Source organism: Thauera sp. 2A1, from assembly GCF_009469595.2.
In the GTDB taxonomy this organism is placed as follows: domain Bacteria; phylum Pseudomonadota; class Gammaproteobacteria; order Burkholderiales; family Rhodocyclaceae; genus Thauera.
Map to the genome: position 1 here is coordinate 57432 of NZ_SSXV01000143.1, position 54926 is coordinate 112357.

At 64.7% G+C, this 54926-nt stretch carries 60 protein-coding genes and 4 pseudogenes (1 of these 64 only partly in view); 34 read left to right on the forward strand and 30 right to left on the reverse strand.

The genetic code is table 11. The annotated features are described in order from the left end of the window. Positions 1–12: 12 nt before the first annotated feature. A complete protein-coding gene (locus tag GH664_RS23215) occupies positions 13–483 on the forward strand; it encodes a polymorphic toxin type 4 domain-containing protein (protein ID WP_153167885.1) in 471 nt (156 codons plus the stop codon). Positions 484–518: 35 nt separating this feature from the next. Here the strand turns inward: GH664_RS23215 and GH664_RS23220 are convergent, their stop codons facing one another. From GH664_RS23220 to GH664_RS23230, 3 genes are all read right to left on the reverse strand, one after another. Further along, entirely contained in the window at positions 519–668 is a 150-nt protein-coding gene (locus GH664_RS23220) for a hypothetical protein (protein WP_157748705.1), read from the reverse strand. A 172-nt stretch (positions 669–840) separates the two neighbouring features. Then, complete coding sequence (locus GH664_RS23225) at positions 841–1020, reverse strand: hypothetical protein (RefSeq protein ID WP_194270373.1); 180 nt, start codon at positions 1018–1020, stop codon at positions 841–843. Next, a complete protein-coding gene (locus GH664_RS23230; RefSeq protein ID WP_096453126.1) occupies positions 1017–1280 on the reverse strand; it encodes a hypothetical protein in 264 nt (87 codons plus the stop codon). The genes GH664_RS23225 and GH664_RS23230 overlap by 4 nt, the downstream gene beginning before the upstream one ends. Positions 1281–1681: 401 nt before the next feature. Here GH664_RS23230 and GH664_RS23235 point away from each other — a divergent pair, with 401 nt between their 5' ends. Both GH664_RS23235 and GH664_RS23240 read left to right on the forward strand, forming a co-directional pair. After that, on the forward strand, positions 1682–2134 hold the full coding sequence (locus GH664_RS23235; protein ID WP_153167886.1) for a hypothetical protein: 453 nt from the start codon (positions 1682–1684) through the stop codon (positions 2132–2134). A 5-nt stretch (positions 2135–2139) separates the two neighbouring features. After that, positions 2140–3003, forward strand: coding sequence for a hypothetical protein (locus tag GH664_RS23240; protein WP_096453128.1), 864 nt, complete (start codon positions 2140–2142; stop codon positions 3001–3003). A gap of 260 nt (positions 3004–3263) precedes the next feature. Here GH664_RS23240 and GH664_RS23245 read toward each other — a convergent pair whose 3' ends face one another. The 4 genes from GH664_RS23245 to GH664_RS23260 all read right to left on the reverse strand — a co-directional run bounded on the left by GH664_RS23245 (position 3264) and on the right by GH664_RS23260 (position 4546). Next, positions 3264–3392: a hypothetical protein gene (locus tag GH664_RS23245; protein ID WP_255424921.1), complete on the reverse strand. Its 129-nt coding sequence runs from the start codon at positions 3390–3392 to the stop codon at positions 3264–3266. Between the two features lie 68 nt (positions 3393–3460). After that, positions 3461–3859: a type II toxin-antitoxin system VapC family toxin gene (locus tag GH664_RS23250; RefSeq protein ID WP_096453130.1), complete on the reverse strand. Its 399-nt coding sequence runs from the start codon at positions 3857–3859 to the stop codon at positions 3461–3463. After that, positions 3856–4092, reverse strand: coding sequence for a CopG family transcriptional regulator (locus tag GH664_RS23255; RefSeq protein ID WP_096453132.1), 237 nt, complete (start codon positions 4090–4092; stop codon positions 3856–3858). The genes GH664_RS23250 and GH664_RS23255 overlap by 4 nt, the downstream gene beginning before the upstream one ends. Before the next feature lie 187 nt (positions 4093–4279). Then, the gene (locus GH664_RS23260; RefSeq protein WP_096453134.1) at positions 4280–4546 is read right to left on the reverse strand and encodes an RHS repeat domain-containing protein; all 267 of its coding nucleotides are present in this window, start codon (positions 4544–4546) and stop codon (positions 4280–4282) included. 117 nt (positions 4547–4663) lie between these two features. Between GH664_RS23260 and GH664_RS23265 the strand changes: the two genes are divergently transcribed. The 8 genes from GH664_RS23265 to GH664_RS23295 all read left to right on the forward strand — a co-directional run bounded on the left by GH664_RS23265 (position 4664) and on the right by GH664_RS23295 (position 11850). After that, positions 4664–4945: a DUF1778 domain-containing protein gene (locus GH664_RS23265; protein WP_096453136.1), complete on the forward strand. Its 282-nt coding sequence runs from the start codon at positions 4664–4666 to the stop codon at positions 4943–4945. Beyond that, positions 4942–5463, forward strand: a complete 522-nt coding sequence (locus GH664_RS23270) for a GNAT family N-acetyltransferase (protein WP_153167887.1) — start codon at positions 4942–4944, stop codon at positions 5461–5463. The genes GH664_RS23265 and GH664_RS23270 overlap by 4 nt, the downstream gene beginning before the upstream one ends. 424 nt (positions 5464–5887) lie before the next feature. Further along, the gene (locus GH664_RS23275; RefSeq protein ID WP_096453140.1) at positions 5888–6127 is read left to right on the forward strand and encodes a helix-turn-helix domain-containing protein; all 240 of its coding nucleotides are present in this window, start codon (positions 5888–5890) and stop codon (positions 6125–6127) included. A gap of 2 nt (positions 6128–6129) precedes the next feature. Then, complete coding sequence (locus tag GH664_RS23280; RefSeq protein WP_096453142.1) at positions 6130–7458, forward strand: type II toxin-antitoxin system HipA family toxin; 1329 nt, start codon at positions 6130–6132, stop codon at positions 7456–7458. A 214-nt stretch (positions 7459–7672) separates the two neighbouring features. Beyond that, positions 7673–8743, forward strand: coding sequence for a tyrosine-type recombinase/integrase (locus GH664_RS23285; RefSeq protein ID WP_153167888.1), 1071 nt, complete (start codon positions 7673–7675; stop codon positions 8741–8743). A 650-nt stretch (positions 8744–9393) separates the two neighbouring features. Continuing rightward, positions 9394–10146, forward strand: a complete 753-nt coding sequence (locus GH664_RS24080) for a homing endonuclease associated repeat-containing protein (RefSeq protein WP_153167889.1) — start codon at positions 9394–9396, stop codon at positions 10144–10146. Next, complete coding sequence (locus GH664_RS23290) at positions 10136–10807, forward strand: hypothetical protein (RefSeq protein ID WP_153167890.1); 672 nt, start codon at positions 10136–10138, stop codon at positions 10805–10807. Before GH664_RS24080 ends, GH664_RS23290 begins: the two co-directional genes overlap by 11 nt. 806 nt (positions 10808–11613) lie before the next feature. After that, on the forward strand, positions 11614–11850 hold the full coding sequence (locus tag GH664_RS23295) for an HAD hydrolase-like protein (protein WP_255424927.1): 237 nt from the start codon (positions 11614–11616) through the stop codon (positions 11848–11850). Here GH664_RS23295 and GH664_RS23300 read toward each other — a convergent pair. The 7 genes and pseudogenes from GH664_RS23300 to traJ form a co-directional block, all read right to left on the reverse strand. Further along, positions 11847–15761, reverse strand: a complete 3915-nt coding sequence (locus GH664_RS23300; RefSeq protein WP_153167892.1) for a DUF4062 domain-containing protein — start codon at positions 15759–15761, stop codon at positions 11847–11849. The genes GH664_RS23295 and GH664_RS23300 overlap by 4 nt on opposite strands. Positions 15762–16737: 976 nt before the next feature. Continuing rightward, positions 16738–20544 carry a zincin-like metallopeptidase domain-containing protein gene (locus GH664_RS23305; protein ID WP_228111452.1) on the reverse strand — a complete coding sequence of 1269 codons (3807 nt, stop codon included), beginning with the start codon at positions 20542–20544 and terminating at the stop codon, positions 16738–16740. 64 nt (positions 20545–20608) lie between these two features. After that, positions 20609–20704: pseudogene (locus tag GH664_RS23310) on the reverse strand (conjugal transfer protein TraD); the annotation flags it as partial. 243 nt (positions 20705–20947) lie between these two features. Further along, positions 20948–21484, reverse strand: a complete 537-nt coding sequence (traF, locus tag GH664_RS23315) for a conjugative transfer signal peptidase TraF (protein WP_096452951.1) — start codon at positions 21482–21484, stop codon at positions 20948–20950. A gap of 47 nt (positions 21485–21531) precedes the next feature. Next, entirely contained in the window at positions 21532–23436 is a 1905-nt protein-coding gene (locus GH664_RS23320; RefSeq protein ID WP_153167893.1) for a type IV secretory system conjugative DNA transfer family protein, read from the reverse strand. Beyond that, positions 23433–25742 carry a TraI/MobA(P) family conjugative relaxase gene (gene traI / locus GH664_RS23325; RefSeq protein ID WP_153167894.1) on the reverse strand — a complete coding sequence of 770 codons (2310 nt, stop codon included), beginning with the start codon at positions 25740–25742 and terminating at the stop codon, positions 23433–23435. The genes GH664_RS23320 and traI overlap by 4 nt, the downstream gene beginning before the upstream one ends. 18 nt (positions 25743–25760) lie before the next feature. Next, positions 25761–26195 (reverse strand): conjugal transfer transcriptional regulator TraJ, encoded by a 435-nt coding sequence (traJ, locus tag GH664_RS23330; protein ID WP_228111454.1) that lies wholly within the window; start codon positions 26193–26195, stop codon positions 25761–25763. Positions 26196–26591: 396 nt separating this feature from the next. Between traJ and GH664_RS23335 the strand changes: the two genes are divergently transcribed. Genes GH664_RS23335 through GH664_RS23345 form a run of 3 tightly spaced genes read left to right on the forward strand, consistent with a single transcriptional unit; the run spans position 26592 to position 28173 of the window. Beyond that, complete coding sequence (locus GH664_RS23335) at positions 26592–27014, forward strand: TraK family protein (protein ID WP_153167896.1); 423 nt, start codon at positions 26592–26594, stop codon at positions 27012–27014. Beyond that, on the forward strand, positions 27014–27739 hold the full coding sequence (locus GH664_RS23340; protein WP_153167897.1) for a conjugal transfer protein TraL: 726 nt from the start codon (positions 27014–27016) through the stop codon (positions 27737–27739). Before GH664_RS23335 ends, GH664_RS23340 begins: the two co-directional genes overlap by 1 nt. After that, entirely contained in the window at positions 27739–28173 is a 435-nt protein-coding gene (locus tag GH664_RS23345) for a conjugal transfer protein TraM (RefSeq protein WP_153167898.1), read from the forward strand. Before GH664_RS23340 ends, GH664_RS23345 begins: the two co-directional genes overlap by 1 nt. A gap of 451 nt (positions 28174–28624) precedes the next feature. Here GH664_RS23345 and GH664_RS23350 read toward each other — a convergent pair whose 3' ends face one another. Further along, on the reverse strand, positions 28625–28978 hold the full coding sequence (locus GH664_RS23350; protein WP_096452965.1) for a KfrB domain-containing protein: 354 nt from the start codon (positions 28976–28978) through the stop codon (positions 28625–28627). Between the two features lie 393 nt (positions 28979–29371). Continuing rightward, positions 29372–29533: pseudogene (locus GH664_RS23355) on the reverse strand (JAB domain-containing protein); the annotation flags it as partial. Between the two features lie 49 nt (positions 29534–29582). On the opposite strand from GH664_RS23355, the gene GH664_RS24085 reads away from it, so the two are divergent. Further along, on the forward strand, positions 29583–29870 hold the full coding sequence (locus tag GH664_RS24085; RefSeq protein ID WP_153167900.1) for an SUMF1/EgtB/PvdO family nonheme iron enzyme: 288 nt from the start codon (positions 29583–29585) through the stop codon (positions 29868–29870). A gap of 37 nt (positions 29871–29907) precedes the next feature. On the opposite strand, the gene GH664_RS23360 is transcribed toward GH664_RS24085, so the two are convergent. Next, complete coding sequence (locus tag GH664_RS23360; RefSeq protein WP_013521179.1) at positions 29908–30144, reverse strand: type II toxin-antitoxin system YafQ family toxin; 237 nt, start codon at positions 30142–30144, stop codon at positions 29908–29910. A gap of 36 nt (positions 30145–30180) precedes the next feature. Further along, positions 30181–33147, reverse strand: a complete 2967-nt coding sequence (locus GH664_RS23365; protein WP_013521180.1) for a Tn3 family transposase — start codon at positions 33145–33147, stop codon at positions 30181–30183. Positions 33148–33350: 203 nt separating this feature from the next. Here GH664_RS23365 and GH664_RS23370 point away from each other — a divergent pair, with 203 nt between their 5' ends. From GH664_RS23370 to GH664_RS23385, 4 genes are read left to right on the forward strand one after another with little or no spacing between them, the layout of a single operon-like run. Further along, a complete protein-coding gene (locus tag GH664_RS23370) occupies positions 33351–35033 on the forward strand; it encodes a DDE-type integrase/transposase/recombinase (protein ID WP_011137965.1) in 1683 nt (560 codons plus the stop codon). A 2-nt stretch (positions 35034–35035) separates the two neighbouring features. Beyond that, a complete protein-coding gene (locus GH664_RS23375) occupies positions 35036–35944 on the forward strand; it encodes a TniB family NTP-binding protein (RefSeq protein WP_011137966.1) in 909 nt (302 codons plus the stop codon). Then, positions 35941–37158 carry a TniQ family protein gene (locus tag GH664_RS23380; RefSeq protein WP_011137967.1) on the forward strand — a complete coding sequence of 406 codons (1218 nt, stop codon included), beginning with the start codon at positions 35941–35943 and terminating at the stop codon, positions 37156–37158. The genes GH664_RS23375 and GH664_RS23380 overlap by 4 nt, the downstream gene beginning before the upstream one ends. Before the next feature lie 60 nt (positions 37159–37218). Next, positions 37219–37833: a recombinase family protein gene (locus tag GH664_RS23385; protein ID WP_000904941.1), complete on the forward strand. Its 615-nt coding sequence runs from the start codon at positions 37219–37221 to the stop codon at positions 37831–37833. A gap of 52 nt (positions 37834–37885) precedes the next feature. Here the strand turns inward: GH664_RS23385 and merE are convergent, their stop codons facing one another. The 5 genes and pseudogenes from merE to GH664_RS23410 all read right to left on the reverse strand — a co-directional run bounded on the left by merE (position 37886) and on the right by GH664_RS23410 (position 43380). Then, the gene (merE, locus tag GH664_RS23390) at positions 37886–38122 is read right to left on the reverse strand and encodes a broad-spectrum mercury transporter MerE (RefSeq protein WP_001087809.1); all 237 of its coding nucleotides are present in this window, start codon (positions 38120–38122) and stop codon (positions 37886–37888) included. Further along, a complete protein-coding gene (gene merD / locus GH664_RS23395) occupies positions 38119–38484 on the reverse strand; it encodes a mercury resistance co-regulator MerD (RefSeq protein ID WP_003465059.1) in 366 nt (121 codons plus the stop codon). Before merD ends, merE begins: the two co-directional genes overlap by 4 nt. A 16-nt stretch (positions 38485–38500) precedes the next feature. Continuing rightward, positions 38501–39733: pseudogene (gene merA, locus GH664_RS23400) on the reverse strand (mercury(II) reductase); the annotation flags it as partial. 31 nt (positions 39734–39764) lie between these two features. Further along, positions 39765–42794 (reverse strand): Tn3 family transposase, encoded by a 3030-nt coding sequence (locus tag GH664_RS23405; protein WP_153167901.1) that lies wholly within the window; start codon positions 42792–42794, stop codon positions 39765–39767. Then, entirely contained in the window at positions 42778–43380 is a 603-nt protein-coding gene (locus tag GH664_RS23410) for a recombinase family protein (RefSeq protein ID WP_153167902.1), read from the reverse strand. Before GH664_RS23410 ends, GH664_RS23405 begins: the two co-directional genes overlap by 17 nt. Positions 43381–43583: 203 nt before the next feature. On the opposite strand from GH664_RS23410, the gene GH664_RS23415 reads away from it, so the two are divergent. The 5 genes from GH664_RS23415 to GH664_RS23435 are packed head-to-tail and all read left to right on the forward strand — an operon-like array spanning position 43584 to position 45418. Continuing rightward, a complete protein-coding gene (locus tag GH664_RS23415; RefSeq protein WP_153167903.1) occupies positions 43584–43841 on the forward strand; it encodes an antitoxin in 258 nt (85 codons plus the stop codon). Next, positions 43838–44164, forward strand: coding sequence for a type II toxin-antitoxin system PemK/MazF family toxin (locus GH664_RS23420; protein WP_153167904.1), 327 nt, complete (start codon positions 43838–43840; stop codon positions 44162–44164). The genes GH664_RS23415 and GH664_RS23420 overlap by 4 nt, the downstream gene beginning before the upstream one ends. Before the next feature lie 15 nt (positions 44165–44179). Continuing rightward, on the forward strand, positions 44180–44479 hold the full coding sequence (locus tag GH664_RS23425; RefSeq protein WP_153167905.1) for a helix-hairpin-helix domain-containing protein: 300 nt from the start codon (positions 44180–44182) through the stop codon (positions 44477–44479). Next, positions 44476–44868: a VOC family protein gene (locus tag GH664_RS23430; protein WP_153167906.1), complete on the forward strand. Its 393-nt coding sequence runs from the start codon at positions 44476–44478 to the stop codon at positions 44866–44868. The genes GH664_RS23425 and GH664_RS23430 overlap by 4 nt, the downstream gene beginning before the upstream one ends. Positions 44869–44881: 13 nt before the next feature. Next, the gene (locus tag GH664_RS23435; RefSeq protein WP_153167907.1) at positions 44882–45418 is read left to right on the forward strand and encodes a transposase; all 537 of its coding nucleotides are present in this window, start codon (positions 44882–44884) and stop codon (positions 45416–45418) included. A 48-nt stretch (positions 45419–45466) separates the two neighbouring features. On the opposite strand, the pseudogene GH664_RS23440 reads toward GH664_RS23435, so the two are convergent. The 4 genes and pseudogenes from GH664_RS23440 to merT form a co-directional block, all read right to left on the reverse strand. Next, a pseudogene (locus GH664_RS23440) lies at positions 45467–45886 on the reverse strand (cation transporter); the annotation flags it as partial. Then, entirely contained in the window at positions 45883–46128 is a 246-nt protein-coding gene (gene merF / locus GH664_RS23445) for a mercury resistance system transport protein MerF (protein ID WP_000654684.1), read from the reverse strand. The gene merF and the pseudogene GH664_RS23440, both read right to left, overlap by 4 nt. 2 nt (positions 46129–46130) lie before the next feature. Beyond that, positions 46131–46406, reverse strand: coding sequence for a mercury resistance system periplasmic binding protein MerP (merP, locus tag GH664_RS23450; RefSeq protein ID WP_000735441.1), 276 nt, complete (start codon positions 46404–46406; stop codon positions 46131–46133). Between the two features lie 15 nt (positions 46407–46421). Then, positions 46422–46772 carry a mercuric ion transporter MerT gene (gene merT / locus GH664_RS23455; protein WP_001294667.1) on the reverse strand — a complete coding sequence of 117 codons (351 nt, stop codon included), beginning with the start codon at positions 46770–46772 and terminating at the stop codon, positions 46422–46424. A gap of 71 nt (positions 46773–46843) precedes the next feature. Here merT and merR point away from each other — a divergent pair, with 71 nt between their 5' ends. Beyond that, positions 46844–47278: an Hg(II)-responsive transcriptional regulator gene (gene merR / locus GH664_RS23460; RefSeq protein ID WP_000429838.1), complete on the forward strand. Its 435-nt coding sequence runs from the start codon at positions 46844–46846 to the stop codon at positions 47276–47278. Between the two features lie 124 nt (positions 47279–47402). On the opposite strand, the gene GH664_RS23465 is transcribed toward merR, so the two are convergent. Together GH664_RS23465 and GH664_RS23470 are read right to left on the reverse strand one after the other, a co-directional pair. Beyond that, positions 47403–47951: a cytochrome P460 family protein gene (locus GH664_RS23465; protein ID WP_043743735.1), complete on the reverse strand. Its 549-nt coding sequence runs from the start codon at positions 47949–47951 to the stop codon at positions 47403–47405. Between the two features lie 27 nt (positions 47952–47978). Further along, positions 47979–48512 carry a carboxymuconolactone decarboxylase family protein gene (locus tag GH664_RS23470; protein WP_013521184.1) on the reverse strand — a complete coding sequence of 178 codons (534 nt, stop codon included), beginning with the start codon at positions 48510–48512 and terminating at the stop codon, positions 47979–47981. Positions 48513–48629: 117 nt separating this feature from the next. On the opposite strand from GH664_RS23470, the gene GH664_RS23475 reads away from it, so the two are divergent. From GH664_RS23475 to GH664_RS23515, 9 genes are all read left to right on the forward strand, one after another. Further along, complete coding sequence (locus tag GH664_RS23475) at positions 48630–49472, forward strand: AraC family transcriptional regulator (protein WP_079436164.1); 843 nt, start codon at positions 48630–48632, stop codon at positions 49470–49472. Positions 49473–49649: 177 nt separating this feature from the next. Next, on the forward strand, positions 49650–49940 hold the full coding sequence (locus GH664_RS23480) for a nucleotidyltransferase family protein (protein ID WP_001247892.1): 291 nt from the start codon (positions 49650–49652) through the stop codon (positions 49938–49940). After that, a complete protein-coding gene (locus GH664_RS23485; RefSeq protein ID WP_003100872.1) occupies positions 49937–50323 on the forward strand; it encodes a DUF86 domain-containing protein in 387 nt (128 codons plus the stop codon). Before GH664_RS23480 ends, GH664_RS23485 begins: the two co-directional genes overlap by 4 nt. Positions 50324–50338: 15 nt before the next feature. After that, positions 50339–50512, forward strand: coding sequence for a hypothetical protein (locus GH664_RS23490; protein ID WP_003154411.1), 174 nt, complete (start codon positions 50339–50341; stop codon positions 50510–50512). A 47-nt stretch (positions 50513–50559) separates the two neighbouring features. Next, a complete protein-coding gene (locus tag GH664_RS23495) occupies positions 50560–50916 on the forward strand; it encodes a cupin domain-containing protein (RefSeq protein WP_003465043.1) in 357 nt (118 codons plus the stop codon). Between the two features lie 254 nt (positions 50917–51170). Next, positions 51171–51497: a hypothetical protein gene (locus GH664_RS23500; protein ID WP_003100858.1), complete on the forward strand. Its 327-nt coding sequence runs from the start codon at positions 51171–51173 to the stop codon at positions 51495–51497. Further along, entirely contained in the window at positions 51494–51994 is a 501-nt protein-coding gene (locus GH664_RS23505) for a hypothetical protein (RefSeq protein WP_003100856.1), read from the forward strand. Before GH664_RS23500 ends, GH664_RS23505 begins: the two co-directional genes overlap by 4 nt. Then, positions 51991–52362 carry a hypothetical protein gene (locus GH664_RS23510; protein ID WP_003100853.1) on the forward strand — a complete coding sequence of 124 codons (372 nt, stop codon included), beginning with the start codon at positions 51991–51993 and terminating at the stop codon, positions 52360–52362. Before GH664_RS23505 ends, GH664_RS23510 begins: the two co-directional genes overlap by 4 nt. Next, the gene (locus GH664_RS23515; protein ID WP_003100847.1) at positions 52356–52913 is read left to right on the forward strand and encodes a recombinase family protein; all 558 of its coding nucleotides are present in this window, start codon (positions 52356–52358) and stop codon (positions 52911–52913) included. The genes GH664_RS23510 and GH664_RS23515 overlap by 7 nt, the downstream gene beginning before the upstream one ends. A 263-nt stretch (positions 52914–53176) precedes the next feature. Here the strand turns inward: GH664_RS23515 and GH664_RS23520 are convergent, their stop codons facing one another. After that, on the reverse strand, positions 53177–54926 hold the 3' portion of the coding sequence (locus GH664_RS23520) for a Tn3-like element IS1071 family transposase (protein ID WP_003049965.1). 1166 nt of this gene lie beyond the right edge of the window; the window shows 1750 of its 2916 coding nt (coding positions 1167–2916); the start codon falls outside the window, past its right edge; its stop codon occupies positions 53177–53179.

Here is a 54926-nt window from a genome sequence, read left to right on the forward strand (position 1 = left end):
AAGGAGGAACTCATGCAGTTTGCTGAACGCACGTTTCGTGATGCACTTGGGGCCATCGTGATTCAGAGTCGCCTGCGGCCCGGTGTCACCCGCCAGGACTTCGAAAAGCAGATGTTTCCAGGTCTGGAAGTCGGCCTGCCCGGGTGGCAACGAGCCCATAGCCAAGGCGCAGGCACGGGCTTCGAAAGCCCGAACGCGATCAGGTATGCGCCGGAGGCCGTCAATCAGCAGTATCAGCGCCTGGGCATTGAGCGCCACGTCCGTGAATTGCTCGCCCACAAACCGCCTGGCGTCGAGCTTTGGCTGACCACCGCGACGACAACGCATCCACGCACGCTTCGGCTCAAGGAGATTCAGTACCGGGTGGATGCCGTGCAGGGCACCCAGTCCCGCAGGCTCTTCGAAGCGAGCATTGCCGTTTCGGACAGTCGGGACAGTCCCCGCGTCACCGTGCAGGCGACCCCCTTCGGCACGTTCTCGTGATTGGAGACCGTCGCTCGGGCGCCAGTTTGGCGACCTCAAGCGCCGGCACCGACGTCGTCGGGATCGTCCCGGACGAGGCCTCGAGCCTTGGCCCGTCGGTCTCCCCGCGGCTCGAGTCGCACGACGAACGGGCGCTGCAATGCCGCGACATGGCGCGGGAAACGCGCGCCGAGCGGGGTGGTCATGCCAGCGTCCGTCCGTCTGACGTCACCGCCTCTTCCGCCACGCCCCGGTGCCGCGATCGATTGTGGCGCTGACGATTCCCGCTGCGGCGCATCGACAACGCGCCGCATGGCCACCGTGTTGCCGTCGTCTTCGGTGCGACAGACGATGGAATCGTTTGGCCGCACCGCGAATTCACAGGTGCCAGGCGTTCTCCCCCGCCCGGTTCAGGGCCGGGCGCTGCCGGGCGAGTTCGGCCTTTTCCTCGAACGCATCATCGAGTTCGACCGCGACAGCCGGATTGTCCCCGGCGACGTCATCCATGATGGCGTCGCGGTCGGCCAACGCCGTCGGCCGCTGGACAAGCCGCGTCACGGCCCGCGCTGGCGCAGCGCGGTCTTCCGGGGCGCGAAGTGGGTGCGAGCTGCGTCATCGGGCACGCTCGGGCGAGGACCATCGATAGTCGCCCGGACCTGTGCGCGGAACCAAGCGTCATACGCAGCGGCTTCGTGGACACGCTGCATCTGCTGGGCTGCATCCTGGCGCGGCCGGCGGCTCATGTCGCCCTCGCTGTCTTGCGGGGCGTCGAGCAGGTCGACGCGAACGATGTGCAGCTCGTTGTGCAGGTAAGCCATGCCAGTATCCAGGCTGCGCCACGTCCTGGGCTTGTCGGTGCACCGGGTGCCGAGATGCTTTTCCACCCGGCCGAGCCTGAGCGTGACGGACCAGCCACCGGGTCGGCCAATGATGAAGGGGCCGCGGATGGCGCTCGCCCCGGCTATGCGTCGCTATGGATCGTTTGCGTGCTCATCCGTCCATCCTGCCGCTGGCGCAGTGAAATGGCAGGCGGCCGGCATCGTTTGGCAGCCGCAGCTCGACGAACCGATTCGGCGAGGGGACGGGCGGCCGGACATGGCCGGACCCAGTCCACGGCTTTCGCGTGCTCACTTGTCCCTTGCACGATTCCCGCACTTGCCTGCGCCTGATGCTCGCTGTACCGGGATGATATTCTTGCCCGATGGCGCTCTCGACTCGCATGTTCCTGCTGGATCAGGCTGATCGGCTGTATCGGCTGCCGGGCGCACTGTTTGAGCGCATGCTTCGTGATCCTGGCGGCCACCCGGTACGCCAATTTTCCGGTGCGCGGATACGTATGATCGACATGCTGGTCCAGCTTGAGAACCGTCAGCCGATTGATGTTGCCTGGATGTCCTGTCATGTCCTCACCTTCGATGCGTCCGGATGCCTCGACCCGGGCGCATTCGAGCGTCACCAGCGGGCGCGTGCTGATCTGGGTCTGGCGGCGCTGAGCGGCACGTTCGATCGTAGTGCGTCCGTCGTCGACGCCGCAACGCACTTCGTTGCGCGGGGTGGAGGCTGGACGCCGTCACCCGGCATGCTGCAGCGTCTCCGTGATGTCGGATTGGGCAAATCAGCCTGTGCCCGGCTGTCACTGCGCCGCGGTCCGCGTACGCCGCCATCTCGGTAGAACCCATGCACGAAGCCCCGGAACAGGAGGTCGATCGCTACCTTCGCAGCGGAAACGTCGAGATGCGTTACTCGGCATGGCCCGGGGAGGCCTTTTGCGATCGTGTCCGATACGGCGAAAAAGCGCTTCGCGCGGCGCTGATCGAGGCTGTGCGCAGCCGCCGCCCACGCCGCCGGCGCGGTACGGTGCCGTCCGAGCAGAGCGGCGCGGCGTTCGTTCGCACGAAGCTCGCGCCGATGGTCCAGGGCCTGTTCCCGCGCCATGAGCAGGCGCTCGTGCTTGACGTGCTCTGTGGCTCGATCGTCTTTGTGACGCCGACGACCATTGAGGGGGTGCTCGAACGGGTGTCCTCCCTGAACACGGCGTGGAAGCTGGCCAACCTCTATCTCGCGAGCATCGATGCCGCACTGCTTGCCGACGATGCGCCGAGGATCGTGGGCTTGAGCGAGGAAACGACGTGCTACGTGTCGGGCGAATACTTCAGGGAGGCGGGTCGCTTCGACGACTATCTGGTCCACGAGGCCGCGCATGTCTTTCACAACTGCAAGCGTGAATCGATCGGCCTGCGCCAGACCCGGGTGAAGGAATGGCTGCTGGAGATCGATTATGCCAGGCGCGAGACCTTCGCCTACGCCTGCGAGACCTATGGCCGTATCCTGGAACTCGGTAGCGGGCTGAGGGCGCGGCAGCAACTGCTCGCCGACTACGCTCGCGGGCCGATGCCGGCCGACGACCGGGTGGAGACCGGCGAGTATCTGGACATCCTGGGCGAGGCCATTGCCGCCCGCAATGGCTGGAAAAGCATTCTGGCGCGGTGCGCTGCACCCCGGCCGATGCGTCCCCACCTCACGGGCCATGGAGCATGGTGAGCGGACCCTGTCCTGGACTTGCATGTCGGCTTTGCGACGATCGACGGGTTTAAGCGAAGAGAATGCCAGCCTTCAGGGATCTCTTCCTGAAGAACGCTCCAGGAAGACACACCCGTTCCATGTCGTCGCGGTGCGACCGGTTTCACGTCGGTCGTGATACCCCTCACTGGCTGTGTCGTCGACCGTCCCTTTTTGAGCCGGGGTAAGAGCAGCACGCGGCTCTCGACGTCGATCGGGTGCAGCTTCCGCCCGCAGACCTTCTACACCCGCAGCCCATGGCGAAACATCACCAGGATCAGGCAGTGTTCGCGCGCCTCGGTGGGGCTGACGCCGGTGGCAGTGATCAGGCGCTCGACCTCGCGCGCGGCGAGGTCGCGACGCTCATTCATCCTGTCGCGCAGGAGAAACCGGCATGACCGCTCAAGTCTTCAAGAGCCATCCCAAACAGGAAAAGAGGCTACCGCCAGTTCTCCACCTGTAAGCCCCCCACACGATGGAACTCGCCGACGTTCGACGTCACCACGATCAAACCGCGTGCGACCCCGGTGCCCGCGATCAACACGTCGTAGGCGCCAATCGGCTGCCCCTTGTTCTTCAGCGCAGCCCGAATGGCCGCTGTGGCCTGCGCATCGGCATCCTCGAAGAATACGGTACGCGTCACGGAAAAGAAGGCATCGAGCATGGGCGCCAACCTTCTCGCGCGCTCGCTGTTGAGCGCCAACCCATAGTCGATCTCCATGCGTGTGATCGAGGAAACGACGATCTGATGCGGCGAGGTGGCCTTGATGCGGGCCAGCACGCCGGGCTGGCCTTTCACGAAATCGGACACCGTGCAGGTGTCCAGCAGATATTTCATGCCAACGGATCTTCCACGGGGAGAGTCAGCCGGTCGCGCCCCGCCTCGAACGGCGGTATGTCCGCCATGCCCTGGAAGTCCATCACCGCATCAGGCCACTGGGCCTGCGCGTGTCGTGCAAGCCATTCGCTGACCGCCTTGCGGATCAGCGCATTGCGGCTCTCTCCCGCCTGCGCGGCAACGGCCGTCAGCCGCTGCCCGGTCACGTCATCGAAATAGACATTGAAATGCATGCACGCCTCCAGCACTCCGGCATCACACGTTGTGATGTTATACGCTCGCCGTAACGGGCTCAAGGAGGGGTCGTCTCAGAAAACGGAAAATAAAGCACGTTAAGCCGATTGCATTGGCCACCGCATCGCACGGGTAGGCGAGCGTCTTGCCACCGGCTGCGGTGCTGGTCAGGCGCCCGGCCGCATCTCACACGTAGGCCACGGTGTCGCTATTGTCGGCGTACTTGGCCTGGGTGCGACGGCCCAGCAGATCGTAGGCGAAGGCGACGTTGTCAGCGGCCGTGGGGTAGCTGCGGCTGGTCAGGCGGTGCAGGTTGTCGTAGGCGAGCGTGATGGTTTCGCCGCTGCGCTTGCGGTGGTTGATGAGGCTGCCGACTGCGTTGTAGCCGAACTGCTTGTAGTCGGTGGTCGATGAGGTATTGACGGTGCTCGGGTGCGGGTAGCGCAGCTTCACCCGGCGGTCGTGGCCGTCGTACTCGTAGGGGCCAGCTCACGAAACGGGAAAATCGTATGGTAGTGGCGTGGATCTGTACGGCAATCTGCCGTATAATTTCAGCCGGAGGACAAGACTATGCCCGCAGCCATTTCTACCGCCCGCCTCGAAGCCCGGATCAGCACCGATCTGCATTCGATGCTCAAGCGCGCCGCCGAACTTCAGGGGCGCACCATGACTGATTTCGTGGTCGCTGCCGTCCAGGACGCCGCGCAACGCGCCATCGAGCAAGCCGAGGTCATCCGCCTGTCGCTGGCCGATCAGGAGTGCTTTGCACAAGCGTTGCTGTCGCCGCCGCAACCGGCCCCGGCCTTGGAACGCGCTTTCGCCCGTCGCCGCAAGCTCTTGCGTGCTGAATGAGCAGCGCACCGTTCCTGCTCACGCCGCTCGATGCCGCGCATGTTCGCGCAGCGTTCAACTGCGGTTCAGAACCGCTTGAGCGCTACCTGCGGGAACAAGTCACCCAAGATGTTCGCCGCCGTGTGGCTGCCTGCTTCGTGGCGTTGGCAGAAGGGCAGCGCATCGCGGGCTACTACACGCTGGCGTCGGCAAGCCTGCTGCTGGCCGATCTTCCGGCCAGCGTCGGCAAGAAGCTGCCGCGCTATCCGACCGTCCCAGCGGTTCGCATGGGCCGCTTGGCCGTCGATCAGGCTTTCAAAGGGCAAGGGCTTGGCGGCGCACTGCTGGCCGATGCGCTTGACCGTGCTGTCCGTTCCGAGATTGCCGCCTATGCCTTGATGGTGGATGCGAAGGACGAGGCGGCAGCGGCCTTCTACCGACATCATGGCTTCATCGCTTTGCCCGACTCACCGTTCACGCTCTTCCTGCCGCTGGCAACGGTGGAGGCGTCTCGGAAAACGGAAAATAGCGCGCGCTAAGCCGTTGGCATTCTTGCGCGTCAGGTTGGGCTATAGCTCAAATTGACGTTGACACCACTTATTGGCCTCATCGTCCTGGGCATTCACTCGTTCATTAGCTTGCTGACCGCCTTACGGATCAGCGCATTGCGGCTCTCTCCCGCCTACGCGGCAACCGCCGTCAGCCGCTGCCCGGTCACGTCATCGAAGTAGACATTGAAATGCATACACGGCTGCGGCACGCCGGTATCACGCGTCGTGATGTTATACGCTCGCTGTAACGGGCTACAGGCTGACCGCAGCGGCGCTCCCTTGACGCGCCGACCGCCGGACGCATGGCGTCCTGAACGCACAGGGTCGGCGTTTGGGGATCGCGATTTCCGATATTGCGCATTTATCGTTAATTAAGATAATCTGCATTTATCGGCTTTCCCGCTAGAAGTCCATGCTCAGGCTCAACTCCCCCCAGCAGACCGGCCAGATTCTCGTCACTCGACGAAAGGCGCTCAGCCTGTCCCAGGCAGCCGTCGCGGCAAGCCTCGGCATCAGTCAGAACCGTCTCTCGGAGCTGGAAGCCCATCCCGAGCGCTTCACGCTCGACCGTCTCCTCGCCCTGGCGAGCCAGCTCGGCCTGGAACTTGTGCTCCAGGACAAGACGCCGCCCACCAATGAGAGCGAGTGGTAATGATGGGGCGCCCTGCCCACACCCGCGCTCTCAATGCGTGGACCAACGGCAGGCTGGTTGGCCAGTGGCGTTTGCCGGGGCGGGGACCGACCGAGTTCCAGTACGAGCCGGCCTGGATCGCCTCGCCCGAAGGGCGCCCCCTGTCTCTGTCGTTGCCCTTCACGCTGGACAATCTGCCCCTGCGCGGCGACGTTGTCCGCAACTACTTCGACAACCTTCTGCCCGACAGCGACCGCATCCGTGCGCGCCTGCAGTCGCGCTTTCGCACGGAAAGCACCGGAGCCTTCGATCTGCTGCAGGCCATCGGGCGCGACTGCGTGGGTGCCGTGCAACTGCTGCCCGATAACGTCGAACCCGACAGCGTGTTTCGCATCGACGTAGAGCCGCTCGACGACGCGGGCGTGGAACGGATCCTCAGGGGCACCGTGTCCCTGAGCGGCGTTCTCGGTCTGGCCGCGGTGGAGGAAGGCGAGTTCCGCATCTCGATTGCGGGTGCCCAGGAGAAGACCGCACTAACCTGGCATGCGGGTCAATGGTGCCGCCCCTGCGGCGCCACGCCCACCACTCACATCTTCAAGTTGCCGCTGGGTCTGGTCGGCAACCGTCAGGCGGACATGCGCACTTCGGTCGAAAACGAGTGGCTCTGCGCCCAACTCCTGGCCGGCTTTGGTCTGCCGGTTGCGCCTTGCAAGATCGAGCGCTTCGGTGACCAGAAAGTCCTGGTCGTGGAACGCTTCGACCGCCGGCTGGCGAGCGCCGGCGACTATTGGCTGCGCTTGCCCCAGGAGGACTTCTGCCAAGCCACCGGCACCCCCCCCGGGGCAAAGTACGAAGCCGATGGCGGCCCCGGCCTGATGGACATCGCGCGCATCCTGCAGAATTCGGAAACGCGCGAGGCCGATCTCCGGACGCTTCTGAAGGCGCAATTGCTCTTCTGGATGCTCGCGGCGACCGACGGCCATGCCAAGAACTTTTCGCTCTTCCTGCTCCCCGGCGGGCGCTACCGCCTGACACCGCTCTACGACGTGTTGTCGGCCTGGCCGGTCACCGGCACGGGCCCAAATCAACTCGATTACGAGAAGCTTCGCCTGGCCATGGCCGTGCGCGGCAAGAACACCCACTACAGGCTGCGCGACATCCAGCGCCGGCACTTCAACGATATGGCCCGCAAGTGTGGCCTCGGTGCCGACATGGAGCCCCTCATCGACGAACTGGTGTCCCGCACCCCCCGCGTGCTCGAGGCGGTGAGCCGGGCACTGCCACCGGATTTCCCGCCGGACGTTTTCGATGCGGTCGCTGCTGGTCTGCGTAGCTCGGCCAAGCGGCTATGAGCGGTCGGTGCGTCTGGCGGGACGGCTCGCCGGTGACCGCTACCTGCGGGTGAGCCGCCCGCCCGCGCAGGTGCAAGTGCGGGCGACCAGCGGCGCCTCAGTTGCCCGGGAGACCCGATGACGCGTGCCGTCGCGCTGTCCGCTCGAGCATGAATTCCTGTACGTTTACCCACCCACACATCGACGTCATTGCGCTCCCCGCGCGAGAGGCCCCATGGAACCCGCTGACACTGCGCACCGCACAACCTATGCAATTAAGCGTCAGTCGACCCAACGCGACGCCACCCCCGCCCCCGATCTCTTCGACAGCCTCGAGCGCTGGCTCAACACACCTGACCTCGCCTATGCCTCCTGGCTCAATCACCAGAGGCTGCGTGCCTCCACGAAGACGGTCTACACGGCCATGTTCGGCCGCTTCTGCCAATGGCTCCAGGCCCAGGGCCGCCGTCTGGACACGCTCGACGCCGACGACATCCGGCGCTTTCTCGACAGCGCGGGCAGCGCGCCGCGCCAGCGGGCCCAGCGCGGGCGGCAGCGCCAGCAGTACGTGCGCCAGCTCGAGCGCGTGTTCGCGCATCTGGGCGCGCTGGGCTACCGCGGTGACAACGTCGGCAGTCTCGCGGGCGCCGAACAGGTGGGGCAGGGCAACGATCAGCCGGGCCGGTTCCTAAGCGCGGCCGAATGCGAGGCGCTGATTGCGCTGCTGACGACGACACTGGCGGACCTCGCGCAGGAGGGGAAGGGCGCCGAGGCGTGGATCGAGTACCGGGATCTGGCGCTGGTCGCGGTGATGCTGGGGGCAGGGTTGAAGGTGCGGGATGTGGTGGGTCTGACGCTTAATTGCATTGATTTGGTGGAGGAACGCATCGAACTGAGCCGCCCGGGGTGCGCCCACCGTGCCCGCATCCTTGGCTTTGCCGTCGCGCCGATCCGGGCGTGGCTCGCGCTCCAGGACCAGATCCACGGCGCCGCGGACGCGTCGCCCGTGCGCAAGGTGTTCGAGGCGGACCGCTCGGCCGGCTTCGGACGCCTGAGCAAGAAGGTCACGCTCTCCGCCTCCTCGGTCCACCGCCGCACGCAGAAGCTGCTCGAGGGGGCGGGCATCACCGGCGAGCGGGCGTGTGCGCAGACGCTGCGCAACACCTATGTGGGACTGCTCATCGACGGCGGCGCCACCGACGAGCAGTTGATCGACTATCTGGGGCTGCAGGCCTCGATTAGCGCACAACGCTTGCGCGCCAGTTTCGCGCGTGCAAAGGCTTTGCCGGCTGGGAGGCACTGTTGATCCGCCCCCACCTCACCGGCCGCCACTCAAGCATCGTGGGCTCCTCTGATGCTGAGTGGCGGGACGCAGCGCTGCAGGCGGCCACGTGACAAACCAGCGCCGCCGGCTGGCGAACCGGGAAGGTTGACGACTGCTCTCGTGCCGCGACTACGATGGCCCCTGGCACGCAAGCAGCACGCTGCAAACGTCCAGGTCAGGCGGCACCGATCATCACAACGTTGTCACTTCGACGCACATCGTTGCTTGCCACCGTCACCAGGAATCGGTCAAGTCGACGACCGCTACGGTCATCCAGGGTGCCGCGACATTATCCGAATGGGATGACGGCTTACGCCTGTCGTGCCCTCCCGTAATCGACCGAGACCGGGCATCCGGATTTCCCCGAAGCCGCCGGTGAGGCACGGTGGCCTTCTGTGAGTTTCGCTGCCACGAAGCTGCCGTTCGTGACCTCACGACTACGGCCACAAGCCGGCAATCGCCACCCAATCCGAATAGCGGCCATCCGGGCGAGGCGGTATGCTACGGGACTGTGTTCCAGATGGGCCGCTTCGACCCGCTAGCCCGTCGGCTGCTGCTTTTCCTCTCTTGTTGTTCTGTATTGCGCATAGTTTCTGCTTCTAAACAGTAACTTGTAGAACAAGTTAGCCCACATGACCGAGCCTCAGTTCCAACTGTCCCGTGTATCCGGCGCACCCGTCTCCGACGAGGAGTTGATCGCCGACCTGCAACGGATCGCGTCAGCTCTCGGTTCCGACACAGTGCCCCAAAAGACTTACGGGGCCCGTGGGACGTTTGACTACAGCACTCTTATTCGCAGGTTCGGTTCTTGGAACAATGCGCTCCGATTGGCCGGCTTATCTATTGCGAACGAGATCAACATTTCCGACGAGCGGCTCTTCGAGAACTTGCTTGTGCTCTGGCAGCACTTCGGGCGTCAGCCTCGGCGCAGTGAGCTAGCGTCGCCACCGTCCGTTATCTCCCAGACCCCATACAACCGCCGGTTCGGTTCTTGGACTGCGGCCCTTGAAGCCTTTGTAAGTTTCGCAAACGGTGCAGGCGCTGAATCGCCTACTGCATCTGCTGGCGTAACGCCGTCCCGGCGCACTGGGCGCGACCCTTCGCTTCGCCTTCGCTGGCACGTACTCCAACGAGACCGCTTTTGCTGTCGCGGGTGCGGCACGAGCCCCGCGCTCACTACCGGCGTTGAGCTTCATGTCGATCACATCGTCCCGTGGAGCAAGGGAGGAGAAACCGTTCTTGAAAACCTGCAAACGCTTTGTTCCGTATGCAACCTTGGCAAATCGAATGTGGGCGAACCCATCATTCCACCGGACCTGCGCGAAAAGCCGCGCAGGCCGGTGAATTCAGACGTTAGAGCGCAGGGGAAAGATCATGGCGTCTGACAGGCTTGAACCACCAAAGGCAACCAAGGGTGATGCGGCGCATGCGCTCGCCAAAGCTGGCCTTTCTGCAATTCCAGTTGTCGGCGGCCCCGCAGTTGAGTTGTTTCAGCACTTGATACAGCCTCCCTTGGAGCGTAGAAGAGTTGAGTGGATGGCCTCAGTCGGGGATAAGCTACAGGAGCTAGAGGATCGTGGCATCGATCTAGCGGAACTGGGTCAAAAGGACGAGTTCATCTCTGCGGTCATGCACGCTTCTCAGATTGCGCTGCGGACCCACCAAGATGAGAAGAGAGAGGCACTTCGCAATGCTGTGTTCAATGTGGCTGCCGGGCAATCGCCGGGGGAGGCACTTGAGCACATTTTTTTTGAGTGGATTGACTCGCTTTCCGTCTTGCATCTCCAAATACTCAGGCTCTTTCAGAGCCCCACCCCGCCTCCCAGCATGAGCATGGGAGGCCTGAGTAGCGTCCTTGAGTACAACATGCCGCAGCTAAGGGGGTGTGGGCACATCTACAACCAAGTCTGGAAAGATCTCTACTCACGTGGATTGGTCAATACAGAGGGAATGAACGTAACAATGACTGATCAAGGCCTTGCAGCTAAGCGCACCTCGGACATAGGAGATGCATTTCTCCGGTTTGTCTCGGAGCCTGCGCTCTAATTCAGGTGTTGAACGACAGCTTTCCAAAAAGCTCAAGGGCGGCATTGGGTCGGGATGCGACTGACGTCTCTTCGAGTTCACCGCCGGAAAGCGGCCGCTGAAGTTTCACTTCCCGGAAGCAGCCGTTCGTAGCCGAGTGCTGACGACCCTGAGCTGCCTGATGATGTTTGCAAGGTCGAAGTCGGCTTTCTGACCTTCAAGCTGCCAGTCGTTTCTCCAAGCTGACCGAGTCGTCCTCGGCCAATCCGGACGCTGGGCCTTCCGATCCCGAACAGCCGGTATGTCACCGTAAGCTGCCCGCCGCCGAGGATCTGTGCCGGGCGTCAGCTTCCGATCGACGAACTCACGCTGGCGGGCCCAAAGGCGACGGCCGTGCTCCAGACGGACAATGGTCCACTCCAGGAGGTCGAGCGGACAGTCGCGAGAGGTTCCGGGTGGCGGCAGCCCGGGCCAGTCCGACAATGGCTTTGAATTTCCTATCATTGACGGGCAGCGCAGGAGCGTAGCCTGCGGGCCAACTGGCTAATTCATGCCGACATCGCCGCTGAAATCGGCCCGAGCGGCGGGAACACTGCCGTGGCGGTGCTGCGCGACGCCGGCCTACATTTCACCTTCGACAGCGTCACCACCGCATTCCTGCTGAAGGAGGGGCCTGCTGCTGGTCGCTGTGGTGCTCAACCCGTGCTTTTACGAGCCGGACGGATTCACGCTGGATCTCGGCGCCTTCGTCGCCGCCCTGGGGTACGGCGCCGGCATCCAACGCCGAAATTGTCGGCAAACCCGCCGCCCCTTTCTTCCTCGGCCCGCTGGCCGAACCGGGGGTCGCCCCCGGCGAGGCGGTGCTGATCAGCGACCACTTGCGGGACGACATCGGCGGGCCGCAAGCAGTGGGGATTCCGGGGATTCTGGTGCGGACGGGGAAGTTCCGGCCGGGGGACGAGGCCGATCCGGCGGTGCGGCCCGCCTTGGTGGTCGCGAACTTGAGAGCGGCAGTGGCGGCCATCCTGACTGACGACCAAAGACGCATCTCTGATAACCCCTAAGTTCGCGGTTCTGTCAGATCAAGGAAGTGAAGGCGTCCGCTGGCGTCGCCGGCGACAATCTGGCCGACGGGGAGGGCGAGCAGACAGTAGACATCGGCATCAGCCTCGAACCCCGCGGTGATCCGCTCGAACTGGCGCTGCCAGACCAGAACCCGATGCCCCGTGGCAGCCACCAGGCGACCGTCCGGCAGAACCGCCAAAGCCGTCACAGGAGACCCGGCGGGGTTTTCCAGAACTTGGAATCTAACTTTGCCCCGAAGGTCCCATAGGCGGATCGTGCTATCGCTGTGTCCGGAGACCAGTCTGCCGTCCGGCAGCACCGTCAGGACATTCACTCTGCCCCCATAGGCTGCCAGCAACTCCGGATCGGCCTCGCTCCGGGGGGGCCACAGGAGAATCGTGCCATCGTTACTCGCAGAGGCCACGCGCCCGTCCGGTAACACCGCCAGGGCTTTCATCTGGAAGCCAGGGCCTTCCAGTACCTGAGGCTCAGCCCCGCCCTGGAGGTCTAACAGGCGGATCGTCCCATCGTCGCACTGGGCCACCAAGCGGCCGTCCGGAAGCACAGCCAGAGCATTAACTGCGGCGCCATGGCAGTCCAACACCTGGGGCTCTGCAAAACTCAGAGGGGGCCAGAGGCGGACGGTCCCATCGAAGCTCCCCGAAGCCAGGCGCCCGTCCGGTAACACCGCTAATGAGAATACTGGGCCACCCTCGCCTACCGTCACCTGGAGGTCGGCCCTACCCTCGAGGTCCCAGAGGCAGATCGTACAATCGTGGCTCGCCGAGGCCACGCGCCCGTTGGGAAGCACCGCTAGGGCATTCACCTGATCGGAGTGGCTTCTCTGCACCAGCGGTGCACCACTGCCTTGAAGGCCCCAGAGCCGGATCGTCCCATCGTCACTCCCGGAAGCCAACCGCCCGCTCGGGAGAACCGCCAGGGCATTCACCCGAACGTCGTGGCCGCCCTGCACTTGGGGTGCATTGCTACCCTGGAGACCCCACAGCCGGACCGTGCCATCGACGCCGCCCGAGGCAAGCCGTCCGTCGGGTAGGACCAAAAGGGTGCATACCCCGAGCCAATGACCTTCCAGCACCTCGGGCTCGGTCTCCCCCCGGAGATCCCACACACGGATTTTGCCATCGAAGCTCCCTGAGACGAGTCGCCCGTCTGGCAAGACCGATAGGGTATTGACCTCGCAACCAGCACCTCTAAGCACCTGGGGCTCTGCCACACCCCGGGCGGGCCAGAGGCAGATCGTGCCATTTCCGCTGCCCGAGGCTAGCCGTCCGTCTGGCAGCGCCGCCAGTGCGCCGACCCAGGCGCCCTGGTTTTCCACCACCTGGGGCGCGCCTCCGCCCTGGAGATCCCACAGACGGATCGTGCGGTCGTAGCAGCCCGCGGCGAGCTTCCCATCAGGCAGTACGGCCAGGGCAGTTACCCCGCCGCCGTTACCTTCCAACACCCGGGGCGGGCTACCGCCCGCAAGGTCCCACAGACGGATCGTGGCGTCTCTGCTGCCCGATACTAGCCGCCCGTCCGGTAGCACCGCCAGAGCCTTGACCCAACCTCCATGGCCTTCCAATACCTGGGACTCAATCCCTTTCGAGAGATCCCACAGGCGGATCGTATGATCGATGCTCCCAGAGGCTAGGCGCCCGTCGGGCAGTATCGCAAGGGCGCTCACATCGCCGCCATGGCCTTCCAGAACACCGAGCAACGCGGTTTCGAGCCGCAAGCTGGCGGTCGATGGCAGCAGGACGGTAGCGGGCGAGCCCGCCACCTTTTTGCGAACGCTAGTGCAAAGTGCAGAAATTCCGGGGATCAAAGCCCGCCCGTTCAGCCGGCCCAGCACCTGTGCTGCCAACTGCCCAGGATCACGCCGCAGCACATGGGCGGAGTTGCGCAAGCAAGCCGCTAGCAAGCTACCGAAGCCGTCCTCGGCCAGATGCCGGCAGTCGCCAATGAGGGCATCCGCCCCGACCAGTCGCAAGCGCTCCCGCAGCCAGCAGAAGTCCTGCATCAGCATGGTGAAGGCGTTCTGGCGCTCGGTAGCGTCGGGCAGATGGGCGGCGAGGTGGCGCACCAGGTAGTCGAAGCGGTGGATGCTCCCTTCAGCAATCCGTTGGAGGACCCGCTGGTGGATGCCCGCCTCTGCCTCTGCCAGATCCACGGCAAAGGGCCCCGCGCGGGGGAAGCCTTCTTCGTTCTCCCGGCTCAGCCATTCGGAGATTGAGAAATGCTCGAACGTATAGCCTCTCCGGCGCTGGACGATGAAGTCCGGCAGGAGGGCGCGGGCGTCTTTCACGTGAGCGGGTTGACAGCCCAAGAGCTCGGCTAGGGGCTCGGCGGACACAGGCTCTCGTAGGGCGCAGAGCAGGCCCAACAGCTTGCGGTAGGGCTCGTAGTCTCGCCCGGCGCGGTCGAAGCGGCGTTCGAAGGCGTCCCGGTAGAAACCGTCCATGCCCGGCGGCAGCGCCCCGGCCTGGGCTAGGGTAAGGCGGCCGCCTTCCAGATCCCGCAGGGCGCGTGCGACGTAAAGGAACTTGCCGCCGGCCTTGTCCCGCAGCAGCGTCGCCAGCCATTCGGCGCTCTTGCCGGCAGCGGCAAGCTGCCCGGCAATGGGCTCGGCGCAGGCCCGGTTGAGGGCGAAGGCGTAAAGGTCCTCGCGGTTGTGCTGGCCCTCGGCGTCGATCTGGGCGAGGGTGAAGGCCTGTTGCAGGCGGCCGACGACTTCCGGGTTGTTACGCGAGGTCACTGCGACTTGCACCCACGGCGGCAGACGCCGGGCCTTGTTCGCCAAGAGCGTGACCAAGGTGCCGGCGCGGCGGGCATCCTCGGCATCCACCTCGAGGGCTTCATCCAGGGCATCGATGAGGATCAGGCGCGGTTTCGGCGGGGCCGGGAGGGCGGCCAGGGGGTTGAGGATGGCGGCCTCGAAGGCGCTGCCGGGGTCTTCCATGGCCTTTTCCAGGCGCTCCTGGAGTTCCGGCTGGGCTTCCACCTGCTCGCGGTAGCCGGGCAGCCGGTCCTGCAACTGCGCCGCCAGGCTGCGGACGAAGGTGCCGGCGCGCAGCGTTTCCCGCGTGTCGTGCTGGCAGAAGTGCCAGGCGAGGATGGCGCCGTCCGGGTTGCGGGCGACCAGTTCGGCGAAGAAGGCGGACTTGCCGACGCCGTAGTCGGCGCGGATCAGCAGGGCGCGGGAGTCCGGGTCGGCGAGCCAGGTCTGGATGTGAGCGAAGAGCCACTCCCGCCTCGCAAAGCCGCGGCGCTTGTCGATCATGTAGGCGGAGAAGTCCCAAGCGGCCGGCCAGCGGAAGGCAGATTCGCTGAGGGGGGATGTTGGCTGCTTTCCCGCAGGTCCAGCCAGTCGCTCCTTTTCCCATGCGCTCGCCGCTTCCAGGACGAGCCGTGCCAGTTCGTCGGGACTGGAAAAGAAGCGGTTGCCGTGTTCCTTGCCAACATGATCGCGAAAACGACGGATGCTGACGCCGCGGTCGCCGTCCTCCTGGAGCCGGTCGTCAAACTGCTCCAGCCAGGGCGCTTTCGAATCGAGTTGGAAAACGAGGCGGGGCAGACAGGATACCGTCGCCTGAAGGTACTCGCGCTCGGTGATCGACAGATTTTCGGGGTTGCCCTGGGCGGGAATGTAGCCGTAGCGCTTGGCCAGGATTCCAACGTAGAGGTCGCAGGACGCCACGTCCGCCAGGCATTTCGCCAGCGGTCGCCGATCGAACGCCGGGTAGTCCTCCATGACCACCAATTCGTAACCCGCCCGGCGCAGCCCCTCATTGACCTTGGCGCGATAGTCCTTCAGGTCTTCGAAGGTGGAGGAGACATACACCCGCGTCTTGCTCATTCGGCTAATCTCGGGGAAGAGAAGGTCCATGCCGGGCAATTCGCCCAGCATGGCTGAACTCTAGCCGAACGCACCGGCGCCGTCAGTCACGGGCGCATGGCCCATAATCCTCACGGTCTGCCGAAATATCCCACCATTCACCGCCGCGGCCCCTCGTCCCGCAGCAGCCCTCGCAGTGCACGCTTTTTCTCCAGCATGTGTTCCACCCCTCTAGGTGGCGGAGGATGGTGCAGGTGAGCACCGGGTGGGCGAGGATGAACTTGAGGAAGAACTGGCTCAGTTGCGGCATTCGATCACGGCGGCGAAATCTGGCACGGGTTTGCCGCGCACGGCGGCGAAGAGGTTACCGCCCTCGAAGGGGCGGTGGGAATCACGGCCATCCCGCGCTTAGCGGCGAGCGGTAGGAGGCGCTGCTCCACTTCGCGGCCCGATGTAGAGTAGGCGCTCCTCGGCCTTCCAGCGCCGCCGGGTGTGCAGGTGGGCCTCCCAGTCCAGCACGTTATGGATCTGCATGAGGTCAATCCGCGGCAGGCCCCAGAGGGACATTGACCGCACCATCTGCTGCTCGCCAAGCCATGGCCTTTGAACGGCGCGTTTAACGTCCCGATTCCGTGGCTGGCAGGTGGCCGGAGCGGGGTGGGTCCGGACAAACCACATCACGAAGGCCCTTAGTCCCTCACGTACGGCTGCTGACGAACCCATACCGATCACCGGCCTTGCAGTGAGCGAACAGCCGGTCAGGCCGAGTTATTCACGTGGGTTATCTGGCAGGTTTCAGAGTGTAGCCGTCGATCCAATGGCAGCTATGTCGAATCGATGACCGACCGGTCATGGCCGGGTTGAGCCAACGCGAGCTCCGAGTTGGCCTCCGTAAACCGGTCATCCAGGATAAGCCGACGAGGGAAGTCCTGACAGGGAAGCGGTGATGCAGACGACGGCCCGAGCGCTTCGATGTGGGCCTGCGTGGTGCTCTTCAGCGCTTCGTCGATCAGCTCGCCCGATCGCAGTTGCCGACGAGCCCGCCGGGTCAAGCGATCCGCGCCACACGCCTGGGCTGCAGCGGCGCGTGGATGTTGTGCTCCTTCTCCGGTTCCGGTGTGTGCTCGCGCTTCAGTTCGTCCTCGTGGATCACGCGGCTGACTTTAGCCTTCAACTGACGTTCAACGCCTTCGCGACCGAGCACGCTCCGTGTCGCCAGGTCATTGAAGTCGGTGTGCGCCTTCATGTGCTCGAGGGCCGCCATCTGCAGGTCGCTGAGCAGAGCGCCTTTCAGCTCCGCCACCTGCTGGCCGGTGAGCTTCACGCTCTCAGACGCCCCCTCAGACGCCTTCTGCGCATCCTCCAGCGCTTTGGTGGCGCGAAGGTGCGCCCGGTAGCGCTGCGGCGTAATGGGGGGCAACTCGGCGGGATAGGCGTTCTCGCCCGGTGCGAAGATCGGCAGCAGCGCCTTGCCCCCCACGGCCTTCGCGGCTTCCTCGGCTTTCACCCGACCGGCATTGGTGCCCTGCGTGAGTTCCAGTTGCCGGTCGTCGTCCCCCAGGATGAGGACGGGCTTGTCGGGAAACGTCTCGTGCAACGCCCGGGCGACTGCAGCCAGGTTCCCCGAGTCGAACGCTGCGACCGTCGCAAAGCCCAGCACCTCGGCGTTGGTGGCCGCCGTCGCGTACCCCTCGGAGATGACGAGCGCCGGGGCACGGGCGAGCGCCTCCAGGCCGCCGACCGCATGAAAGCACCCGTCCTTGCGGCTGTCCTTCGCAAAACGCTTGGTGCCATCCTCCTGGATGTACTGCATCGTCCACTGCTTGCCATGCACATCGTAGGCGGGGATGCAGGTGGTCTTCCCCTCCTTGTCGGTGAAGACCCCGGGGTGGACCTGGATTCCCTTGCTCCGGATATACGGGGTCGGCGCCACCACCGGCGCCAGATCGGCCAGCTGCTTCACCACGCGCTGCGCCGCCGCTTCGTGCGCGCGCTCCTGCTCGCGGGCGCGGGCGGCGAGCTTGCCCGCCGCCTCGGCCGCCCACCGGGCCTTCTCCTGGTCGTCGAGGACGTAGCCTTTCGACTTCCAGGTCATCGCGACCCCGGTGCGGTTGTTCTTGATGTAGCCGGCCGGGTGGCCGTCCAGGTGCGCGACATAGAACCCCGCCTGCTCACCCTTGCGGTCGCCCTCGACGCCGATCCGGTGCGTCCTGCCGTCCATGATCGGGTGATCGCCGCTCAGCTCGCACCCCACCGAGCGCAGCGCGTCGGTGAACTCGTCGCGCGGGCTCATCGCCGGCGCCTGCTGCGCCGACACGTTGTCGGGCAGCCAGCGCTGCAGCCGCTCCAGGTCGGCCTTCGGGCCGGCATACCAGGACCGCGCGGCCCTGTCCCACGCGGCGCCAGCAGCCTTCGCCGCGGCCCGCTCGCCATAGGGCACGGCCAGATAGATGCGGTCCTGACCGGCCTGCGGGCCGGCACGGGGGCCCTGGCGGGGCTCTGCGGCCGCCTGCATCCATTTGGCAAAGGGCGCCCAATTGACCCCTGGGGGCAGGTACCACGCCTGTTCCTGCCGGTCCCAGCGTGCCCCGAGCGCCTTGGCCTCGTCCTTGTCCTTGTATGGAACCTGCAGGTAGGTCCGCCCGGCCTGTGCCAGATGCTCGGCGCCGTGGCCTTGCCTATCCGCCGCGGCAAGCGTTGCATCGAGGTCCGCCGCCTTGCGCGCCGCTTCGGCCGCCCGGACGTCCTCGTCCGTGCGGTCCGGATCGCGCCGGACGCGATCCTCGTGCGCACGCGCCAGGATGGCTGCCCGCTCCTGCTCGTCGTCGCTCGAATGGGCGGCAATCACGGTCAGCCGGAACGCCAGATGCTCGGCCTTGCGGGCGCTTCCGAAGTCCTGCACGAACGCGAGACGTCCATCCTCGCGCTGGGCGTAGACGCTCCAGAGCCTGGGCGCCACCCCCACATCAGTCGCCGCCACGACGTGGGTGGCGCCGTTGAACGAGACCTCGGCGCTCGCCTGCACCACGACCTGGCCGTTCCAGTCGTGTGGCAAGGCAATGTCGAAGGCGTCACGCGCCGCGCGATCGAACGCCGCCCGATCGCCGGCCTTGCGCGCCTCGCCCACCATGGCTTCCTCGCGGAGCTGCTCGAGCGGCTCGATCGCCGCCGCGATCTTCGCGTCGAGCGCATCCGGATCCTGCGGCAGTGCATGCCGCGTCCAGAACGCGTTCTGCGTGTTGAGCGGCTGCATCGCGTCGAGGACTTCGGCGACGCGCTCGATCCGGGCGAAGTTCGCGGTCTCGAGGGCGCGCATCAGCGTGCCGTGCTCGAGCTGTTCCAGCGTCCACGTCTCGGCGACCTCCGGGGCCGCCTGTTGCGGTGCCTGCGCCATGTTCGTCTCCTGTCCTTGTTGCAGGGTCTGGAAGAGCTGTTCAGCCTTCAGGGCGAACGCCTGGGCCAGGCCCTTGCGCTCGAGATAGGGCTCGCCCATCCGCGAATCGGCCGGCTCGAGGCCAAACACGGGGGAGAGGCGGTCATGCGCCTTCTCCCGGAATTGACCAGGGTCATGACCGGTGACGTGCCCCACGGTCGTCAGGCCGCGGCTGCGCAAGGCTTCCGGCAGGGAAGCGCCCACAAAGGCCTCGAAGTGGCTGAAGGTCACTTCCGGGTCACCGAGGATTGCGTCGATGTCCACCGCCAACGCCCGGACGACGGCCGCCTCCCGGCGGGCATCCTCGAACGTGGCCGCGTTCAGCGGCGTGAAGGAACGTTCCTCGCCTTCGCGGCCCACATAGAAGAAGGTGGTGTCGCTGCGCGCGAGGCCCTGCCAGTCGGCAGGCAGCGGCTCGGCTGACGCCCAGCGGCGCAGCACGCTGGTGCTGTCGAGGAATGCGTCCGGATGCATCTGCTGTGCGGACGCACGCGCTGCATCGTCGTGCTCCAGACCCTGCACCTGAACCTGCTGCTGCTGCTCGAAGGCCAGCACATAGTCCTTGATCTTCTCGGCCTCGGCCGCCGCCCGGAAAATCTCCAGCGGATCGTCCCGCAGCGCCTTGATCCATGAACCGACGTAGGCGGCGTGCTGCCCCGGATCGTGCCCGATGCCCAGCTCGTCGCCGAGGATCATCGAGGCGATCTCGGCGCGCAGCTCTTCTTTCGCGTACCCCTCGCTGCCGAACGGATGCGCGAGATCACGGGCGAGCCGGGACGCGTGCCCGGTCCAGTGCCCGAGCTCATGCAGGGCCGTCGCATAGTAGGTGTCGGCGCCCGGAAACTGGCTGCGCTCGGGCAGGTGAATCGTGTCGGTCGCGGGCCGATAGAAGGCCCGGTTCTGCTCGCCGTGGCGGATCACCGCCCCCGAGGCGGCCAGGATGTGCTCGGCCCGCTCGAGCGCATCCCACGCCGGCGCCGTGTGCGCCAGCGGCGGCAGACCGTCGATCTGCTCGGCATTGAACACGGTGGCGAAGAAAACGCGCGGGCGCTCGAGCTGGACGGTCTGCTTGACCGGCTCGCCGTCGCCATCAAGCACCGGGCGGCCCGCTTCGTCACGCCGGACCTGCTCTTCGCTGAACTGCCAGTACTGGACGGGCGTCCCTTTTTCGCCCTTGCGCACCTGGGCCCCAACGGCAGCGGCCTGCCGGTAAGTCATCCACCGGTTGTCGGCGCGCCCCTGGCTCATCAGGTGAATCGCGTTAATGCCCTTGTAACGCTTGCCGGTGGTCGGATTGAGCGGCAGGACGGCGCCCGGCTCACCGGGCGCCCACGGCCGCTGCCAGGGCGCGGTGCCGGCTTCGAGTTGGGCGATCAGGCGCTCAGCCACCGTTTCATGGAAGGGTTTCCGGGTCTCGGCCATGATCTCAGCCCTCCCGCGCGCGACCGGGGACGGCCGGCTCGATGCGCTCGAGCTGGCTCTCGAAGGCGTCGGCTTCGCTCAGGGCGTCCTCCACGAAGGCGCCCGCGCGCTCGGCCTCGAACGGATCGAACTCGACCCGGTAGCCGGGCGTCATCGCATCGACGAATTTCGCTGAAATCGTGGCTGAAATCGCGGCGGCAATCGTGTCGCGGATCGTGCCGGAGGTCGTCCCGCTCGCAAGCTCCCGCGTATCGGCGGCGGTGGCGTCGGGATCGGGAATGGGAATGGGCTCGGTCATGGTCGGGACTCCTCTGCGTGCGGGGGGTGGAACGGTGGCGGGCGCCCTGGCGCGCCGCGTGGCGATGAACAGCGAGACGGCCGGCGCTTTCATACGGGCCTCCCGCTACCAGGTGAGCACCGGGGCCAGCGCCGTCACGATCTGAGCGCGGGGCAGGGGCCCGAAGTAACGCGCATCGAAGGACGTGGCGCTGATCTCCGACATCAGCAGGACCTCCGAGGCCCCGAGCCGGTAAGGACCCGTCCGCCAGCGGGGCAGGGGCCGTCCGCCGACATCGGCCGCCCGCGGCGCCGTGAGCGCCAGCAGCACGCCATTGACCGACACCCCCACATCGGACACCGCGATCTCGTCCCCCTGCGCGGCGACGAGGCGCTTCATCAGGTAGCCGTAACCGCCCGGGCAGAAGCCCGCGCCCAGATAGCCGCGCGCCCGGGCTTCATCGAAGAGCGGGGTGGGCGGGGGACAGACCAGCACATATGCGCCGGGCATCGCGGGCGCACGGCTCACCCGGTAGAGACCGACCGGAATGCTGCGCGTCGTGTTGATGCGCACGCCCGCCGCCTGGGCGAGCGCCGCCCCGGCGAGCACGACGACCCCCGCCAGCGCCAGGCCGGCAGCGATCCGGCCCACGGGCCCTGGCACCCGGTGCCGCCCGCGCCGCCTGCCGGGGGCGAAGGTCCGTGGCGCACTCATAGCCGGATGGCCTCGCCCGTGTCGGCGAAAGAAACCAGGCGATCGGTGACCGCGGGCGCCGGCACCGCAGCCCGGGCGCGGAAAACCGGGTCCTTGAAGTAGAGCGGCTGCTTGCCGTAGATCGCCGGAAACCCGGCCACATACACGACCATGTCGCCCGGAGCCTCGATGTGACCATCGGCGCCCTTGCGCGGACCGGGCATGCGCAGGCACTCGTCCGGCGTCAGCAGCGGCCGCTGCACTTCCTGGAAGGTGCGCGACACCTGGCCGAGCATCGCCGCGGTGCGCCGCCCGCTGGTGGTGACCTGCGCCTTGACCACGGTGGTCTGCCCGGTGAGCCGTGACAGGTGCTCGGCGGTCTCGAGGCGATTGGGCGGATAGGCGTTCTGCACATGGCAGTTGGACGTGATCGTCTCGTCCGGCCCGTAGCCGGTCTCCCGGCTCTTCAACTGGTTGAGGTCCTGGCAGATCAGGTAGCACTTGATGCCGTAACCTGCCACGAAGGCGAGCGCCTCCTGCAGGATCGGCAGCCGCCCGAGGGCGGCGAACTCGTCGAGCATGAGCAGCAGCCGGTGCCGGTAGTGCGCCACCGGCCGGCCGTGCGCGAACGCCATCCGGTCGGCCAGGCGGCGCACCACCATGCTCACCAGGATGCGCACCAGCGGGCGCAGCCGATCCTTGTCGTTGGGCTGGGTGACGATGTAGAGCGTCACCGGATCGTCCGCGTGCATCAGATCGCGGATGCGAAACTCCGAGCGGCTGACGTTGCGCGCCACGACCGGATCGCGGTACAGGGCGAGGTAGGACTTCGCCGTCGAGAGCACCGAGCCGGCTTCCTCTTCCGGGCGATCCATCATGTCGCGTGCCGCGGAGGCGATCGCCGGGTGGGGCTGGCCGTCGAGGTGCCCGGTGGTGGCCATTTCCATCCACAGCTCGCCGACATCGCGGTTCGGATCGGCCAACATTGCATCGACCGCCGGCAGCGTGGCCGAGACCCCATCGGCCTTCGCCTTGTAGAGCGCGTGCAGAATGACGCCCACCAGCAGCGCGAAGGCGGTTTTCTGCCAATGCGATTCGAGCCCCTTGCCGCTCGGATCGACGATCAGCGTCACCAGATTCTGGACGTCGCCCACCGCGTCTTCGGTCTCGAGCCGGATCTCGTCGAGCGGGTTCCAGCAAACGCTGCCACGGGCCGTGGCCGGCTCGAAGCGCAGCACGGTGTTGCGGGCATGCGCCTTGCGCCAACCGGCGGTGAGCGCCCACAGCTCGCCCTTGAGATCCGTGACCACCGCGCTCGCCCCCCAGGACAGCAGCGTCGGCACCACGAGACCCACGCCCTTGCCCGAACGGGTGGGGGCATAGGTCAGCACATGCTCGGGCCCGTCGTGGCGCAGGTAATGAAACCGACCACGCGCATCCTCCCAACCCCCGACATAGACGCCCGCCGAACGGCAGGCCGCCTCGCCGGTGAGGACGTCCCACAGGGTGCGCGGTCGGGGCAGCAAGCCGGCGGCCTCGATGTCCGTCTTCCCGGCCCAGCGCGCCGAGCCGTGCAGCGTGGCGTTCGCCCGCGACGAGTTGGACGACACGACTTTCGCCACCGCGACCCCGAAGAGCCCCAATGCCGACACCATCATGCCGACACTGGCCGCCTGCAGGAGCTCGTCCGGATAACGGGCCGACCAGTTCGAGGCCCACTCGAGGATCGCCCACGGCGCATAGACGTGGTGCAGATGTTCGCCCAACTGCGCCGGGTAGCCGAAGCGGTGAGCGAAGAACTGGGTGGCCGACTGCAGGCCACCCGCGAGCGATACCGCGGCGAGCACGGGCAACAGCTTGCCGCCAGGCGCACGCCCGGCGCGCACCTGGGGACCGACCGCGTTGTTCACCTCGAGCTTCATCGACTGTGCCCTCCCGTACGCTGGATCGTGCCGTGCGGCGTCACGCTCACCGCATCGCCCCGCGAAACGCGGGACAGGCGCCGCGCCGTGGCCGCATCGACCGGCAGGACCAGCACGACGTCCGTACCCCGTACCGCACCCGCCGGCACATCGCCCGGCCTGAAAAGCGCCAGCGGCTGACCGTCGACGGTGCGCAGACCGGCAAAGAAAATGACACCAGCACACCCATCATAGAGGGCGTGTTTCGGTATATCAATTCCTTTATGCCGCTTTTCTTCGCGCTCTGCAATGTAGCGGCCGGCCGCGGCACGCTGCGCCGGTGTCATCCGGCCTGCGCGCAGTCCGCCGGCGCCGGCAACGCCCCGTCGCAGTGGGTGATCTGGTGCGGCTCCGCGCTGCTCCAGGTGATGAGGAACATCACCCGGCAGTAACACTTCACCTCCGCCGGCGAAGCGAACCACACCGAGTTCGGACAGGCCTCGCAGACGGTGCCGGGATGCGGGCGGCGGGACGCCTCCAGCGCGGCCAGGGTGGGGCTTTCCGGCGGCACGGGCGTGTGCGTCGACACCGGCGCCGGCGCGGTTCTCATCCGGTCGGTCACCGGATCGCTCGTCGGATCGACTGCCGTATCGATTGGCTCGGGCCCCAGCACCGCGAGGGCGGCCTCGATCAGCGCGTCCTCGCTCGGGATGTTCAGTGGATTCATGAGCCGTCTCCTGGGTGAAGAGCCGTTGCCGCCGCCCTTCCAGGGCGGGGTCGGCGAAGGTGAGGGGAAACCGGGCGTCCACCGCCACCCGGATGACCAGGGCCTTGAATTCGGGCGTGCCGCAGACGGTGATCTCGCCGCCATAGCGTGCCATCGCCAGGCCCAGCGCGACCTTGACGCCCTCGCGCGTGAGCGTGCGGGACACCTGCAGCCGGTCGCCGTCATCCCGCACCGCCGAGGATCCGGCCCGAAAGAGGATCGTGCCCTTCTTCGTGACGGTGTCCTGAACGGGGTCCGGGCCCGGCCCCAACGGATCCACATTCGCGCCCGCTCCTGTTCCCGCGCCCGCGAGGGTGTTGCCCGTGAGCCCCTGCGCGGCCTCGCGGGCGCGCAGCGCCGCGAGCGCCTCGGCGTTGCCCTGCAGCGCTTCGTGCTTCAACCAGTCGGCCCACGTCCGCCGCCGGAAACCGTCGTAGAGCACGGCCCGCTCCCTGGCGTACGCCGTGTGGATCTGCGCGAGCCGCTCGCGCAGCGCGCGGCTCGCCTGCGCATACAGCAGCCTCTTGTCGATGCCCTTGCCGTCGGCCACCCTGATCGTCGCCCGCCACAGCCGGTTCGCCCGCCGGGCGTCGTCGACGGCGCGCAGCTTGCGCCGCCGGGCGCTCGCCAGCGCCTCACTGCGCTGCGCCGATGAGCGCTGCTGCTCAGCCTGGTAGCGCACATGCAGCGCGGTGGTATCGATGCGCAGGCGGACCGGCGCCTTGCTGTAGTGCGGGCCAACGGCGGGGGAGGGGGAGGGCGGCCCGTCGGACGCCCCATCGGCGAGCACCTCGGTCGGCGCCTCGAACGGTCCCAGCCGCGCCTCCAGCGCCGGTTTCGACAGTTCGCGGGCCAGCGTGCTGGCTTTCACCCGCGTCCCGTCACGCGATTCAACGATGAGCCCGTTCCCGCGCGGGCGCAGCACGAGTCCGTTGTCCGACAGGACCTGGTGCAGTTGGGCCCAGGAATGCGCCCCCAGGAGATCCTCGAGGCACACCCGCCGCACCCAGCCGAGGAGCGACTCGACGCCGGCGTGGCGCTCCATGTCGGCCGCGCGCCCCTCGGCCACCGAACGGCGCGAGACATGGTTGTCCGTCTGCAGGCCGTACTCGCGCTCGAGCGTCACACACAGATCCGCGAGCGTGCGGTACGACTGGAACGGCTCGTGCAGGGTGCGCCGCTCCGGGTGGATCTTGTTGATGGCGATGTGAAGGTGCACGTTGTCGGTGTCGTGATGCACCGCGCTCACGCGCTGGTGCTCCGCAAAACCCAGCCCGGCAGCGAGCCGCGCTTCGATCGCCTGCAGCGTCGCCGCGTCCGGTGCCTCGCCCGGCCGAAAGCTCACCAGCAGATGAAACGTCTTGTCGCCCGCCGCGCGGGTGTTCTGCCGCTGGGTGGCCAGCACCTCGCCGATCACCGCCGGCAGCGTCGCGGCCGCGCAGTTCGTCACGCGGATCTCCCCGAGCCGCTCGGTCTTGTCCTGGGCGTCGGTGATGTACTCGACCAGCTCGGCGAAGTTGCTCCTGGCGAGCGTGCGCATCGGCACGTGCTTGGCGATCACGGGCGCGCCTTCGTCTCTTTAGCCGCTAAAAGGCTCGCGCCCGGCCCGAGGCTGGACGACCTTCATCATCACTTCGCCCATCTGCTCCTGCGTGGCCTCGATGCGCGCGAGCACCGCGCGCAGCGTCGCCTCGCCGAACTGCGCGGTGCGCTCGTCGTTGGTGAGCCAAAGCTTCAGGAGCCCGCCGAGGCGCCCCAGATCGCCATTGATCCGCGCGAGCTCGCGCACCTGCTCGTAATCGACCACCCCGCCGATGCGATAACCCTGTCCGACCTCGCGCAGGAAGCGGGCGACGCTCATGCCGGCGCGCTGCGCCTGCGCTTCGATCAGCACCTTCTCGCCGGGCGACACCGGCACGCGCAGGTGATGGGCGCGCCGGGCGCTGCCGGGCGGGGCGGCGTTCGGCGCCGCGCTTGCCGCTTCGGCCGCCGCCGGTCGGGCAGCGTGTTCCACCGTCCCATCCATCCTCACACCTCGCTGTGAATGCCGGCGGGAGCCGGCTGGGCCTCGCAGAGCAGGATCCCGTTGAGCGCCCCCGGCGCGAATAAGGCCAAAGCGAAGGGGGATGACCGGCTTGCCGGTTAGCCAACTTCGCCCATCCTGCCCGCCGTTCAGACCTCATGACGCCAGAAGGAGAACGCATCGCGGAACCGAATTTATCCGCATTCCTACGCTAAACCGTGACCGCATACTAGACGGATATAGCGAAATTGTGCAAGCTCGTTCATAATCCCGTTGTCGTAGCGGCGGAATGCGCGGGAATTGCGCCTTTTTGCGCAGGAATTGCGGAACGCAGTGCGCGGGGATGCATCGGAGATGCCGACGGGCAGCCCGGAAGGAGGGATCAGGATGACGACACGCTACACCGAGGAACTGGCCGGCTGGGTGAGCCGGCGCGCCGCACCGCGGCCGCGCCAGGACCGCAACATCGTCGCCTTCCTGGCCGTGAAGGAGGATGTCAGGGCGGCGCTCGAGGCGGGCTATTCCATGAAAACCATCTGGGCACACCTCACCGCAACCGGACGCCTCGCCGGCCGCTACGAGACCTTCACCCAGCACGTGAAGCGCTACCTGCGGACGGCGCCCGCGGCCGCAGGCTCGCCGTCCCTGCCGTCCCTGCCGTCCCTGCCGTCCCTGCCGTCCCTGCCGTCCCCGCCGTCCCCGCCGGCGCCCACCCCACCGCCCGCAGCGGGCGAGCCCCGCAGGACGCCCCCGCCCTCGGTGGGGGGCTTCACGTTCAATGCCACCCCGAAGACGGAGGACCTGTTCTGATGGCAACGATCCACATGGTTCTGCAAGGCAAGGGCGGCGTCGGCAAGTCGATGATCGCGGCCGTCCTCGCCCAGTACAAGGCCGGCAAGGGGCGAACGCCGCTCTGCCTCGACACCGATCCGGTCAACGCCACCTTCGCGGGCTACCGGGCGCTCGGCGTGCAGCGCGTGAACATCCTCGAAGGCGACGAGATCAACACCCGGCACTTCGATGCGCTCATCGAGCAGATCGCCGCCGCCGAGGGCGATGTCATCATCGACAACGGCGCGAGCGCCTTCGTGCCGCTGTCGCACTACCTCATCAGCAACCAGGTGCCGGCCCTGCTGCACGACATGGGACACGCGCTCATCGTGCACACCGTGATCACCGGCGGGCAGGCCCTGCCCGATACGGTCAGCGGCTTCGCCCAGCTCGCCAGCCAGTTCCCTGCCCAGTGTCAGTTCGTCGCCTGGCTCAACCCGTACTGGGGGCCCATCGCGCACGAGGGCAAGGGCTTCGAGCAGATGAAGGCGTACCTGGGCCACAAGGCGCGGGTGTCCGCCCTCATCCAGATCCCGCCGCTCAAGGAAGAGACCTACGGTCGCGACTTCGCCCAGATGCTGCAGGCGAGGCTCACCTTCGACGAGGCACTCGCCCTGAGCACGCTGACAATCATGACGCGCCAACGCCTCAAAATCGTGAAGACGCAACTCTTCGCCCAGCTCGACAACGCCGCGGTGCTTTGATGTCCGACCAGATCGAGGCGCTGATCAGGGAGATCGCGGCCAAACACGGCATCGCCGTCGGCCGCGACGACCCGATCATGATCCTGCAGACGATGAACGCGCATCTGATGCGCGAGCACGCGGCCGCCCAGCAGGCAGCCCTCGATCGCTTCAGGGAAGAACTCGAGGGCATCGCCCACCGCTGGGGCGAGGACGCCCGCAGCAAAGCCGAGCGCACGCTCAACGCCGCGCTCGCCGCGAGCACGGACGCCATGAAAAGCGGCATGGAGGCGGGCGCGAAAGCCGCCGCCACCGCCGCCCGCCGCGAGATCGACGCGGCGCTGGCGCAGCTTGCCGGCCCGATCCGCGAGGGCCGGCGCATCGCCGTCCTGAACCTGATCGCCGCCGGCATGGCCGTGTTCGCGGCCGCGCTGGCGCTGCTGTCGACGCTGTGAAGCGGCCCACTGCAGCGGACAAGGGGTGGAGAAGGGAAGGGGTGGAGAAGGGGGGAGGGGTCCGGCCGGTAGCGAAGCTGCCGGCAGGTTCCGGGGAGGCCAAGCGCAGCGCGGCGGGGTGGGCGCAGCCGACCCCAGGAGGCAAGCGCAGCGCGCCGCGAAGGCGCCAGGCGCGGGCGGGCAGGGCGCAAGCCTTGCCCGAGGGCGCGCGCCGCGTGAGCGGGGCCTCGAGCGCCCGGACCGCGCCCGGTGCCGCAGCGAAGTCCCCCTCCCGGCCCGCGGGCCGGCCGATCAGTTCCCGCAGCGACCCTACGACCGCGCGCTGCCCCTTGCCGCCACTGTCTGCGCCCGCAAAGGTGCCCCCAGACCGACACGTGCATCGCTGAACCTTTCCGGACACAGCGCCCGCGCCTTTTCCGGCCCGGTTCCCGCCGGTTGAGCGCTTTAGCCGCTAAAGCGAGCGGGAGCGCCCGCGGCTGAGCTGGACCGTTTCAGCGGCCAGGCTGGCCCGGCCCTGCGCATCGTAGCCGATGCGCATCAGGCTGCCGATCTCGGGAGCCTTGTCGAAATCGGCGCGCGCATGCACAACATAGGTCTTGCCGGTCTGCTGGAACACGCCGTCCTTGTCGACGTGAACGATCATGCCGGTGCAGGTTGCGGTCTTGTCGGCCGGGCGGGCCAAATACAAGTTGTAGATGCCAGGCTTCAGGGCGCCGGCCTTGTCGACCTTCTCGTTGCGCCATTGGCCCTCCTGCTCGCTTTGAACGATCCGGGAGCCATTCATTATAAGAAGCCGCTGCTTCATTAAGTCCTCACAGTCCAGTGCACCGGGCGATTTCGATCGGAAAGTCGCGAAGTGTGCCGCAATGGAATGCGATGTGCAGCGGTGAAGCAGCGCGCAGGTGCCCTATGTGGCAGCGCCTGAAGCGCACCGTGTCGCCGTTTCGAGCGCGAGTGCGAGCGACAACAAGCGAACGCCTCTTGGCACCGGGCCCCGGCGTCAAAGACGTGCCATCGTGCTTCGACGGGCACGAAGCCGTCGGCGGTTTCTCGGGAATGCCAATCTTCAGCGCCGCGGGCAGGGCATCGCCCTGCCCGCGGCCGCGCCCATGGGATTTTCTCGTGAAGGCCTCTCCCACCCCACCGCGGGGCACCGAGAGGGCGTCGGCCGGACACGCGCGTGCCCGGCCGACGGGGATCAAAGCAGTCCGCGTTCCGCGAAGCTGGTGGGCTTCGCCGTTCCGGCGACGATGAAGTGATCGCACACGCGCACATCGATCATGGCCAAGGCGTCCTTCAGGCTTTGGGTGAGCCGCTCGTCGGCCAGGCTCGGCTCAGCGCTGCCGCTCGGATGGTTGTGATATCCGCGCGGCACCTGGCACGTCAGTGCCGGACACGACCCCCTCGACATGGCCAGCGAAGTTCTGGAGTGGTGCGCGAACCAGCACAATCTCGCAGGGGACATGCCGGGGCGCCAAGGTGAAGAGTCGCAACGTGCGCTGCGCGGAGGCTCCGGGCACATTGACCGAGACCTGGCCCGGTGTACGGCACGGCTTGGCGATCATCCACGCGGCCGTTACCCGAGCGTGGGCTTTCGTCAGTGCCATTGCCCGCCCTCTTGTCCGCTATCCCGTCCGTCTACCTTGTTGTCCGCGAACGCGTTGATCAAGCACGTTATCGGACATTGTCCAGCTTGACGGTCTAATGATCGTTTGGCGGACAAGGCGACTGGCATCAGCCGAACAGCTCGCTATGGGAGCCAAGCCGCGCCAGTCGCAGGGTGTCGGCGTCGGACTTGCGGTAGATCAGCAGCAGGTCGGGCTTGATGTGGCATTCGCGGTAGCCCGCCCAATCGCCGGAAAGATCGTGGTCGCGGTATCGCACATCCAGGGGCTGATCGGTCGCCAGCGCGACCAGAACCGGCTTGAGGTCATCATTCGTGCAGCGGACTCCTGATACTGTTCGTTCAATAGAGGGGTCGTCTCAGAAAACGGAAAATAAAGCACGCTAAGCCGGTTGCAGCGGCCGTAGCGGCCTGAACTTGCCCGCGCCGATCTTGGCGCTGCTGCGCCAGAGGTAATCGCCGGTCAGGTTGATGTGCTCCCAGCCGAGCGGCGACAGGTACTGCAACAGGCCGTCATCGACGGCTTGACCGTGGCCACGCAAGGCGTTCGCGGCCCGTTCCAGATAAACCGTGTTCCACAGCACGATGGCTGCCGTCACCAGGTTGAGGCCGCTGGCCCGGTAGCGTTGCTGCTCGAAACTGCGGTCGCGGATTTCGCCCAGGCGGTTGAAGAACACGGCACGGGCCAGCGCGTTGCGGGCCTCGCCCTTGTTCAGTCCGGCATGCACACGGCGGCGCAGCTCGACGCTTTGCAACCAGTCTAGGATGAACAGCGTGCGCTCGATGCGGCCCAACTCGCGCAGGGCGACGGCCAGACCATTCTGGCGCGGATAGCTGCCGAGCTTGCGCAGCATCAGCGAGGCCGTCACCGTGCCTTGTTTGATCGACGTGGCCAGCCGCAGGATTTCATCCCAATGGGCGCGGACGTGCTTGATGTTGAGCGTGCCGCCGATCATCGGTTTCAATGTCTCGTAGGCGGCATCGCCCTTTGGAATGTAGAGCTTGGTGTCGCCCAGGTCACGGATGCGCGGCGCGAAGCGGAAGCCCAGCAGGTGCATCAGCGCGAAGACGTGATCGGTGAAGCCCGCCGTGTCGGTGTAGTGCTCCTCGATGCGCAGGTCGGATTCGTGGTACAGCAGGCCGTCGAGCACGTAGGTCGAGTCGCGCACGCCGACATTCACCACCTTGGTGTGGAACGGCGCGTACTGGTCGGAGATGTGGGTGTAGAACGTCCGCCCTGGGCTGCTGCCGTATTTTGGGTTGATGTGGCCGGTACTCTCGGCCTTGCTGCCGGTGCGGAAGTTCTGGCCGTCCGATGACGACGTGGTGCCGTCGCCCCAGTGCTCGGCGAAGGGATGCCGGAACTGCGCGTTGACCAGCTCGGCCAGCGCCGCCCCGTAGGTTTCGTCGCGGATGTGCCAGGCTTGCAGCCAGGCCAGCTTGGCGTAGGTTGTGCCGGGGCAGGACTCTGCCATCTTGGTCAGGCCCAGGTTGATCGCGTCGGCGAGGATCGTGGTCAGCAGCAGGTTCTTGTCCTTGGCCAGGTCGCCCGATTTCAGATGCGCGAAGTGCCGGGTGAAGCCCGTCCATTCGTCCACCTCCAGCAGCAATTCGGTGATCTTGACGTGCGGCAGGGCCATTGCGGTCTGGTCGATCAGGGCCTGCGCGGTGTCGGGCACCGCCGCGTCGAGTGGCGTGATCTTCAGTCCCGATTCGGTGATGATGGCATCCGGCAACTCGTTGGCCAGCGCCATGCGGTTTACGGTGGTGAGCTGCGTTTCCAGCAGCGTCAGCCGTTCATGCAGGTACTGGTCGCAATCGGTGGCCACAGCCAGCGGCAATTCGCTGGCCTGCTTGAGGCTGGCAAATTTCGCTGGCGGCACCAGGTAGTCCTCGAAATCCTTGAACTGGCGGGAGCCTTGCACCCAGATGTCGCCGGAGCGCAGTGCGTTCTTCATCTCCGACAGCGCGCACAGTTCGTAGTAACGCCGGTCGATTCCGGCGTCGGTCATCACCAGCTTTTGCCAGCGCGGCTTGATGAAATCGGTTGGCGCATCGGCGGGCACCTTGCGGGCGTTGTCGCTGTTCATGTTGCGCAGCACTTCGATAGCGTCGAGCACGTCCTTGGCGGCGGGCGCGGCCCGCAGCTTGAGCACGGCGAGGAATTCCGGCGCGTAGCGGCGCAGCGTGGCATAGCTCTCGCCGATGCGGTGCAGGAAATCGAAGTCCTCGGGCTGCGCGAGTTTCTGCGCCTCGGTGACGCTCTCGGCGAAGGCATCCCAGGACATGACGGCTTCGATGGCGGCGAACGGATCGCGGCCGGCTTGCTTGGCCTCGATCAGCGCCTGGCCGATGCGTCCGAATAGCCGCACCTTGGCATTGATCGCCTTGCCGGATGCCTGGAACTGCTGCTGATGTTTGTTCTTGGCGGCGTTGAACAGTTTGCCCAGAATGCGGTCGTGCAGGTCGATGATTTCGTCAGTGACGGTCGCCATGCCTTCGATGGTGAGCGCAACCAGAGTCGCGTAGCGGCGCTGCGGCTCGAACTTGGCCAGGTCGGCTGGCGTCATCTGGCCACCCTCGCGGGCGATCTTGAGCAGCCGGTTCTGGTGCACCGACCGCTCGATGCCGGAGGGCAGGTCGAGCGCCTGCCACGCCTTGAGGCGTTCGATGTGTTCCAGCATGTGCCGCGAGTTCGGTTTGACCGGGGATTGCCGCAGCCAGGCCAGCCAGGTCGTCTTGCCGTTGTCGCGGCGCTTGAGCAGATCGTCGAGGCGACGGCGATGCATGTCCGATAGCGGTTCGGCCAAGGCGTCGTAGATGCGCCGGTTGGCGCGGGTGATCGCCTCGGCGCTCGCCCGCTCGACGGCGTTGAGAGCAGGCAGAATGACCGACTGCCGCCGCAGGTGCTCGATGAAGGCGCTTGCCAGCACAATGCCCTTGTCGGTTTGCATGGCCAGCTCGGTCAGCGTGTGGACGGCCTGCCGGTAGTGGCTCATGGTGAAGGGCCGGAAACCGAAGACGGTTTGCAGCTCGATCAGGTGCTCACGCCGGGTCTGCTCCCGCTGTCCGTACTTGCCCCAGCTTTCGATGCTGACCTTGAGCTGGTCGGCGACCAGTTTCAGCAAGGGCGGGAACGGCGGTTCATCAACGCCCAGTATGACGCCCGGAAAGCGTAGGTAGCAAAGCTGCACCGCGAAGCCCAGCCGATTGGCCGGGCCGCGCCGCTGCCGGATGATGGAGAGGTCGCTTTCGCTGAACGTGTAGTGACGGATCAACTCATCCTTGGTGTCCGGCAACGCCAGCAGGCTTTCGCGCTCGGCGGCGGAGAGGATCGAACGGCGGGGCATGCGGTTTCCTTCTTCTTGAAAACGTAGGTTTGTGACAAGCCCGCCAAGGCAACCGGCGCGGCTGTCATTTTCAGAAGACGACTGCACCATTCAGCGCGGTTTGAAGCCTCTTGTGCATACGGCTCCTGACAGCCAGATATCAGGACTCCTCTGCACGAAACTCGTCTATGCTCAATACTCGTGTGCACCAAAGCGAGATGAGCATGGCGACCGATACCGCACCGATTACCGAGCACGGCGTGGCCACCCTGCCAGAACAGGCATGGGAGCGTGCGCGTCGTCGCGCGGAGATCATTGGGCCGTTGGCGCAGTCGGAGACGGTTGGGCATGAAGCGGCCGACGCGGCAGCCCAGGCATTGGGGCTGTCCCGGCGGCAGGTCTACGTCCTGATCCGCCGTGCCCGGCTAGGATCGGGGCTGGTCACTGACTTGGCTCTTGGGCAGTCGAGCGGTGGCAAAGGTAAAGGCCGCTTGCCGGAGTCGGTCGAACGAATCATCCGCGAGTTACTGCAAAAGCGCTTCCTGACCAAGCAGAAGCGTAGCTTGGCGGCGTTCCACCGCGAAGTTGTGCGGGCGTGCAAGCTGCAAAAGCTGCGGGTGCCGGCGCGCAACACGGTGGCTCTGCGGATCGCCGGCCTCGATCCGCGCGAGGTCACTCACCGCCGGGAAGGACAAGATGCCGCCCGCGACCTGCAAGGTGTTGGTGGTGTTCCGCCACCCGTCTCCGCGCCGCTGGAGCAGGTGCAGATCGACCACACAGTCATCGACCTGATCGTGGTGGACGAGCGCGACCGGCAACCGATTGGCCGTCCATACCTGACCCTCGCCATCGACGTATTCACCCGCTGCGTGGTTGGCATGGTCGTTACGCTGGAAGCCCCGTCCGCCGTCTCGGTCGGCTTGTGCTTGGTGCATGCCGCCTGCGACAAGCGCCCTTGGTTGGAAGGGTTGAACGTAGAGATGGATTGGCCGATGAGCGGCAAGCCCAGACTGCTCTACTTGGACAACGCGGCTGAGTTCAAGAGCGAGGCGCTGCGCCGTGGCTGCGAGCAGCATGGCATCCGGTTGGACTATCGCCCGCTCGGGCAGCCGCACTACGGCGGTATCGTGGAACGGATCATCGGCACGGCGATGCAGATGATCCACGACGAATTGCCGGGGACGACCTTCTCCAATCCTGACCAGCGCGGGGAATACGCCTCCGAGAAGATGGCCGCCCTGACACTGCGCGAGCTGGAGCGCTGGCTCACATTGGCGGTCGGCACCTATCACGGCTCCGTGCACAACGGCCTGCTCCAACCGCCGGCCGCGCGCTGGGCCGAAGCTATCACGCGGACCGGCGTGCCAACCGTCATCACTCGCGCTACGGCTTTTCTGGTCGATTTTCTGCCCATCATCCGCCGCACGCTGACCCGCACCGGCTTCGTCATCGACCACATCCACTACTACGCCGATGCGCTCAAGCCGTGGATAGCTCGGCGGGACCGCTTGCCTGCGTTCCTGATCCGGCGCGACCCGCGCGACATCAGCCGCATATGGGTGCTGGAACCAGAGGGGCAGCACTACCTGGAAATTCCCTACCGTACCTTGTCGCACCCGGCTGTCACCCTATGGGAACAACGGCAGGCGCTGGCGAAATTACGGCAGCAAGGGCGCGAACAGGTGGATGAGTCAGCGCTGTTCCGCATGATCGGCCAGATGCGAGAAATCGTGACCACCGCGCAGAAAGCTACGCGCAAGGCGCGGCGCGACGCGGATCGACGCCAGCATCTCAAGGCAACGGCACCGCCTGTCAAAACCACGCCACCACCAGATGCGGACATGGCTGACCCACAGGCCGACAACCAGCCGCCGGCCAAACCGTTCGACCAGATTGAGGAGTGGTAGCCGTGGACGAATATCCCATCATCGACTTGTCACACCTGCTGCCAGCGGCACAGGGGCTGGCTCGGCTGCCGGCGGACGAGCGCATCCAGCGCCTTCGCGCCGACCGCTGGATCGGCTATCCGCGCGCGGTCGAGGCGCTGAACCGGCTGGAAACCCTGTATGCGTGGCCAAACAAGCAACGCATGCCCAACCTGCTGCTGGTCGGCCCGACCAACAACGGCAAGTCGATGATCGTCGAGAAGTTCCGGCGCACGCATCCGGCCAGCGCCGACGCCGACCAGGAGCACATTCCGGTACTGGTCGTGCAGATGCCATCCGAACCGTCGGTAATCCGCTTCTACGTCGCGCTGCTCGCGGCGATGGGTGCGCCATTGCGACCGCGCCCACGGCTGCCAGAAATGGAACAACTGGCGCTGGCACTGCTGCGCAAGGTCGGCGTGCGCATGCTGGTGATCGACGAGTTGCACAACGTCCTGGCCGGTAACAGCGTCAACCGCCGGGAATTTCTCAATCTCCTGCGCTTCCTCGGCAATGAACTGCGCATCCCACTGGTCGGGGTCGGCACGCGCGACGCCTACCTGGTCATCCGCTCCGATGACCAGTTGGAAAATCGCTTCGAGCCGATGATGCTGCCGGTATGGGAGGCCAACGACGATTGCTGCTCACTGCTGGCCAGCTTCGCCGCTTCGCTTCCACTGCGGCGCCCCTCGTCGATTGCCACGCTGGACATGGCCCGCTACCTGCTCACACGCAGCGAAGGCACCATCGGCGAACTGACGCACTTGCTGATGGCGGCAGCCCTCGCCGCCGTGGAGAGCGGCGAGGAAGCGATCAACCATCGCACGCTGAGCATGGCCGATTACACCGGCCCCAGCGAGCGGCGTCGGCAATTCGAGCGGGAACTGATGTGAAGCCAGCGCCACGCTGGCCACTGCATCCGGCTCCCAGGGAAGGTGAAGCCTTGTCTTCGTGGCTCAACCGCGTGGCCCTTTGCTATCACATAGAGGTGTCCGAGCTGCTGGAGCACGATCTTGGTCACGGTCAGGTTGATGACCTGGACACCGCGCCACCACTGGCGCTGCTGGCGATGCTTTCCCAGCGGAGCGGCATCGAACTGAACCGGCTGCGTTGCATGAGCTTTGCCGGCTGGGTGCCTTGGCTACTGGACAGCCTTGATGATCAGATTCCAGATGCATTGGAGACCTATGCGTTCCAGCTCTCGGTGTTGCTGCCGACACACCGCCGTAAGACGCGATCCATCACGAGCTGGCGTGCCTGGCTGCCCAGCCAGCCGATACACCGCGCCTGTCCGCTATGCCTGAACGATCCGGAGAACCAAGCCGTACTGCTCGCGTGGAAGCTGCCCCTGATGCTGAGCTGCCCGCTGCATGGCTGCCGGCTGGAATCCTATTGGGGCGTGCCAGGGCGGTTTCTAGGCTGGGAGAACGCCGACGCCGAACCGCGCACCGCCAGCGACGCGATTGCGGCGATGGACCAGCGTACCTGGCAGGCACTGACGACCGGTCACCTGGAGCTGCCGCGCCGACGCATCCATGCCGGATTGTGGTTTCGGCTGCTACGCACGCTGCTCGATGAGCTGAACACACCGCTTTCGGCGTGCGGAACCTACGCGGGGTATCTCCGCCAAGTCTGGGAAGGCTGCGGGCATCCGCTGCGTGCTGGGCAAAGTCTGTGGCGACCGTATGAAACCCTGAATCCGGCAGTACGGTTGCAGATGCTGGAGGCGGCGGCAACGGCAATCAGCTTGATTGAGGTGAGGTACATAAGCCCGCCAGGCGAGCAGGCAAAGCTGTTCTGGTCCGAGCCCCAAACAGGGTTCACCAGTGGCCTGCCGACGAAAGCGCCGAAGCCCGAACCCATCAATCACTGGCAGCGTGCAGTCCAGGCCATCGACGAGGCCATCATTGAAGCGCGGCACAACCCCGAGACGGCACGCTCGCTGTTCGCGTTGGCTTCCTATGGTCGGCGCGACCCCGCTTCCCTGGAACAGTTGCGCGCCACCTTCGCGAAGGAAGGCATCGCCACGGAATTTCTGTCACATTATGAGCCTGACGGATCCTTTGCATGTCTTAGACAGAATGACGGGTTAAGTGACAAATTTTGACGACCTTAACTTTCCGGCGCACACTGTCACATAATCGAACGTATATGTGACAGGTACGACATGCTGATAGGCTACATGCGGGTATCGAAGGCGGACGGCTCCCAGGCTACCGATTTGCAGCGCGACGCGCTGATTGCCGCCGGGGTCGATCCAGTACATCTTTACGAGGACCAGGCATCCGGCATGCGCGAGGATCGGCCCGGCTTGACGAGCTGCCTGAAGGCGTTGCGAACTGGCGACACACTGGTCGTGTGGAAACTGGATCGGCTCGGACGCGACCTGCGACATCTCATCAACACCGTGCACGACCTGACTGGGCGCGGCATCGGCTTGAAGGTATTAACCGGGCACGGCGCGGCCATCGACACCACGACCGCCGCCGGCAAGCTGGTCTTTGGCATCTTCGCCGCCCTGGCCGAGTTCGAGCGCGAGTTGATCGCGGAGCGCACGATTGCCGGCCTAGCCTCGGCCCGCGCGCGCGGGCGGAAAGGCGGCCGGCCGTTCAAGATGACCGCCGCCAAGCTGCGGCTGGCGATGGCGGCAATGGGTCAGCCAGAGACCAAGGTCGGCGACCTGTGCCAGGAACTTGGCGTCACGCGGCAGACCCTGTATCGGCATGTTTCACCCAAGGGTGAGCTACGTCCAGATGGCGAGAAGCTACTCAGCCGAATTTGATGCCGGCATGAGGCAACGTAGCGACAGCGTGGTTTGTCTCAATGGGAAGCGCTCATGATCGATCTTTGAAGGCCCGCAGCAGTCGTGTCACAGACAGGACGAACAAACCGGTCAGCGTGAGGGCTGCGATACCCCAGTACTCTCCGATGAACGCGCCGGCCGTCGTGCCGGCCAGCACAATGGCGAGAATCGGCAAATGGCAGGGACAGGTGAGCACGGCCAGCGCGCCCCACAGGTAGCCGGTGATCGGTTTGTGCGTCTCGGACGGCAAGCGCTCGGGGCTGTTCATGGCAGACTCTCCGCGTGCTGTGCCGGCTCGGTCGGCATGGTGGCCAACTGCACCTCCAGATCGGCCAACGCTTCGCGCCGACGCTCGACGAACTGGCGCAGAACGGCAAGCTGCGCGGCCGCTTCATCGCCGTCCGCAGCATCCAGCGCCCGGCACAGCCGCGCCAGCGCGTCCAGGCCGATGCCCGCCTCGAAGGCCGCCCGCACGAAGCACAGCCGTTGCAAGGCGGCATCATCGAACAGGCCATAGCCGCCCGGGGTGCACGCCACCGGACGCAGCAATCCGCGCAGCAGGTAGTCGCGCACGATATGCACGCTCACCCCGGCATCAAGGGCCAGCCGGGACACGGTGTAGGCGCTCATTGAAAACCTCCTTTTTTTATCCAGCGCAGCAGGAAAGCTGCTTCACGTCCTTGTTGAAGGTCTGCGCCGCAAGCTTCAACCCCTCGACCATTGTCAGGTAGGGGAACAACTGGTCGGCCAGTTCCTGCACCGTCATGCGGTTGCGGATGGCGAGCACCGCCGTCTGGATCAGTTCGCCCGCTTCCGGGGCCACCGCCTGCACGCCGATGAGCCGTCCGCTACCTTCCTCGATGACCAGCTTGATGAAGCCGCGTGTGTCGAAGTTGGCAAGCGCTCGCGGAACGTTGTCGAGTGTCAGCGTGCGACTGTCGGTCTCGATGCCATCGTGGTGCGCTTCCGCCTCGCTGTAGCCCACGGTGGCGACTTGCGGGTCGGTGAACACCACTGCCGGCATCGCGGTCAGATTGAGGGCTGCGTCGCCGCCGGTCATGTTGATCGCGGCACGGGTGCCGGCGGCCGCTGCCACGTAGACGAACTGCGGCTGGTCGGTGCAGTCGCCGGCCGCGTAGATGTTCGGGTTGCTCGTGCGCATGCCTTGGTCGATAACGATGGCCCCTTGCGCATTGACAGTGACCCCCGCCGCGTCCAGCGCGAGGCTGCGCGTATTCGGTGCCCGACCGGTGGCAACCAGCAACTTGTCAGCGCGCAATTCACCGTGTCCGGTGGTCAGCACGAATTCGCCGTTCACATGGGCGACCTGGCTGGCTTGCGTGTGCTCCAGCACCTCGATGCCCTCGGCGCGGAAAGCGGCTGTCACGGCCTCGCCGATGGCCGGGTCTTCCCGGAAGAACAAGGTGCTGCGTGCCAGGATCGTGACCTGGCTGCCGAGCCGGGCAAAGGCTTGCGCCAGTTCCAACGCCACCACCGACGAACCGATCACGGCCAGGCGTGCGGGAATGGTGTCGCTGACAAGCGCTTCGGTGGAAGTCCAGTAGGGTGACTCTTTCAGGCCCGGAATCGGCGGCACGGCCGGACTGGCACCGGTGGCGACCAGGCAGCGGTCGAACGTTACCTCGCGCTCGCCACCCTCGTTCAAACGGACGACCAGGCTCTGGTCGTCCTTGAAACGCGCTTCACCGTGCAAAACGGTGATGGCTGGATTGCCGTCCAGGATGCCTTCGTATTTGGCGTGCCGCAGTTCATCGACACGGGCCTGCTGCTGGGCCAGCAGTTTGCTGCGGTCAATCGCAGGCACAGTTGCCGCAATACCGCCGTCGAACGGACTTTCCCGGCGCAGATGGGCAATATGGGGTTGTAAGCCGGAACCCCAGAAATTTCCGTCACCCAAGATCAAGCCCCGCCACGAGCGCATCCAGGTCGATCATCTTGCCGTCGCTCTGAAAGGTGTAATGCCCATTCAGCAGGATGTGCCGCCAGGCCGCCGGCGATATCTGGGTCAGGAGAGCCAGCGCCTTGGCGCTGCCGCACGCCTCGTACTTCGTCAGCAGCCGCGACAGGATGGCCGAGTTGTAGTAGATGACCGCGTTGGCGATCAGCCTGGCACACTGGTTGCTAATTTCGATCTCGATGTCGGTGCGCCCGGTCAATTCCTTCTTGCCGCCGACCTGGGCGATGGCCCCGCGTAGCTGGTGGTAGGACTCGATCCGGTTCTGCGAGCGGTGCACGTTGCGCTCCAGTTGCGGATCGCGCAGGTAGCGCAGTGTGTAGATGCTGCGAATGAGCTTGTCGAATTCGAACACCGCGCGCCGCGTCGGGTTCGGCGCGGTGTAGGTGCACAGCTTGCGGATCAGCGTACCCTGCGTCATCTCCTTCAGCCCGAGCGTAGCCACGATCTGGTCGAGGTTCGGCTTCTCGTTGACGATGAGATCGCGGTCGATTTTCCCGGCCGGCCGGATCAGGCACTTCTCGTACTGCGCCGGATCGTCGGCGCAGTACAGCTCCTTCAACTGGTCGTCATGATCAGTGAAGCGCGGCTCGAAGCGCAGGCCGAACCAGTGCAGGATGGCGAAGTTGGCCTTGTTGACGCTGTGCATGTCGCCGGTGATCGCGGTCGGCACGATGTCCGACGTGTTGCGATACCAGATGTCGAACACGTGATGGGCCTCGTAGTCGTGCGCGCCGATCAGGTAGCCGTTGAGCGGCACATGGTTGCACAGCAGGGTGTAGGCGACCACGCCCTTGCCACGCCCGAAGTATTTGCGCGAGTAGCGTGCCCTCACGGTCGGCCGCTCGACGCCGAATTTCTGACCGTCGACGGCACCGTACAGCACATCGAGGTCGAACGAGTAGTACGGGAAGATCGGCAGCGCTGCGATGGCGTTGCTGATGCAGTCGTTGGCCGCGTGCAGCGTGGCGTGGCGCAGGTATTGCTGGTAGGCGCTCTCCAGCACGTGGTACGGGATGTCGCTGGTGCGAGCCATGACCTGGTTGCCATGGTTCATCGCCTGCGCGATGATGACCGCCATCAGGCTGTCGGCGTCGGCGACCTTCTTCGCATAGCGCGGTTGCAAGGGCGTCAGCGCTGACAGGAACTGGCACTGGCCGTTGACGAAGCGGAACACGTCGGCCACGTCGCAGAACGGCAGTTGCTCGTAGAACGCCTTCTCGCGCGCCTTCGGGTTCTCACCCTTGGGCTTGCGCCAGGTCAGCTTCTGCGTGCCCTCGTCGTATTCCAGGTGCGTCAGCTTGCCCTGTTTCAGCTCGCGGTTGAAGGCCTGCCATTGCGTGTGCAGTTCGGCCGCCAGCACATCGAGCTGGGCATCTACCGGCTGCCGCAGGAACGGGATGTCCATCTGCGCCAGCGCGTCAGCCTTTTCGTCCAGCGAAACCAACTCGTCGGAGAAATGACGGTGTTGCAGGCTGTCGTCGAGGTAGAGTTCACCTGACTGGAAGCGCTTTCTGACCTGGCGGTACAGCCAGAACTCGTAGCGGTCGGCATGCAGGCCCGTCGGCTTGCCATCGGCATCGAAGGTTAGCAGGTACGGCCGCAGGCGTTTCGGCAGCGTGGCCGCCGGACATTCGGCGAGCGGTCGTTGCGACAGGCGCTGCTGTTTGGCGAACACGCCCGTGGCCCAGGCCAGCGCCGCGAGCCACGGGCTGTCCGGATCAGTGCCAGCGAAGTCGAGCGCGACATACAGCGGCCGAAGATGACGACGGATACGCTCGGCCAGGCCGTCCACCGCCTGCCAGTGCAAAGCCAACTTGCTCACCGGCTTCACGCTCATGCGCTGCGCCGTGGTTTGCAGCGTGTCGCGGGGCATGATCTTGTAGGCGCGCTGGCGCACATCGCCGAACGGCGTGGGATCGGGCACGCTGTCGTCGATGTAAAGCGACAGCAGGCGGCCGACCTGCGGCGTGTCTTGCTGACGGCGCACCTGTTCAGCGACGAAGGACTGCTTTGCGCCGACGCTGCTTTCGTCCTCCAACTGTTTCATGTGGTAGGCCATCGCATCGACCAGGTTGTCGGAGAGCTGCCGGTAGCGCACCCATGCATAGCACAGCAGGTAGAGCTGGGTCTGATCGGCCTTCAGGTTGCGCAGGTCATGGACGGTGTAGAAGTTCGCCAGGCTCGCGTAGTACAGCAGGTTCTGCTGCGAGACGCCGAGCTTGGGCAGCAGCGTCTTGGCGATCCGGTGCAGCGGCTCCAGCGTGGCGCGCTTCTCGCGCTCGCGGGCCATCTGACGCCAGCCGAAATCCTTGGCGTCTTGCTTGAGCGCCGCCAGTTGCGACAGGGTGTCATCACGCACCAGAAGCTGAGCCAGCACGGCCTTGGCCGATTCGTCCAGCACTTCCGCCAGCAGGCCACCCAGCCGCCGACGCTCGGCGGACAGCGTTTCGCTGACCACCTCTTGCAGGGTGGTATAGCCGGGCCGGATGATCTTGTGCTCATTGAGCCAGACGATCAGCTCGGCGGCGATGAACCCCGGCATCACGTCGCGCCGCACGGTCTGCGTCGCCTGCTGCGCGAGCTGCGGCAGCAGGTCGGCTGTCCACGACTGGTAGCCGAACAGCCCGGCGATCCGCTCGCGTTGGGTGTAGTGCTCGTGCTTGGTGATCGGCTTGCGCTCGAAGGCCTCGCCGTGGAAATAGCGGCTCAGTACGAAGGCGCAATCGTCCTCGACCTCGTTCCAGTCGAAACGGAAGAAGGCGTGCTTGGCCTTGAAGTAACCGATCTGCAAGACGCAATAGACCTGGGCATGCAGGCCGGACCGACTGCTGGCGAGTGCCAGTTCGGTTTCGGTCAATGCCAGGTATTCCAGCCGCTGCGCATCGTCGAAATCCGGCAGGCCGTACAGGGCTTCCTGTTCGGCGTCCGACAGGACGGTGAGCAGCTTATTCTTGTTGCTCATCGGCTATCCTTCCTGCTCCACGCCAGCCTACTCGCGCCAAGGTTTCGATCAAGGTGGTGCGCTTGACGCCGAAATTGCGGCACACCGCCGCCTTGGACATGCCGCTTTCGAGCGCGGCGAGGATGGCCTCCAGCTTCTCGCCGGTGATCGCCTGCGGCCGGCCACCGATCCGACCACGTTTGCGGGCGGCGGCCAGGCCGGCGACGACGCGCTCCTGGATCAAGGCGCGCTCGTATTGTGCGAGCGCGCCGAACACCTGGAACAGAAACTCGCCCGATGGCGTGGTGGTATCCAGGTTCTCCGTCAGCGAGCGGAACGCCACCCGCTTGTCCTTGAGCGAGGTCACGATGGCGAGCAGGTGCGACAGCGAGCGGCCGAGCCGGTCGAGCTTCCACACCACCAGCACGTCGCCGGGGCGGACGAATTCGAGCGCCCGCGCCAGACCCACGCGGTCATCCTTCGCGCCGGAGGCGTGATCCTCGAACAGGTGACGTGGATCGATACCGGCACCGAGCAGCGCGTCGCGCTGCAAGTCGGTGCTCTGGCGGTCGGAGTCCGACGACACGCGCATGTAGCCTACCAACATAAGCGGATAACCATGAAAAATGGGTTTCCGTATGGTAGCGGATAGCGACAGAGTTTTCCGCACAATTTTGAGGGTGCCCAGAGGTTGGTGCATGCCCTTGTTGCAGATATGTCGTAAAACAAGTGTTTTCCGATAAACACGGCTTGCAGCCTAAAATAGCCGGGGTTATACTTTGATATAACTTAACCCATTGGAGACGCATCATGCACACAACCAATCTCCGCAAGGTCGGTGGCTCGATCATGTTGGCCGTGCCGCCTGCCTTCCTCGACCAGCTGCACCTGCAAGCCGGCGCAACGGTCGGCCTCGCGGTTGATCATGGCTGCCTGGTAGTCAATCCCAATCCGCGGCCGCGCTACACGCTCGCGGAGTTGCTGGCCGCGTCGGACTATTCACAGCCGCAGCCAGCCGAGGAACGCGAATGGGTCGATGCGCCCGCCGTGGGCGGTGAATTGCTATGAAGCGGGGCGACATCTATCTCGTGTCGCTCGATCCGACCGCAGGGCATGAACAATGCGGCAGCCGTCCCGTACTGGTCGTATCGCCCACCGAGTTCAACGAAGCGACCAAGCTGCCGGTGATCCTGCCAATCACCAAGGGCGGCGAGTTTGCCCGTCGCCTTGGCTTCGCCGTGCCCTTGGCCGGGATCAAGACTACCGGCGTCGTGCGCTGTGACCAGCCGCGAGTGATCGACTTGGCCGCACGCCATGCCCGCAAGGTCGACACGCTGCCAGCGCCGCTCATGGATGAAGTGTTGGCGAAGGTCGCCACGCTTTTCGAGTAAATTGCGTTTACCGTCATGAGCCCATACAAGGTTGATCGTGCCCGACTACAACAACTCACCGACTTGCCGAATGTGGGTCAGGCTACCGCAGATGATCTTCGCCTGCTCGGATTTCACTCGCCTGAGCAGCTTACAGGCGAGTGTCCATTTGATATGTATGAACGGCTTTGCGTAAGAACGGGGCATCGCCACGATCCTTGCGTCATCGACGTCTTCATGTCCGTCACCCACTTTATGAGAGGCGAACCACCTCGCCCTTGGTGGGAGTTCACCGAGACGCGAAAGAATATTCTTGCCGGAGCCTCTACAAAATGAAGTTCGGTTACACCATCGTTTATGTTCAGTCTGTTTCTGACGCCTTGGCTTTTTACGAAAAGGCATTTGGTTTTCAGGTTCGTTTCCTTCACGAGTCTGGCCAGTATGGCGAGTTGGAGTCGGGCTCAACAACCCTTGCCTTTGCCTCCCACGCAATGGGCGAAATGAATTTTGGCACTAACTTCGTGCCCGTGTCCGCCAGCGCCACACCGCCTGGCATTGAGTTAGCTTTCGTCACTGACGATGTCTCGTCCGCTTATGCCAAGGCAGTTGCGGCAGGCGCTTTGCCGCTTCATGCTCCGGTACAAAAACCCTGGGGACAGATGGTCGCGTATGTTCGTTCGTTGGAGGGCACGCTGGTTGAGCTGTGCTCGCCCATTGGTAGCTAAACAGGCATTGGGCATGAATGAATTTCGCCGACTGGCCGCGAAGATCGACCAGCATATGCAACAGCTTGCCGCCCAGGACGTCAGCGAGGCACATGCCATCATCAATCGCATGGTGGGGTACGCGCCCGATCTGCACAAGATTTGGGTCGGCACTTCCGATCAGCAGCTCATGGCGTTATCCCACGAATTCCCTGGGTTTTACCGCTATGCCCTCATCATGGAAGAGGCGTCCGAAGCCGAACGCAACAAGGCATCACGGCCCTATGACGGCATGGCCGAGTTCTCGGAAAAGCACAAGCAGCGCGCGGCTCAATTGCTGGTCACGGCAGGCACGCTTGAGCGCGGCTACCAAGCATTCCGTGGCAGTGGCAACCTGCAAGTCTTTCAGCCCCAAGTCAACGAGCTGGGCAGGCTACATCGGCAATGGTTAGCCGATTTGGACAGCTTCAAAAGCTCGCTACGCACGCAGGGCGTAGAACCCAAGGCTTTGGAATATGTGAACGAAGCGTTCGGGCGTTTGGCCGAGCGCATCAAACAGCTTGCCGGTTGAACGTCGAGGCGGCCGACGGAATTTTCTGGGGTTCCGGCTTACAACCCCAATATGGGCAGCGCGGATCATGATCTTGGACGGCACACAGCCGATATTGACGCAGGTGCCGCCGATGGTGCCGCGTTCGATCAGCGTGACCGTCGCGCCTTGCTCGACGGCCTTCAGCGCCGCCGCCATCGCGGCCCCGCCGCTGCCAATGATGGCGATATGCAAACCGGCGCCCTCAAGTGCATCACGGATTTTTGGTTCATCTTTGAAATCACCAACCCGGATCGAGCCTTGATAACCCAATGCGGCGATGGCGGCCAGCAGTTGGTTGTGGCTCACGGCGGTGTCTGCCATGACTTGCGCGCGGCTTTCTGGATAGGACACCACAGCGGCATTCACGCCGGGAATCTTTTCCAAAGCATCTTTGACATGGGTGGCGCAGGATGTGCAGGTCATGCCATTCACGGTGATTTCGGTCATTTTTTTACTCCATTGAATTTCGGGGTGCAGCAGGCATCGGCTTGGCGTTTTCGTTGGATGGCGTAGATGGTCAAGCCGATGAAAATCGCCAGCGCAGGCAGCAGCACATAGTCCAGATAGCCGGTCAGCGCGGACAAGCCGACCACACCGAGCAAAATGACCAGAACAGGGGTGAAGCAACACAGCGCCACGAGGGTTGTGCCAATGATGCTGACCCGCAGCAGTGTCTTCGGGTCTTTCATGATCAGTTCTTGACTGATGATGGGTAGCCCGCATCCTCGGTAGCCTTGGTCAGTTTCTGCACGCTGGTCTTGGCATCATCGAAGGTGACCACCGCTTCGCGCGTCTCGAAGGTCACGTCAACTTTACTGACGCCATCGACCTTGGAAATCGCCTTCTTGACAGTGATCGGACAGGCCGAGCAGGTCATGCCCGGTACGGACAGCGTAACGGTCTGGGTGGCGGCCCACACGGGGGCAACAACGGCAGCGAGGGCAAGGGCGGAAAGCAGCTTTTTCATGGTGAACTCCTGTGATCAATAGAAAAATGGCACGACGTAGGGAAATCCGAGCGCGACCAAAACCAGCACGGCCACGCCCCAGAAAATGAGCTTGTAAGTAGCTCGCACTTGGGGAATCGCGCAAACCTCACCCGGTTTGCAGGCGGCTGACGGCCGGTAGATGCGCCGCCAGGCGAAGAACAACGCCACCAGCGCCACGCCGATAAAGATGGGGCGATAGGGTTCCAACACCGTCAAGTTGCCGATCCAAGCGCCGCTGAACCCCAAGGCGATCAGAACCAGCGGCCCGAGGCAGCAAGCCGAGGCGAGGATGGCGGCCAGCCCGCCAGTGAAGAGCGCGCCGCGCCCGTTTTGAGGTTCAGACATACGTTTGTCCTTTCGAATCTGAATTGGATAGCTTAAGCTTACTTCCGTAGTTATGTACGGAGTCAAGCGATATGGAAAACAATTTGGAGAACCTGACCATTGGCGTTTTCGCCAGGACGGCCGGGGTCAATGTGGAGACCATCCGGTTCTATCAGCGCAAGGGCTTGCTCCCGGAACCGGACAAGCCTTACGGCAGCATTCGCCGCTATGGCGAGACGGATGTAACGCGGGTGCGCTTCGTGAAATCAGCCCAGCGGTTGGGCTTCAGCCTGGATGAGATCGCCGAGCTGCTGCGGCTGGAGGATGGCACCCATTGCGAGGAAGCCAGCAGCCTGGCCGAGCACAAGCTCAAGGACGTGCGCGAGAGGATGGCTGACCTGGCGCGCATGGAGGCCGTGCTGTCTGATTTGGTGTGCGCCTGCCATGCGCGGAAGGGGAACGTTTCCTGCCCGCTGATTGCGTCACTGCAAGGGAAGAAAGAACCGCGCAGTGCGGACGCGGTGTAGCCCGAGGGAACTACGCCTTAGCGTGCTTTATTTTCCGTTTTCTGAGGCGACTCCAACGTCAGAAAAGACCGTGCGGTCGACTTTTGATATTTCGTGCTGTCGCCTTCTGAAAGTGACAAGCAAGTCAGTGCTGGGTCAGTGTCGGATAGCCCTGGATGAATACGCGGTCGGTCTTGGCCGCCGGCACATGGCAGCCCATGCAGTCGGCTGCGTAGCTGACGGCGACATTCTTGGCGGGGGCGTCGGCCTTGAACAGCGCCCAGCCCCAGCCGTCGCCCCACAAGGGGTTGCTGGCGAAACGGCCTTTGGCGTCCTTGACCATCACGAACCACACGGCCGCATCGGAACCCCAGACCACAGGGTCGCCGGTGGTCATGGCGCTGGTTTCGAGCTTGCGGATCTCTTTCACCAGCGTGGCGCCGTCCGGGAACTTGCCGGTCTTGCGGTAGTGCTCGGCCGAGGCCTTTTCGGTGTACACATCGTGCAGGCCGCGAGAGGCGGATTTTTCGTCCAACACCGCATATGAGCCCAGGTGGACGAAGTTTGTGCGGAAGTCTGTGGGGCGGCTGATGCCGCCCTGGCTGTCCACATAGGGCGAAAAGTCGCCGGCCGTGACGGCCAGTGGCAGGACGAGGGCGCTGGCGAGCAGAGCGCCGGTGAGTGCGATTTTCATTGTGTTCTCCTTATATGCCTATGGAGATCAGACGGCGACCACGGGGAAATCCACCGTGGTGTCGGCGATGTGGTTGGTGTAGTTGGTGAGCGTGTTCAGCGCGATGTTGGCGATCACTTCCAGTATCAGGCCGTCGTCGAGCCCCGCGCGGCGGTAGTTGGCCATGGCGTCGGCCGACACCACGCCGCGTTGCTCGACCAGCGCGCGGGCAAAGCCGGCAATTGCATCGTCAAGTGCGTTGGCCGCCTGGCCGGTGCGGGCCGCGGCGATGGCCTCTGCCGACAGTCCGGCACCTTTGCCGATCAGGGTGTGTGCGCTCAGGCAGTACTGGCAGCGATTGGCTTGACCGGCAGCCAGCGCAACGATCTCGCGCTGGGTGGCACTCAGGCGGCCGGTGCCCAGCGTTTCGGACAGGCCGAGGTAGCCGTTGAGCGCTGCCGGCGCGTGGGCCAGCGTGGCGAGCAGGTTCGGCACCACGCCGAGCTTGGCTTTGACGGCCTTGAGTGTGGCAGCGGTAGCGGCGTCAGCGGTGTCGATGGTCAGGGGGGCGATTTGGGTCATGTCTATCTCCGTAGTGGGTGAGGTGCAAGAGCACGTGGGCATGATCGCCCTTTGTTTGGTACGATATGGCACGTAAAGTATCAAATACGTAACCTATCGTCTTATATGGAGAGTGGAATGGCGGATCGACTGGCCGGCTTGCTCCGGCACTACTCGCTTTCGGCGCGCGTTTTTCACAGCGGCGCCTTCTGTGGGCAGCATCATTACGCGGCGCCGCATGGCTATATCCATCTGGTGCGGCGCGGCCCGATTACGGCGCGTTCGCCCGTGCATGAAGATCTGCTGGTTACCGAGCCGAGCCTGCTGTTTTATCCGCGCGTGGCGTCGCATCGTTTTGTCGCCGCCCCCGGCGATACCGCTGAGCTGTTGTGTGCGGAGGTCGATCTGGGCGCTTCGACGGGCAATCCGTTGGCCATGGCCTTGCCGTCGATGCTGCTGATTCCGCTGGCGGACTTGCCCGGCCTCGGGCCGACGCTAGAGCTGCTGTTTGCCGAAGCCGAGCGCGACCAGTGCGGTCGGCAGGCCGCCATCGACCGCTTGTGCGAGTTGCTACTGATCCAGTTGCTGCGTTATCTGATGGATGGGCGGCTTGGCGCCACCGGACTGCTGGCGGGACTGGCCGACCCGAAACTCGCGCGCGCCATAACCGCCATGCACGATGCGCCGCAGACCGCGTGGTCGCTCGAGGCGCTGGCGGCGCAGGCGGGCATGTCACGCGCGCGCTTCGCCGCCGCGTTCAAAGACGCGGTGGGCGTCACGCCGGGCGACTATCTGGCCGACTGGCGGATGAACGTCAGTTGCACCCTGCTCAAGCAGGGGCGTCCGGTGGCGGTGGTGGCCGACCGCGTCGGCTACGGCAGCCCGAACGCGTTGGCGCGCGCCTTCCGCGTGCGCATGGGCTGCGCCCCGCGCGACTGGCTGGCGCAGCAGCGCGGTGACGCGTCGCTCAGCGGTTCGTGAGTTTGAGGTCGATTCGCCGGTTCTTGGCGTAGGCGGCGTCGGTGTTGCGCTCGTCGAGCGGGTGAAATTCACAGGCGCGGCACGGGAATCAAGGCATTGCGATTCTCGAAAATAGTTCTTGAAATTCTATTCTTGATTGCATATCATCTCAACGAGTTTCGATAAGAAAGGATGCGCATGCGACCGTCTGTTGTGCTTGACATGAAGCGAAGCGCAGTGCGTGAAGCGGTAGGCCGCTTTCGCGCCGCGAACCCGCGCGTCTTCGGCTCGGTGCTGCATGGCACCGACCGGGATGGCAGCGACCTCGACCTGTTGGTCGATGCGCTGCCCGGTGCCACGTTGTTGGACTTGGGCGATTTGGAAGAAGAACTGAAATCGCTGCTCGGCGTTGACGTCGATCTGCTGACTCCCGGCGACCTGCCGCCGAAGTTCCGGGCCAAGGTGCTCGCGGAGGCGCAACCGATATGAGCGAGAACCGCCTGCCCGATTACCTCGACCACATTCAGCAGGCCGCAACCGATGCGCGCAGCTTCGTGGAAGGGATGGCCAAGGACGACTTCTTGGCCGACAAGCGCACCCAGCAGGCCGTCATCATGAGCCTGATCGTCATCGGCGAGGCGGCCACAAAGGTGATGGATGGCTACGTCGAGTTCACCCAGGCGCATGCCGACGTGCCGTGGCGCAGCATGCGCAATATGCGTAATCGCATGGCTCACGGCTATTTCGACATCAACCTCGATGTGGTGTGGGAGACGGTACAGGAATGGCTGCCGGCGTTGCTCCAGCAATTGCCCGCCGTGCGTCAGGATGCCGACGATGAAGACCGTAACGACAAAGGCATGGAGCCATGACCAATCAAGCCGCCGATGTTCGGCCCCTCTGGCGTGTTCGATCCCGCGACCTATGAGCCGCGCTCGGGCAAGACCTTCTGGATGGCCGCAACGGACGTGAGTTCGCTGGTGGGCAAGGAGGCAGCAGCCGACACGCTCATCGGCAACTGCACGACCGCACGACCAGCCTCCCGTTCAAATTCGAGTTAGAACTCATATCCAGCCTGTCTGGGGGCACTGTGAAAGAGGGATCTCCGATGACTGTTGAATCGAGAATATTTTCTGTAGCCGAGTATGTTCAGCCGTCCGAAGGCGAGCCTATTCGTTCCGTTGTGCTTGAAACCCGAGACTCAATTATCGTGGTTTGGCATGTCCATCCCGGGCAGGAAATTGCGGCTCACATTCATCCTCACGGCCAAGACACGTGGACTGTTTTGTCGGGAATGGCTGATTACTTTCAGGGCAATGGGATTGTTCGTGCCCTCAGGGAAGGTGAGATAGCCGTGGCAAGACCGGGCCAAGTGCACGGGGCGCGAAATACAGGTACCGAGCCATTTGTGTTCGTCTCGGTTGTGGCATCAGCCAATGCCGGTTTCGTATTGGCTGAGCGATAGAGCCCAATCTCTGGAGTTGGTCCAATGAGCGGTCGGGGAGATAGGTAACAGACATGCAGCGGACACGGCTGCTAAACCAGGTCGCAAACCTCCTTGCGTCGCAGCGTGCCGCAAGCGACGCGATCAATCGAATGGGGTCGGCATGAGACTGAACACCATCCAGTTCCCGACCGCGTAGCCGCCTGTCCTGCCGATCAGGTCTTGACCATCGACGCCTGGGATCAGTCCTGAATGTTCTTGGAGACCACTACGTTATGAGCCGCAGCCGCCGCAAAACACCCATCGTCGGGCACACGACCTGCGGCAGCGAGCGCGAGGACAAGAAGCTCTGGCATCAGCGCTGGCGCACCCGTGAGCGCACGGCGCTGACCAGCGCGTCGCCCGAAGCCCTGAGCGCCCATCTGCCCCTGCTGGAAAACCAGGCCAGCAGCGTCTGGTCGATGGGCAAGGATGGCCGCTCCTACTGGCCCGTCAAGCGCCAGGCCGCCACGGCGGATCGCATCGCCAATCACAAGGGACGCAACCCGCAAGAACGCGCCTCCCTGAAAAAGCGCCTGCTGCGCAAGTGGATGAGCAAATGAAGCTCTCCTTCCATCAGCACATTGCGCTGTTCTGGATGATCGGTGCTCCGGGCGTCTTCGCGCCCGTGATCGAGAACGCCAAGCGGCCCGATGCCGGCGCCGTCATGGCGTGGGGTGTCGCGATCGTGGCGGTGATGATCCTCTTCACCCCTTTGCTGCTGCGCTGTCCACCATTCCGGCGCTGGTATGGCCGGACGGATGCGCTGTCGGAGCGGCAGCGCCAGGCGCTTGCCGAGCGCGGCCTGCGCCGCTACTACCAGACCGCTTTCGATGACGGCTACGTGCCCCGCGTGATGCCCTACGTGTGGCGCATCATCTGGACGGTCGGCGGGTTGATGGCTGTGACCGCCGTACTGCCTACCAACACCGGACGGCCAGCCTTCGATGCCTTGGTGGTCTTCTCGACCTGGTATCCGATAGGCGTGATGCTGCTGGTTTTCGCGTCGAGGCCCCTTGGCCGGTTGATTCGCCAAAGAGCACAGGAGCGGCGGAAATGAGCACGTCAACCATCGAGGCGCTGGCCAGCGCCTGGGCAAGGATTGCCGAGGAAGCGGAATTCCCCGCTGACTACGAGGGGACTGCCACACCACAAGCGCATCGGGCTAGCGAAGCTATTCAGGAGCAGATTCGGGAGCGCATCGTCGCCACCAACGACATGCGGCTGTTCAGCCTGCTGCACCTGCTGGGTCAGGCGTCGCTGCGCATGGAGCAAGCGCTGTGGCCGGAGGATTACGAGCGGATGACGCGCGAGGTTGAGGAAGCCCTGCGGCAAGCCACCGACGCCAACGCCAGATCGTACACCCACGAAGAAGTGATGCAGGCGATGCAGGAACGCATCGACCGGGCGCGAGACAAGCCATGTTGATTGGCTATGCGCGCGTCTCGACGCAGGATCAGAACCTGGAGCTGCAACGCGAAGCCTTGAGCAAGGCCGGATGTAAAAAGGTCTTCGAGGACAAGGTGAGTGGCACGCGGGCAGACCGGCCTGGCTTGGCCAAGACGCTCGAAATGCTGCGCGAAGGCGATACTTTGGTCGTCTGGAAGCTCGACCGGCTGGGCCGGTCGGTCAAGCAACTGGTCGATCTGGTCGGCGATCTGCACAAGCACGGTGTCCAGTTCAGGAGCCTCACCGACTCCATCGACACCGGCACACCATCCGGGCGGTTCTTCTTCCACGTCATGGCGAGCCTTGCCGAAATGGAGCGCGAGCTGACCGTCGAGCGCACCCGCGCCGGGCTGGAAGTCGCCAAGCAGCTCGGCCGCAAAGGCGGCCGCAAGCCGAAGATGACCGACAGCAAGATCGAGTCGGCCAAGAAGCTGCTGGCCAGCGGGGTGCCGCCCAAGGACGTGGCCAAGAACCTCGGCGTGTCCATTCCGACGCTGTACCGCTGGGTGCCAGCCTCCACGCACGCTTAGCGTGCTTTATTTTCCGTTTTCTGAGACGACCCCAATAGACGACTGCACAACAGCCTTCAAACCGCGTTGTCTGGTGCAGTCGTCTTCTGAAAATGACATTATCTTGGCCGGGTCGTTATTGGGGTCTCCTCGTTTTCAGTGCAATAAGTGACGGTACGAAAAGCTAGCACTGGCGCGGAGGTGGTGTTGGTAGATCGTTGATTTCATTGACTTTCCTGTTCACTTTCAAATCTGCGATTCGTGGCGTCAAACCGTGGTCGGTTTCATCCATTGGTGCCAGTTATCGATGCATTTGGCCGCGAAGGCAGGATTTGGTCAGCATAGCGGTCAACCGGGAAGCGAAACACACCCCGCAAGTTGATGCTCTCCAGCCTGGTGGGCGCAATCTTCCCGATCAGTTCCGGTGGAATGACCTGGCGGCGGTTCGACCAGCGATCCAGGACCGCCTGCATCTGTGAGGTATTCCACGCCATCACGATGTTGGCCATCAGGCTCAACGCATCGGCCACAGCCTGCATTTCATCGACACGTTTGGCCTGCGCCGGGCTGATCCGGCCGGTATAAATGGCGCGCTTGAGGGCGTTAACAGCCTCGCCCCGATTGAGCACCCGGCGCAACTCGTTCCTGAAAGCGTCCTTGACAAAGTAGTCAGCCAAAAACGCCGTACGCAGCAACCGCCCCAATTGCACGCCAGCCTCATAGATTGGATCGCCCTGGGCGGCAGAACCGAACCGCGCAAGAGCTGCCACCGCACTGGCATGTCCGCTCATGACCGAGGCTGCCAGGTGCACCAGACTATCCCAATGCTTTTCGATCAAAGCGACGTCGACATTGGCTTCGCACACCGCAGCGATTTCTGCGGGCACTTTGGTGCCGCGTGGCACAAAGAGGTGGCGCTGTTTGAGTTCCTTCAACCGCGGGCAAAGATCAAAACCAAGCAAACGGGCATGTGACATGGCAAAGTCGGTGTAGCCATGGGTATCCACAGCAAGCTGGCTGGTCTCCAGCTTTTCTTGGCGGATGACACCTTCAATGGCCACGCCCGCCTGGCGCTCATTGAGCACAAAGGGCTGCGCATGGAAGATGCCCCACCGGTCTTTTACATGGGAGTAGATTCCAATGGAAGGTGTGTTGCGCCGAGGATCAAGCCGGGCTTGCCACACCCGTTTGGTGGTCTCCATGCTCATCATGTCAGAAGATGCCAAATCGGACCGCCCCCAGGTGGCGGCAATCGGGTGTCGCTGCATGAATTCCAGCACAGCCTGGCAGGCCTGGCTCAGACGCCGTTCGTCCCGCGCCCAGCGCATGGCCTGGCGAATGCTGGTGGCAGACAATTGCGGAATCATGCGCGCGCATTCGACCGCAGTCAGACTGGTGCCGTGGGCCATGATGCCGGCATAGACCATCAGCAGCTCGTCGGTAGAGCGCGGCTCACGTCCGAGCATGATCCAGCTAAAGCGCACCTGGGCGTCAACGGCCAGAATCACTTCCGGCAATTGAACCTCACCGATGCGGTGATCCAAAGCCGCGCGCAGCTTGGTCACTTCTGGGTCTTCGTCCTCTGCGGGCAATGGCGACAAATGGAGTTCATCATCCACGCGCAGTACGCCACTGCGGGCTGCAGCGGCCACCGCATCGACACCGGCAGTTACTCTGGCCAGCAAAGGCTTCAAGAAAGTGGCAGCCTTGCTGGGTAACGATAGACGGGCATAGTGTTTCTTGGACTCTGCCTGCCAACGCTCGTCCGTGAAGAACAAGCGCGCACGACCCCGAAAGCTCAGGCTGTGCTCAATCCAGACCGAGCCATTGCGCACCGCGCGGCGCAGGGCAAACAGGGTGGCCACCTCCAACGCCTGAAACGCCCGTTCCCGGTCTGGGCTGGAGATCGAAACCTGCCAGATCATTCCCAGACTTGGTGCCACCACTTCAACTGGCAGCTTTCTGGATCCTTTGAGATATAAAGCTTGCAGCTTGGCAAGGTACTCGATGGCAGGATGCTCGCCGGTGGCCTGC

Bases quoted from the DNA above. Each gene is read 5' to 3' on its own strand.
- GH664_RS23215 (WP_153167885.1), top strand. From the start codon at position 13: ATGCAGTTTGCTGAACGCACGTTTCGTGATGCACTTGGGGCCATCGTG.
- GH664_RS23220 (WP_157748705.1), bottom strand. From the start codon at position 668: ATGACCACCCCGCTCGGCGCGCGTTTCCCGCGCCATGTCGCGGCATTG.
- GH664_RS23230 (WP_096453126.1), bottom strand. From the start codon at position 1,280: ATGGCTTACCTGCACAACGAGCTGCACATCGTTCGCGTCGACCTGCTC.
- GH664_RS23235 (WP_153167886.1), top strand. From the start codon at position 1,682: ATGTTCCTGCTGGATCAGGCTGATCGGCTGTATCGGCTGCCGGGCGCA.
- GH664_RS23240 (WP_096453128.1), top strand. From the start codon at position 2,140: ATGCACGAAGCCCCGGAACAGGAGGTCGATCGCTACCTTCGCAGCGGA.
- GH664_RS23245 (WP_255424921.1), bottom strand. From the start codon at position 3,392: ATGAATGAGCGTCGCGACCTCGCCGCGCGCGAGGTCGAGCGCCTGATC.
- GH664_RS23250 (WP_096453130.1), bottom strand. From the start codon at position 3,859: ATGAAATATCTGCTGGACACCTGCACGGTGTCCGATTTCGTGAAAGGC.
- GH664_RS23255 (WP_096453132.1), bottom strand. From the start codon at position 4,092: ATGCATTTCAATGTCTATTTCGATGACGTGACCGGGCAGCGGCTGACG.
- GH664_RS23265 (WP_096453136.1), top strand. From the start codon at position 4,664: ATGCCCGCAGCCATTTCTACCGCCCGCCTCGAAGCCCGGATCAGCACC.
- GH664_RS23270 (WP_153167887.1), top strand. From the start codon at position 4,942: ATGAGCAGCGCACCGTTCCTGCTCACGCCGCTCGATGCCGCGCATGTT.
- GH664_RS23275 (WP_096453140.1), top strand. From the start codon at position 5,888: ATGCTCAGGCTCAACTCCCCCCAGCAGACCGGCCAGATTCTCGTCACT.
- GH664_RS23280 (WP_096453142.1), top strand. From the start codon at position 6,130: ATGGGGCGCCCTGCCCACACCCGCGCTCTCAATGCGTGGACCAACGGC.
- GH664_RS23285 (WP_153167888.1), top strand. From the start codon at position 7,673: ATGGAACCCGCTGACACTGCGCACCGCACAACCTATGCAATTAAGCGT.
- GH664_RS24080 (WP_153167889.1), top strand. From the start codon at position 9,394: ATGACCGAGCCTCAGTTCCAACTGTCCCGTGTATCCGGCGCACCCGTC.
- GH664_RS23290 (WP_153167890.1), top strand. From the start codon at position 10,136: ATGGCGTCTGACAGGCTTGAACCACCAAAGGCAACCAAGGGTGATGCG.
- GH664_RS23300 (WP_153167892.1), bottom strand. From the start codon at position 15,761: ATGCTGGGCGAATTGCCCGGCATGGACCTTCTCTTCCCCGAGATTAGC.
- GH664_RS23305 (WP_228111452.1), bottom strand. From the start codon at position 20,544: ATGGCCGAGACCCGGAAACCCTTCCATGAAACGGTGGCTGAGCGCCTG.
- GH664_RS23320 (WP_153167893.1), bottom strand. From the start codon at position 23,436: ATGAAGCTCGAGGTGAACAACGCGGTCGGTCCCCAGGTGCGCGCCGGG.
- GH664_RS23335 (WP_153167896.1), top strand. From the start codon at position 26,592: ATGACGACACGCTACACCGAGGAACTGGCCGGCTGGGTGAGCCGGCGC.
- GH664_RS23340 (WP_153167897.1), top strand. From the start codon at position 27,014: ATGGCAACGATCCACATGGTTCTGCAAGGCAAGGGCGGCGTCGGCAAG.
- GH664_RS23345 (WP_153167898.1), top strand. From the start codon at position 27,739: ATGTCCGACCAGATCGAGGCGCTGATCAGGGAGATCGCGGCCAAACAC.
- GH664_RS23350 (WP_096452965.1), bottom strand. From the start codon at position 28,978: ATGAAGCAGCGGCTTCTTATAATGAATGGCTCCCGGATCGTTCAAAGC.
- GH664_RS24085 (WP_153167900.1), top strand. From the start codon at position 29,583: ATGGCCAGCGAAGTTCTGGAGTGGTGCGCGAACCAGCACAATCTCGCA.
- GH664_RS23365 (WP_013521180.1), bottom strand. From the start codon at position 33,147: ATGCCCCGCCGTTCGATCCTCTCCGCCGCCGAGCGCGAAAGCCTGCTG.
- GH664_RS23370 (WP_011137965.1), top strand. From the start codon at position 33,351: ATGGCGACCGATACCGCACCGATTACCGAGCACGGCGTGGCCACCCTG.
- GH664_RS23385 (WP_000904941.1), top strand. From the start codon at position 37,219: ATGCTGATAGGCTACATGCGGGTATCGAAGGCGGACGGCTCCCAGGCT.
- merE (WP_001087809.1), bottom strand. From the start codon at position 38,122: ATGAACAGCCCCGAGCGCTTGCCGTCCGAGACGCACAAACCGATCACC.
- merD (WP_003465059.1), bottom strand. From the start codon at position 38,484: ATGAGCGCCTACACCGTGTCCCGGCTGGCCCTTGATGCCGGGGTGAGC.
- GH664_RS23405 (WP_153167901.1), bottom strand. From the start codon at position 42,794: ATGAGCAACAAGAATAAGCTGCTCACCGTCCTGTCGGACGCCGAACAG.
- GH664_RS23410 (WP_153167902.1), bottom strand. From the start codon at position 43,380: ATGTTGGTAGGCTACATGCGCGTGTCGTCGGACTCCGACCGCCAGAGC.
- GH664_RS23415 (WP_153167903.1), top strand. From the start codon at position 43,584: ATGCACACAACCAATCTCCGCAAGGTCGGTGGCTCGATCATGTTGGCC.
- GH664_RS23420 (WP_153167904.1), top strand. From the start codon at position 43,838: ATGAAGCGGGGCGACATCTATCTCGTGTCGCTCGATCCGACCGCAGGG.
- GH664_RS23425 (WP_153167905.1), top strand. From the start codon at position 44,180: ATGAGCCCATACAAGGTTGATCGTGCCCGACTACAACAACTCACCGAC.
- GH664_RS23430 (WP_153167906.1), top strand. From the start codon at position 44,476: ATGAAGTTCGGTTACACCATCGTTTATGTTCAGTCTGTTTCTGACGCC.
- GH664_RS23435 (WP_153167907.1), top strand. From the start codon at position 44,882: ATGAATGAATTTCGCCGACTGGCCGCGAAGATCGACCAGCATATGCAA.
- merF (WP_000654684.1), bottom strand. From the start codon at position 46,128: ATGAAAGACCCGAAGACACTGCTGCGGGTCAGCATCATTGGCACAACC.
- merP (WP_000735441.1), bottom strand. From the start codon at position 46,406: ATGAAAAAGCTGCTTTCCGCCCTTGCCCTCGCTGCCGTTGTTGCCCCC.
- merT (WP_001294667.1), bottom strand. From the start codon at position 46,772: ATGTCTGAACCTCAAAACGGGCGCGGCGCGCTCTTCACTGGCGGGCTG.
- merR (WP_000429838.1), top strand. From the start codon at position 46,844: ATGGAAAACAATTTGGAGAACCTGACCATTGGCGTTTTCGCCAGGACG.
- GH664_RS23465 (WP_043743735.1), bottom strand. From the start codon at position 47,951: ATGAAAATCGCACTCACCGGCGCTCTGCTCGCCAGCGCCCTCGTCCTG.
- GH664_RS23470 (WP_013521184.1), bottom strand. From the start codon at position 48,512: ATGACCCAAATCGCCCCCCTGACCATCGACACCGCTGACGCCGCTACC.
- GH664_RS23475 (WP_079436164.1), top strand. From the start codon at position 48,630: ATGGCGGATCGACTGGCCGGCTTGCTCCGGCACTACTCGCTTTCGGCG.
- GH664_RS23480 (WP_001247892.1), top strand. From the start codon at position 49,650: ATGCGACCGTCTGTTGTGCTTGACATGAAGCGAAGCGCAGTGCGTGAA.
- GH664_RS23485 (WP_003100872.1), top strand. From the start codon at position 49,937: ATGAGCGAGAACCGCCTGCCCGATTACCTCGACCACATTCAGCAGGCC.
- GH664_RS23490 (WP_003154411.1), top strand. From the start codon at position 50,339: ATGTTCGGCCCCTCTGGCGTGTTCGATCCCGCGACCTATGAGCCGCGC.
- GH664_RS23495 (WP_003465043.1), top strand. From the start codon at position 50,560: ATGACTGTTGAATCGAGAATATTTTCTGTAGCCGAGTATGTTCAGCCG.
- GH664_RS23500 (WP_003100858.1), top strand. From the start codon at position 51,171: ATGAGCCGCAGCCGCCGCAAAACACCCATCGTCGGGCACACGACCTGC.
- GH664_RS23505 (WP_003100856.1), top strand. From the start codon at position 51,494: ATGAAGCTCTCCTTCCATCAGCACATTGCGCTGTTCTGGATGATCGGT.
- GH664_RS23510 (WP_003100853.1), top strand. From the start codon at position 51,991: ATGAGCACGTCAACCATCGAGGCGCTGGCCAGCGCCTGGGCAAGGATT.
- GH664_RS23515 (WP_003100847.1), top strand. From the start codon at position 52,356: ATGTTGATTGGCTATGCGCGCGTCTCGACGCAGGATCAGAACCTGGAG.